48 protein-coding genes, 2 tRNA genes and 1 riboswitch (2 of these 51 only partly in view) are annotated in these 57355 nt (G+C 62.7%); of the genes, 38 read left to right on the top strand and 12 right to left on the bottom strand.

What is annotated here, in order from left to right; all coding sequences use genetic code 11:
- Positions 1–19, top strand: the 3' portion of a protein-coding gene (locus AC6I6U_RS00770; protein ID WP_497880192.1) for a LysR family transcriptional regulator. It extends 866 nt beyond the left edge of the window; the window shows 19 of its 885 coding nt (coding positions 867–885); the start codon falls outside the window, past its left edge; its stop codon occupies positions 17–19.
- A 22-nt stretch (positions 20–41) separates the two neighbouring features.
- Complete coding sequence (gene waaA / locus AC6I6U_RS00765) at positions 42–1325, top strand: lipid IV(A) 3-deoxy-D-manno-octulosonic acid transferase (protein ID WP_497880191.1); 1284 nt, start codon at positions 42–44, stop codon at positions 1323–1325.
- Positions 1326–1440: 115 nt separating this feature from the next.
- On the opposite strand, the gene AC6I6U_RS00760 is transcribed toward waaA, so the two are convergent.
- The gene (locus AC6I6U_RS00760; protein ID WP_497880190.1) at positions 1441–2880 is read right to left on the bottom strand and encodes a TolC family outer membrane protein; all 1440 of its coding nucleotides are present in this window, start codon (positions 2878–2880) and stop codon (positions 1441–1443) included.
- Positions 2881–3067: 187 nt separating this feature from the next.
- Positions 3068–3173: riboswitch (TPP riboswitch) on the top strand.
- A gap of 147 nt (positions 3174–3320) precedes the next feature.
- Between AC6I6U_RS00760 and thiC the strand changes: the two genes are divergently transcribed.
- Positions 3321–5210, top strand: a complete 1890-nt coding sequence (gene thiC / locus AC6I6U_RS00755; protein ID WP_497880189.1) for a phosphomethylpyrimidine synthase ThiC — start codon at positions 3321–3323, stop codon at positions 5208–5210.
- A gap of 192 nt (positions 5211–5402) precedes the next feature.
- Positions 5403–6701 carry a putative hydroxymethylpyrimidine transporter CytX gene (cytX, locus tag AC6I6U_RS00750; protein ID WP_497880188.1) on the top strand — a complete coding sequence of 433 codons (1299 nt, stop codon included), beginning with the start codon at positions 5403–5405 and terminating at the stop codon, positions 6699–6701.
- Here cytX and AC6I6U_RS00745 read toward each other — a convergent pair.
- Positions 6670–7410, bottom strand: a complete 741-nt coding sequence (locus tag AC6I6U_RS00745; protein WP_497880187.1) for an RsiV family protein — start codon at positions 7408–7410, stop codon at positions 6670–6672. The genes cytX and AC6I6U_RS00745 overlap by 32 nt on opposite strands.
- Before the next feature lie 209 nt (positions 7411–7619).
- On the opposite strand from AC6I6U_RS00745, the gene AC6I6U_RS00740 reads away from it, so the two are divergent.
- From AC6I6U_RS00740 to AC6I6U_RS00700, 9 genes are all read left to right on the top strand, one after another.
- Positions 7620–8237 carry an NUDIX domain-containing protein gene (locus tag AC6I6U_RS00740; protein WP_497880186.1) on the top strand — a complete coding sequence of 206 codons (618 nt, stop codon included), beginning with the start codon at positions 7620–7622 and terminating at the stop codon, positions 8235–8237.
- Positions 8228–8680 (top strand): DUF1249 domain-containing protein, encoded by a 453-nt coding sequence (locus tag AC6I6U_RS00735; protein WP_497880185.1) that lies wholly within the window; start codon positions 8228–8230, stop codon positions 8678–8680. The genes AC6I6U_RS00740 and AC6I6U_RS00735 overlap by 10 nt, the downstream gene beginning before the upstream one ends.
- Positions 8681–8815: 135 nt before the next feature.
- The gene (cpdA, locus tag AC6I6U_RS00730) at positions 8816–9634 is read left to right on the top strand and encodes a 3',5'-cyclic-AMP phosphodiesterase (RefSeq protein WP_497880184.1); all 819 of its coding nucleotides are present in this window, start codon (positions 8816–8818) and stop codon (positions 9632–9634) included.
- A 104-nt stretch (positions 9635–9738) separates the two neighbouring features.
- Positions 9739–10347 carry a YqiA/YcfP family alpha/beta fold hydrolase gene (locus AC6I6U_RS00725; RefSeq protein ID WP_497880183.1) on the top strand — a complete coding sequence of 203 codons (609 nt, stop codon included), beginning with the start codon at positions 9739–9741 and terminating at the stop codon, positions 10345–10347.
- Between the two features lie 39 nt (positions 10348–10386).
- Positions 10387–12291, top strand: a complete 1905-nt coding sequence (gene parE / locus AC6I6U_RS00720; protein ID WP_497880182.1) for a DNA topoisomerase IV subunit B — start codon at positions 10387–10389, stop codon at positions 12289–12291.
- Positions 12291–13274: an esterase-like activity of phytase family protein gene (locus tag AC6I6U_RS00715; RefSeq protein ID WP_497880181.1), complete on the top strand. Its 984-nt coding sequence runs from the start codon at positions 12291–12293 to the stop codon at positions 13272–13274. Before parE ends, AC6I6U_RS00715 begins: the two co-directional genes overlap by 1 nt.
- On the top strand, positions 13271–13789 hold the full coding sequence (locus tag AC6I6U_RS00710; protein WP_497880180.1) for a retropepsin-like aspartic protease family protein: 519 nt from the start codon (positions 13271–13273) through the stop codon (positions 13787–13789). Before AC6I6U_RS00715 ends, AC6I6U_RS00710 begins: the two co-directional genes overlap by 4 nt.
- Positions 13790–13799: 10 nt before the next feature.
- Positions 13800–16058 (top strand): DNA topoisomerase IV subunit A, encoded by a 2259-nt coding sequence (gene parC, locus AC6I6U_RS00705; protein WP_497880179.1) that lies wholly within the window; start codon positions 13800–13802, stop codon positions 16056–16058.
- A gap of 177 nt (positions 16059–16235) precedes the next feature.
- The gene (locus AC6I6U_RS00700) at positions 16236–16946 is read left to right on the top strand and encodes a PqiC family protein (protein WP_497880178.1); all 711 of its coding nucleotides are present in this window, start codon (positions 16236–16238) and stop codon (positions 16944–16946) included.
- Between the two features lie 72 nt (positions 16947–17018).
- Here the strand turns inward: AC6I6U_RS00700 and AC6I6U_RS00695 are convergent, their stop codons facing one another.
- Positions 17019–18557, bottom strand: a complete 1539-nt coding sequence (locus AC6I6U_RS00695) for an AhpA/YtjB family protein (protein ID WP_497880177.1) — start codon at positions 18555–18557, stop codon at positions 17019–17021.
- Positions 18558–18689: 132 nt separating this feature from the next.
- Between AC6I6U_RS00695 and serB the strand changes: the two genes are divergently transcribed.
- A complete protein-coding gene (serB, locus tag AC6I6U_RS00690) occupies positions 18690–19901 on the top strand; it encodes a phosphoserine phosphatase SerB (RefSeq protein ID WP_497880176.1) in 1212 nt (403 codons plus the stop codon).
- Positions 19902–19961: 60 nt separating this feature from the next.
- Here the strand turns inward: serB and AC6I6U_RS00685 are convergent, their stop codons facing one another.
- The 4 genes from AC6I6U_RS00685 to AC6I6U_RS00670 all read right to left on the bottom strand — a co-directional run bounded on the left by AC6I6U_RS00685 (position 19962) and on the right by AC6I6U_RS00670 (position 25248).
- The gene (locus AC6I6U_RS00685; protein WP_497880175.1) at positions 19962–21767 is read right to left on the bottom strand and encodes a cyclic-di-GMP receptor FimW-related protein; all 1806 of its coding nucleotides are present in this window, start codon (positions 21765–21767) and stop codon (positions 19962–19964) included.
- A gap of 198 nt (positions 21768–21965) precedes the next feature.
- On the bottom strand, positions 21966–22829 hold the full coding sequence (asd, locus tag AC6I6U_RS00680; RefSeq protein ID WP_497880174.1) for an archaetidylserine decarboxylase: 864 nt from the start codon (positions 22827–22829) through the stop codon (positions 21966–21968).
- Between the two features lie 18 nt (positions 22830–22847).
- Positions 22848–23663, bottom strand: coding sequence for a rhodanese-like domain-containing protein (locus tag AC6I6U_RS00675; protein WP_497880173.1), 816 nt, complete (start codon positions 23661–23663; stop codon positions 22848–22850).
- Positions 23664–23706: 43 nt separating this feature from the next.
- Positions 23707–25248 (bottom strand): HDOD domain-containing protein, encoded by a 1542-nt coding sequence (locus AC6I6U_RS00670; RefSeq protein WP_497880172.1) that lies wholly within the window; start codon positions 25246–25248, stop codon positions 23707–23709.
- A 197-nt stretch (positions 25249–25445) separates the two neighbouring features.
- Between AC6I6U_RS00670 and motA the strand changes: the two genes are divergently transcribed.
- Both motA and motB read left to right on the top strand, forming a co-directional pair.
- Positions 25446–26297: a flagellar motor stator protein MotA gene (motA, locus tag AC6I6U_RS00665; protein WP_497880171.1), complete on the top strand. Its 852-nt coding sequence runs from the start codon at positions 25446–25448 to the stop codon at positions 26295–26297.
- 3 nt (positions 26298–26300) lie between these two features.
- Positions 26301–27350, top strand: coding sequence for a flagellar motor protein MotB (gene motB, locus AC6I6U_RS00660; protein WP_497880170.1), 1050 nt, complete (start codon positions 26301–26303; stop codon positions 27348–27350).
- 48 nt (positions 27351–27398) lie between these two features.
- On the opposite strand, the gene rsgA is transcribed toward motB, so the two are convergent.
- Complete coding sequence (rsgA, locus tag AC6I6U_RS00655; RefSeq protein WP_497880169.1) at positions 27399–28430, bottom strand: small ribosomal subunit biogenesis GTPase RsgA; 1032 nt, start codon at positions 28428–28430, stop codon at positions 27399–27401.
- A gap of 109 nt (positions 28431–28539) precedes the next feature.
- On the opposite strand from rsgA, the gene orn reads away from it, so the two are divergent.
- Entirely contained in the window at positions 28540–29082 is a 543-nt protein-coding gene (gene orn / locus AC6I6U_RS00650; RefSeq protein ID WP_497880168.1) for an oligoribonuclease, read from the top strand.
- A 78-nt stretch (positions 29083–29160) separates the two neighbouring features.
- Positions 29161–29775 (top strand): trimeric intracellular cation channel family protein, encoded by a 615-nt coding sequence (locus AC6I6U_RS00645; protein ID WP_497883159.1) that lies wholly within the window; start codon positions 29161–29163, stop codon positions 29773–29775.
- Here AC6I6U_RS00645 and queG read toward each other — a convergent pair.
- Positions 29757–30857, bottom strand: coding sequence for a tRNA epoxyqueuosine(34) reductase QueG (gene queG, locus AC6I6U_RS00640; RefSeq protein WP_497880167.1), 1101 nt, complete (start codon positions 30855–30857; stop codon positions 29757–29759). The genes AC6I6U_RS00645 and queG overlap by 19 nt on opposite strands.
- Before the next feature lie 63 nt (positions 30858–30920).
- Between queG and AC6I6U_RS00635 the strand changes: the two genes are divergently transcribed.
- From AC6I6U_RS00635 to AC6I6U_RS00580, 12 genes are all read left to right on the top strand, one after another.
- Positions 30921–31781, top strand: coding sequence for an NAD(P)H-hydrate dehydratase (locus AC6I6U_RS00635; protein WP_497880166.1), 861 nt, complete (start codon positions 30921–30923; stop codon positions 31779–31781).
- Complete coding sequence (tsaE, locus tag AC6I6U_RS00630; protein WP_497880165.1) at positions 31769–32239, top strand: tRNA (adenosine(37)-N6)-threonylcarbamoyltransferase complex ATPase subunit type 1 TsaE; 471 nt, start codon at positions 31769–31771, stop codon at positions 32237–32239. The genes AC6I6U_RS00635 and tsaE overlap by 13 nt, the downstream gene beginning before the upstream one ends.
- Positions 32240–32242: 3 nt before the next feature.
- A complete protein-coding gene (locus AC6I6U_RS00625; protein ID WP_497880164.1) occupies positions 32243–33682 on the top strand; it encodes an N-acetylmuramoyl-L-alanine amidase in 1440 nt (479 codons plus the stop codon).
- A gap of 11 nt (positions 33683–33693) precedes the next feature.
- Positions 33694–35598, top strand: a complete 1905-nt coding sequence (gene mutL, locus AC6I6U_RS00620) for a DNA mismatch repair endonuclease MutL (protein ID WP_497883158.1) — start codon at positions 33694–33696, stop codon at positions 35596–35598.
- Positions 35598–36578: a tRNA (adenosine(37)-N6)-dimethylallyltransferase MiaA gene (gene miaA / locus AC6I6U_RS00615; protein ID WP_497880163.1), complete on the top strand. Its 981-nt coding sequence runs from the start codon at positions 35598–35600 to the stop codon at positions 36576–36578. The genes mutL and miaA overlap by 1 nt, the downstream gene beginning before the upstream one ends.
- 91 nt (positions 36579–36669) lie before the next feature.
- Positions 36670–36930: an RNA chaperone Hfq gene (gene hfq, locus AC6I6U_RS00610; protein ID WP_010221594.1), complete on the top strand. Its 261-nt coding sequence runs from the start codon at positions 36670–36672 to the stop codon at positions 36928–36930.
- A 12-nt stretch (positions 36931–36942) separates the two neighbouring features.
- Complete coding sequence (hflX, locus tag AC6I6U_RS00605) at positions 36943–38244, top strand: ribosome rescue GTPase HflX (protein ID WP_497880162.1); 1302 nt, start codon at positions 36943–36945, stop codon at positions 38242–38244.
- Positions 38245–38340: 96 nt separating this feature from the next.
- Positions 38341–39510, top strand: coding sequence for an FtsH protease activity modulator HflK (gene hflK / locus AC6I6U_RS00600; RefSeq protein ID WP_497880161.1), 1170 nt, complete (start codon positions 38341–38343; stop codon positions 39508–39510).
- On the top strand, positions 39510–40379 hold the full coding sequence (gene hflC, locus AC6I6U_RS00595) for a protease modulator HflC (RefSeq protein ID WP_186683378.1): 870 nt from the start codon (positions 39510–39512) through the stop codon (positions 40377–40379). Before hflK ends, hflC begins: the two co-directional genes overlap by 1 nt.
- 301 nt (positions 40380–40680) lie before the next feature.
- Complete coding sequence (locus tag AC6I6U_RS00590) at positions 40681–41868, top strand: ATP phosphoribosyltransferase regulatory subunit (RefSeq protein WP_497880160.1); 1188 nt, start codon at positions 40681–40683, stop codon at positions 41866–41868.
- A gap of 54 nt (positions 41869–41922) precedes the next feature.
- Positions 41923–43215: an adenylosuccinate synthase gene (locus tag AC6I6U_RS00585; RefSeq protein WP_497880159.1), complete on the top strand. Its 1293-nt coding sequence runs from the start codon at positions 41923–41925 to the stop codon at positions 43213–43215.
- A 141-nt stretch (positions 43216–43356) separates the two neighbouring features.
- Positions 43357–45291, top strand: a complete 1935-nt coding sequence (locus AC6I6U_RS00580; protein WP_497880158.1) for a methyl-accepting chemotaxis protein — start codon at positions 43357–43359, stop codon at positions 45289–45291.
- Between the two features lie 233 nt (positions 45292–45524).
- On the opposite strand, the gene AC6I6U_RS00575 is transcribed toward AC6I6U_RS00580, so the two are convergent.
- Positions 45525–45611, bottom strand: a tRNA-Leu gene (locus tag AC6I6U_RS00575).
- 319 nt (positions 45612–45930) lie between these two features.
- A tRNA-Leu gene (locus AC6I6U_RS00570) sits at positions 45931–46017 on the bottom strand.
- A 225-nt stretch (positions 46018–46242) separates the two neighbouring features.
- Between AC6I6U_RS00570 and rnr the strand changes: the two genes are divergently transcribed.
- From rnr to AC6I6U_RS00530, 8 genes are all read left to right on the top strand, one after another.
- The gene (gene rnr / locus AC6I6U_RS00565; RefSeq protein ID WP_497880157.1) at positions 46243–48831 is read left to right on the top strand and encodes a ribonuclease R; all 2589 of its coding nucleotides are present in this window, start codon (positions 46243–46245) and stop codon (positions 48829–48831) included.
- Positions 48828–49589: a 23S rRNA (guanosine(2251)-2'-O)-methyltransferase RlmB gene (rlmB, locus tag AC6I6U_RS00560; protein ID WP_497880156.1), complete on the top strand. Its 762-nt coding sequence runs from the start codon at positions 48828–48830 to the stop codon at positions 49587–49589. Before rnr ends, rlmB begins: the two co-directional genes overlap by 4 nt.
- A gap of 259 nt (positions 49590–49848) precedes the next feature.
- Complete coding sequence (gene rpsF, locus AC6I6U_RS00555; RefSeq protein ID WP_010450485.1) at positions 49849–50271, top strand: 30S ribosomal protein S6; 423 nt, start codon at positions 49849–49851, stop codon at positions 50269–50271.
- 28 nt (positions 50272–50299) lie between these two features.
- Positions 50300–50530 (top strand): 30S ribosomal protein S18, encoded by a 231-nt coding sequence (gene rpsR, locus AC6I6U_RS00550; protein ID WP_002551829.1) that lies wholly within the window; start codon positions 50300–50302, stop codon positions 50528–50530.
- 36 nt (positions 50531–50566) lie between these two features.
- Positions 50567–51463, top strand: a complete 897-nt coding sequence (locus AC6I6U_RS00545) for a YybS family protein (protein ID WP_497880155.1) — start codon at positions 50567–50569, stop codon at positions 51461–51463.
- Positions 51464–51484: 21 nt separating this feature from the next.
- Positions 51485–51931: a 50S ribosomal protein L9 gene (rplI, locus tag AC6I6U_RS00540; protein ID WP_497880154.1), complete on the top strand. Its 447-nt coding sequence runs from the start codon at positions 51485–51487 to the stop codon at positions 51929–51931.
- A gap of 115 nt (positions 51932–52046) precedes the next feature.
- Entirely contained in the window at positions 52047–53444 is a 1398-nt protein-coding gene (gene dnaB, locus AC6I6U_RS00535; protein ID WP_497880153.1) for a replicative DNA helicase, read from the top strand.
- Positions 53445–53590: 146 nt separating this feature from the next.
- Positions 53591–55891 (top strand): YgiQ family radical SAM protein, encoded by a 2301-nt coding sequence (locus tag AC6I6U_RS00530; RefSeq protein WP_497880152.1) that lies wholly within the window; start codon positions 53591–53593, stop codon positions 55889–55891.
- 32 nt (positions 55892–55923) lie between these two features.
- On the opposite strand, the gene AC6I6U_RS00525 is transcribed toward AC6I6U_RS00530, so the two are convergent.
- Positions 55924–57355, bottom strand: the 3' portion of a protein-coding gene (locus AC6I6U_RS00525; RefSeq protein ID WP_497880151.1) for a hypothetical protein. 4025 nt of this gene lie beyond the right edge of the window; only the last 1432 of its 5457 coding nucleotides appear in the window; the start codon falls outside the window, past its right edge — the gene reads right to left on this strand; its stop codon occupies positions 55924–55926.

Genomic DNA, 57355 nt, shown 5'->3' with positions numbered 1-57355 from the left:
CTTGCAGGCGATCGGCTGAAAACACAGTAAACTCCGCCGCCATGAATAGAACTCTCTACACCTTGCTGTTTCATCTGGGGCTGCCATTGGTGGCGGTGCGTCTGTGGCTGCGGGCGCGCAAGGCGCCGGCCTATGCCCGGCGGATCGCCGAACGTTTTGCCCGCGGCCTGCCGCCAATGCGCCCGGACGGAATCTGGGTGCACGCCGTCTCGGTGGGCGAGAGCATTGCCGCCGCACCGATGATCCGGGCGCTGCTGGCGCAGTATCCCGGGTTACCGATTACCGTGACCTGCATGACGCCCACCGGCTCGGAGCGGATCCAGGCGCTGTTCGCCAATGAACCGCGGATCCAGCATTGCTACCTGCCCTACGATCTGCCTTGGGCAGCGGCGCGTTTCCTCGACACCGTACGCCCTCGGCTCGCGGTGATCATGGAAACCGAACTGTGGCCCAACCACATCCATCAGTGTGCCCGGCGAGGAATCCCGGTGGCGCTGGCCAATGCGCGGCTGTCGGCGCGCTCGGCCAAGGGGTATGCGCGTTTCGCCCGGCTGACCCGGCCGATGCTGGAGGAAATGAGCCTGATCGCGGTACAGACCGAGGCCGAGGCCGAACGCTTCCGGCAACTGGGCGCACGGCCCGAGACCGTAGAGGTCACTGGTTCGATCAAGTTCGACCTGAGCATCGACCCGCAATTGCTGGCGCGCGCCGCCGAACTGCGTGAGCAGTGGCAGGCCCGGCAGCGCCCGGTGTGGATTGCCGCGAGTACCCATGAAGGCGAGGACGAGGTGGTCCTGGCAGCGCACCGGCAATTGCTCGGCAATTACCCGGATGCCTTGCTGATCCTGGTGCCGCGGCATCCCGAACGGTTCAACAGCGTCTTCGAACTCTGCCGCCAGCAAGGTTTCACCACGGTCCGGCGCTCGACCGCTGAGCCGGTGGGGGCGCAGGATTCGGTGTTGCTCGGCGACACCATGGGCGAGTTGCTGTTTCTCTATGCGTTGGCCGACAGCGCCTTCGTCGGCGGCAGCCTGGTACCCAATGGCGGGCACAACGTGCTGGAGCCGGCGGCCCTGTGCAAGCCGGTCCTGAGTGGGCCGCACCTGTTCAACTTCCTCGAAATCGCCGCGCTGATGCGCGACGCCGGTGCCTTGCAGGAAGTCGATGATGCCGAAGGCCTGGCGGTGGCGGTGCGGCGCCTGTTCGAATTGCCGCAGGATGCGCGCCGGATGGGCGAGGCGGGCCTGAAGGTGATGCAGGCCAACCAAGGTGCCTTGAAACGGCTGTTGGATGGGCTTGGGCGTTTACTGTCTGAGACACGCTGACGGCTCTCTGCTGTGGGAGCCGGCGCCCCGGTTTATCCGCGGAGTTTTCTAGCGGCCTTGAGGGCCCTTTCGCGGATGAATCCTGCTCCCACGGTCTGTGTTCCCCCAGCCGCTGTCAGCGCTCCGATGGCGCCTTGAGGTTGGCCGCCGCGGCTTTCGCCAGATCCGGTGGCAGGAAGTCCTTGTCCGGGTTGTAGTCGGCCTTCAGGTAGCGCGCCAGGGCGCTCAGGTCTTCCGGGCTCAAGGTTCCCGCCGCCTGTTTCAGGCGCAGGTTGTCGAGGATGTAGTCGTAGCGGGTGTTGTTGTAGTCGCGGACCGAGGTGTACAGCTGGCGCTGGGCGTCGAGTACGTCGACGATATTGCGTGTTCCCACCTGATAACCGATCTCGGTCGCCTCCAGTGCACTCTGGTTGGAGATGATCGACTGCTTGCGGGCCTGAACCTGTTCCACGTCGGTGTTGACCGCGCGATGCAGGTTGCGGGTGTTCTCCACCACCTGCCGGCGCAGGGCCTCACGCTGCTGTTCGGTCTGGCTCAGCCGCGAATAGGATTCGCGCACCTGTGAGCTGGTCAGGCCGCCGCTGTAGAGCGGGATGTTCAGTTGCAGGCCGACGGTGGTCTGTTTCACCGGGCCGCCATAGTTCTGCCCCAGGGTATTGGGGTTGGTCAGGCCGAAGCCGTCGTTGTCGCCGGCCTGGTACTGGGCGACAGCGTCGAGGGTCGGCGCGTGGCCGGCCTTGCGCTGCTTGAGGGTTTCCTCGGCGGCGCTGACCGCGTAGTTGCTCGCCAGCAGGTTCAGGTTCTGCCTGGCGGCGGTATCGACCCAGGCCTTGGCATCATTCGGCGTCGGAGCCAGCACCGGCAGGGTGTGGACGATGCCCTGGATCGAGTTGTACTGGCGGTTGGTCAGGGTGATCAGCGCTTCGAACGCGTCCTCGACCTGGCGTTGCGCGACGATGCGGTTGGCCCGCGAGGTGTCGTAGCTGGCCTGGGATTGCAGGACGTCGGTCTTGTCCGACAGGCCGACGTCGAAGCGTTCGTTGGATTGGTCCAGCTGGCGCTTGAAGGCTGCTTCCTCGGCCTTGGTCGAGGCCAGGGTGTCCTGGGCACGCAGCACGGCGAAGTAGCTTTCGGCGCTCTGCAGGATCAGGTTCTGTTCGGTGGCCGAGAGTTGCAGCGCAGCCTGTTCGTTGACGTCCTTGGCGGCCTGGAGCTGGAACCAGCGGTCGGCGCGGAAGATCGGCTGGCTCAGGGTCGCCTGGTAGACATTGGCACTGCGGCTGGTGGTCGCCGAAGGGCGATCAATCGAGGTGTGGACGTTGTTGCTGCTGGCGCTGGCCGAGAGGTTCGGCAGCAGGCCGGCGCGGGCCTGGGGCACGACTTCCTTGCGTGCGTCGTAGTCGGCGCGGGCGGCGGCCAGGTCGGCGTTGTTGTCCAGGGCTTCCTGGTAGACGCTGACCAGGTCGGTCCTGGTCGACAAGGGCGCTTCAGCTGCCCAGACCAGTCCGTTGGTCGCACAAGACACGGCCAGGGCCAGTGATAGTTTGCGCAGCATGAGGCGATCCTTGGAATGAATATTACGGTTGTAATTCGGGGCCGAGGCTAATGCGCGCGATGTGCAGCGTCAAGCCGTAGGCGAGTGTAGTTGCCGCCGGGTTTCGCAACAATCCTGCATATCGGCCATTTATCCAGACGAAGGCGAGGGTGGTGGCGTTCTGTCGCAGTCTTGGTCTACACTCGGCGCGTTCTTGTCGGGGTGCCTTGCTATGAGGCTGAGATCGGATAATTCCGGATCCCGTTGAACCTGATCAGGTTAGCGCCTGCGTAGGGAACAAGATTGCTCGTCTCCCGGCGAGTCCTCTTGTGCTGCGTCCGGGGTGTTGTTCGACAATCGAACAACGTTCGTCCGGGCAAGGCACAGCGCCGCTCATGGTGCGTCCGTGCAATTCAGGTTCGTCCCGACAATCCACCTGGATGCAGTCTGGAGAGCCCGTGATGAGTACAAGATTAAAAGACGCCGCGAACCTCAGCGATTCGGCCAAGGTCGACGAGCAGTCGGTGCAACCCTTTCCCCGCTCGCAAAAAATCTACGTCCAGGGCTCGCGTCCGGATATCCGCGTGCCGATGCGCGAAATCAGCCTCGACGTGACCCCGACCGACTTCGGCGGCGAGATCAACGCGCCGGTGCTGGTCTACGATACTTCCGGCCCCTACACCGATCCGAACGTGACCATCGACGTGCGCCAGGGCCTGGCCGATGTCCGCTCGCCGTGGATCGACAGCCGCGGCGACACCGAGCGCCTGGCCGGCCTGAGTTCGAACTTCGGCCAGCAGCGCCTGGCCGACCCGGAGCTGACCAAGCTGCGTTTCGCCCACGTCAACAATCCGCGCCGGGCCAAGGCCGGGGCCAACGTCACCCAGATGCACTATGCCCGGCAGGGCATCATCACCGCCGAGATGGAATACGTTGCCATCCGCGAAAACCTCAAGCTGCAGGAAGCCCGCGCGGCCGGGCTGCTCAAGCAGCAACACGGTGGCCACAGTTTCGGCGCGAGCATTCCGAAGGAGATCACTCCCGAATTCGTCCGCGAGGAAATTGCCCGCGGCCGGGCGATCATTCCGGCGAACATCAACCACGTGGAGCTGGAGCCGATGATCATCGGCCGCAACTTCCTGGTGAAGATCAACGGCAACATCGGTAACAGCGCCCTGGGTTCATCTATCGAGGAAGAAGTGGCCAAGCTGACCTGGGGCATCCGCTGGGGTTCTGACACGGTCATGGACCTGTCCACCGGCAAGCACATCCACGAAACCCGCGAGTGGATCATCCGCAACTCGCCGGTACCGATCGGCACCGTGCCGATCTACCAGGCGCTGGAGAAGGTCAACGGGGTGGCCGAGGACCTGACCTGGGAGCTGTTTCGCGACACCCTGATCGAACAGGCCGAGCAGGGCGTCGACTACTTCACCATTCACGCCGGCGTGCTGCTGCGCTATGTGCCGCTGACGGCCAAGCGGGTTACCGGGATCGTTTCCCGTGGCGGCTCGATCATGGCCAAGTGGTGCCTGGCGCATCATAAGGAAAACTTCCTCTACACCCACTTCGACGAAATCTGCGAAATCATGAAGGCCTACGACGTCAGCTTCTCGCTGGGCGACGGCCTGCGTCCGGGGTCGATTGCCGACGCCAACGACGAAGCGCAGTTCGGCGAGTTGGAAACCCTGGGCGAATTGACCAAGATTGCCTGGAAGCACGACGTGCAGTGCATGATCGAAGGCCCGGGCCACGTGCCGATGCAGTTGATCAAGGAGAACATGGACAAGCAGCTGGAGTGCTGCGACGAGGCGCCGTTCTACACCCTCGGCCCGCTGACCACCGACATCGCGCCAGGCTACGACCACATCACCTCCGGCATTGGCGCGGCGATGATCGGCTGGTTCGGGTGCGCCATGCTCTGCTACGTCACGCCCAAGGAGCACCTGGGCCTGCCGAACAAGGATGACGTGAAGACCGGGATCATCACCTACAAGATCGCAGCCCATGCGGCAGACCTCGCCAAGGGCCATCCAGGCGCGCAGATCCGCGACAACGCCTTGAGCAAGGCGCGCTTCGAGTTCCGTTGGGAAGACCAGTTCAACCTGGGCCTGGACCCGGACACCGCGCGGGCGTTCCACGACGAAACCCTGCCGAAGGATTCGGCCAAGGTCGCGCATTTCTGCTCCATGTGCGGGCCGAAGTTCTGCTCGATGAAGATCACCCAGGAAGTCCGTGAATACGCGGCCAACCAGCGGATCGAGGCGGTTGACGTGGATGCTGCCCAAGGCATGGCGGAGCAGGCCGAGCGCTTCAGGCGCGAGGGTAGCCAGTTGTACCAGAAGGTCTGACCTGAGCCGGACCCCTGTGGCGAGCGGGCTTGTCGGATCGCCGCACCGCCGCGCTGGGGCGTGAAGCGCCCCTGAAACCAGGCAGCCCGGTGTATCAGATACGCCGGGTTGTCCGTTTTTACGACTGCGTCGCAGTCGAACGCGGGCCAGCCCGCTCGCCACAGGTCCGTTTACATTTGCGCTTCTCTTGAGATGACACCCTTGAAAACTCCCGGCACCTATTCCCCCGATGTCGCCGTCCCGCTCGACAAGCGCGTGTTCGGCGCGCGCGACCTGTTTTCCCTATGGTTCTCCCTCGGCATCGGCCTGATGGTGCTGCAGACCGGTGCCCTGCTGGCGCCGGGGCTGGGGCTGTCCGGCTCATTGCTGGCGATCCTGCTCGGCACGGCAGTCGGCGTGCTGCTGCTGGCAGCGGTCGGGGTGATCGGCAGCGATACCGGCCTGGCTTCCATGGCGGCGCTGAAACTGAGCCTCGGCCGGTACGGCGCGGGGCTCCCGGCGATCCTCAACCTGCTGCAACTGGTGGGCTGGGGTGCGTTCGAAATCATCGTCATGCGCGATGCCGCCAGCCTGCTCGCCACCCGAGCCTTCGGCGAGGGCAGTGCGCTGGTCAGCCCGTTGCTCTGGACCCTGCTGTTCGGTGCGCTGGCGACCTTGCTGGCGATCAGCGGGCCGCTGACGTTCGTGCGCCAGATCCTGCGCAAGTGGGGTATCTGGCTGTTGTTGGCGGCCTGCCTGTGGCTGACCTGGAATCTCTTCGCCCGGGCCGACCTCGCGGTACTGTGGGGCCAGACCGGCGATGGCTCGATGGCGTTTGCCGTGGGTTTCGATATTGCGATTGCCATGCCGTTGTCGTGGCTGCCGCTGATCGCCGACTACTCGCGATTCGGCAAGCGTGCCCAGAGCGTCTTCGGCGGCACCGCGTTGGGCTTCTTTATCGGCAACCTCTGGCTGATGAGCCTTGGCGTGGCCTACACCCTGGCCTTCGCGCCAAGCGGCGAGGTCAATGCCCTCCTGCTGGCCCTGGCGGGGGCCGGGTTGGGGATTCCGTTGCTGCTGATCCTGCTCGACGAGTCGGAGAACGCCTTTGCCGATATCCACTCGGCGGCGGTTTCCAGTGGGATTCTGTTGCCATTGAAAGTCGAATGGCTGGCGCTTGCCATTGGCGTGCTCTGCACCCTGATCGCCTGCTTTGCGCCACTGGCGCAGTACCAGAACTTCCTGCTGCTGATCGGTTCGGTGTTCGCGCCGCTGTTCGGTGTGGTGCTGGCCGACCATTTCATTCTGCGCCGCCGAGGTGTCCGGGTGTCGCCGTCAGCCTTGCGCTGGCCGGCCCTGCTGGCCTGGCTGGGCGGCATCGGCACCTACCACCTGTTGGCCAACCTCTATCCCGAACTCGGAGCAACCCTGCCGTCGCTGTTGCTGGCAGGGCTGTTGCAGTGCCTGCTGGGCAAACTCTTCACTTATGGGCAGGGAACCGCTCGGGCTTGAGAATGCCGTTGAGGCGCGAGTAGTCGATCTTCAGCTCGATCACGCCCAGGGCGTAGGGGGCGATGGTCGTCACGTTGTACTTGAGCATTACACCGTCGCTGGTCAGGGCGACGTTTGGGGTTTTCTGGAAGGGCCAGGTGCGGATGAAGTCCTGGTCCGCCCGGTTGTTGATCTGCCAGCTGTTGTGGGCGACCTTGACCAGTTTCCAGAACGCCTCTTCCTGGCCCGGTAGCAGCATGTCCTGCAGGGCCAGGGCCTTGTGGTCCGCGCGGGACCAGTTGATGTAGCTGCGCTCCGGCGTGCCCTGGGGAGTGCCGTTGTCCAGGTAGCTGATCAGCTCGATGATCACCAAGCCGTCATGCTGTTCGAGTACCTTCGACTGCAGGTAGCTGGCCTGACGGCTGGCGGCGGTGGCGAGGAACTGGTCCTGGTAGTTCTTTAGCGATGTCGGCTGCGGCGCCCCGGGTGCGGCGGGCGGCATTTGCAACAGGCGCCGCTCGATCAGGCTGTCCAGTTGCGGTTCGCTCGGGAAGTGCAGGATGTCGATGTTCACCAGCGGGCAGTCCGGGTCGTTGCAGCCTGGCTTGACCTGTTCCCAGGCATCGCGCTTGAACTCCAGCGGTTTCTGCGTGGCGGGTTGGAGCAGGCTCTGGCAGGCGCCCAGGGTCAGGGCGATGCAGGTCAGCGAGGCGATTTTTAAAAACGACATGTACGTCCTTCGTCAGCGAAAGGTAGGCCAGGGAGATCGTGCTTTGACTGTCAGCGGCGTGGTCGGTTCGCCACTACGCTAATTAGAGTAGGTTTCAGGGGCAGCCGTCTATCCCGGCGATGGGAAAGTGGCTGCACCGGCGGGCATTGGCGCGTTAGGATGGCGCGAAGTCGAGGAGGAGCCTCGCCGTTACAGCAAAGAGGATCAGCATGACCGACATCAGCAAGTCCACTCCGACGAACGTCGAGATCATCCGGCGGGAGAACTGCTTCAAGGGGTTCTACCGGCTCGATCGCCTGCACCTGCGCCACGAGCTTTTCGCCGGCGGCATGGGCAAGGAGATCAATCGCGAGGTGTTCGTGCGCCATGATGCGGTGTGTGTCCTGCCTTACGATGCGCGGCGTGATGAGGTAGTACTGCTGGAGCAGTTCCGGGTCGGTGCGATGGGCAAGACCGAGAACCCCTGGATGGTCGAGCTGGTTGCCGGTCTGATCGACAAGGACGAGCAGCCGGAAGAGGTTGCTCATCGCGAGGCGCAGGAGGAAGCTGATCTCGAACTGCAGGCGCTCTGGCCGATCACCCGGTACTTTCCGTCGCCTGGCGGTAGCAACGAATTCGTTCACCTCTATCTGGGGCGTTGCCAGACCGAGGGGGCCGGCGGCCTGTACGGACTGGTAGAGGAGAGCGAGGACATCCGGGCAACGGTCTGGTCTTTCGATGATGCGCTGCAGGCCGTGCGCGATGGGCGGATCATCAATGCGGCTTCGATCATCGCCCTGCAATGGCTGGCCTTGAATCGCACCGAAGTGAGGGGCTTATGGTCTTGAGTCTGTTGCGCGAGCGTTATCGGGTCGACCTGGCCGGGCTGCAGGCCGCCTGCGAGGCGAACTATGCCCGGCTGATGCGATTGCTGCCCGAAATGCGCGACCAGCAGCGTGCCCGCCGGATTGCCGTGACCCAGGGCGACCAGATGCTGGGCGTACTCGCCCTGGAGGTGTTGCAGGATTGTCCCTACACCACCACCCTGCTGGTCCGCCAGGAACATAGCCTGCCGTGGTTGCCGGTGCCGGAGTTGCAGGTGCAGGTCTACCACGATGCGCGCATGGCCGAGGTGATCAGCGCCGAACATGCACGACGTTTCCGCAGTATCTACCCGTACCCGAATGCGGCCATGCACCAGCCGGACGAAAAAGCCCAGCTCAACGTGTTCCTCGGCGAGTGGCTGAGCCACTGCCTGGCTTGCGGCCATGAATTCGAGGCCGTGCGTTAGGTTGTATCTGGCTAAATGTGAACTGTGCCCGTTTCAGCCATTTCCTCTTTGCAAGTTCCCTGACCATAATTGCGCGCAACGCGGTTTGAACGAATCGGTTAAAACCTGTCCAGCCAGCAATCCCGGGAGAGCGCCTTGTCGAGCGTAGCCACTCAATCGACCACCACGGATTCGGTGCTGTTGATCCAGCTGTCCGATAGCCATCTGTTCGCCGAGGCGGACGGTACGCTGTTGGGGATGAATACCCGCGACAGTCTGCAACGGGTGATCGACTGTGTCCTGGCCGAGCAGCCGCATATCGACCTGGTACTGGCCAGTGGCGATCTTTCCCAGGACGGTACGCTGGAGTCCTACCAGCGCTTTCGCCAGATGAGCGCACATATTCCGGCGCCGGCCCGATGGTTTCCCGGCAACCACGATGAGCTGCGCGAAATGGCCCTGGCGGCTGGCGACAGCGACTTGCTGCAGCCGGTGGTGGATATCGGCAACTGGCGCGTGACGCTGCTCGACTCTGCCGTACCGGGCTCGGTGCCGGGGTTTCTGGAGGAAGGGCAGTTGCAGTTGCTGGCCAGCTCCCTGAGCGAAGCCCCGGATCGCCATCACCTGGTCTGCTTCCATCACCATCCGGTGTCCATCCAGTGTGCCTGGATGGAGCCGATCGGCTTGCGCAATCCACAGGCGCTGTTCGCTGTGCTGGAACGTTTTCCCCAAGTGCGGGCGTTGCTCTGGGGCCATATTCACCAGGAGTTCGACCAGCAGCATCAGGGGCTGCGCCTGCTGGCATCGCCCTCGACCTGCATCCAGTTCGCGCCGGGCAGTGAAGATTTCAAGCTCGACGACAAGGCCCCCGGCTATCGCTGGCTGCGCCTGCACCCGGATGGACGGCTGGAGACCGGCATATCGCGGGTTGAGGGCTTCGAGTCGACCGTCGACTATGGCGGCACCGGTTACTGAACTTCCCCAAAAACCGTAGGAAATCTCTCAGGACGAGTCATGGCCCCGGACTCAGGCTAAACTGCGCGTCTTTGCCCGCGTGCTGGCGCCTGGAGAGCGATGACATGTCCGGTTCTATCCTGTATATCCACGGCTTCAACAGCTCGCCCGAGTCGAAGAAGGCCACCCAACTGATGGCGGTGATGGCGAGCCTGGGGCTGGCCGGGCAACTGCGGGTCCCGACCTTGCATCATCACCCGCGCCAGGCAATGGCCCAGCTCGAGGCCGCCATCGCCGAACTCGGACGTCCGCTGCTGGTCGGCAGCTCGCTCGGCGGCTACTATGCCACTCACTTGGCCGAACGCCATGGCCTGAAGGCCCTGCTGGTCAACCCGGCGGTCAGCCCGCACCGGATGTTCGACGGCTTTCTCGGCCCGCAGCAGAACCTCTACAGCGGCGAAACCTGGGAACTGACCCTGGACCACGTGACGGCCCTGGCCGCGCTGGAAGTACCGCCGCCCCAGGACCCGCAGCGGTATCAGGTATGGTTGCAAACAGCCGATGAAACCCTTGATTATCGCGCCGCGCAACAGTATTACCGGGCGTGTGCCTTGCGTATCCAGGCAGGCGGCGACCATGGCTTCCAGGGCTTTGCCCGACAATTGCCGGCGTTGCTCAGCTTTGCCGGCATCGGTGCCGATAAGTACCAAACGATCGATTTCTCTGCACTTTGAGAATGACCCCTATTCATAGACGACTGATGACGAGACCCCATGGCCACTCCCAGCGCTAGCTCCTATAACGCAGACGCCATCGAAGTCCTCTCGGGCCTCGACCCGGTGCGTAAACGTCCGGGCATGTACACCGACACCAGTCGGCCGAACCATCTCGCCCAGGAAGTCATCGACAACAGTGTCGACGAAGCCCTGGCCGGCCACGCCAAGTCGGTGCAGGTCATCCTGCATGCCGACCACTCCCTGGAAGTCTGCGACGACGGCCGTGGCATGCCGGTGGACATCCACCCGGAAGAGGGTGTGTCCGGTGTCGAACTGATCCTGACCAAGCTGCACGCCGGCGGCAAGTTCTCCAACAAGAACTACCAGTTCTCCGGCGGCCTGCATGGCGTGGGTATCTCCGTGGTCAACGCCTTGTCGACCCAGGTGCGGGTCAAGGTCAAGCGTGACGGCAACGAGTACCAGATGACCTTTGCCGACGGCTTCAAGGCCACCGAGCTGGAAGTGGTTGGCAGCGTCGGCAAGCGCAACACCGGGACCAGCGTGTATTTCTCGCCGGACCCGAAGTATTTCGATTCGCCGAAGTTCTCCATCAGCCGCCTCAAGCATGTGCTCAAGGCCAAGGCGGTGCTGTGTCCGGGGCTGTTGGTCAGCTTCGAGGACAAGGGCACCGGCGAGAAGGTCGAGTGGCATTACGAGGACGGCCTGCGTTCCTACCTGGTGGATTCGGTCAGCGAATTCGAGCGTCTGCCCAACGAGCCGTTCTGCGGCAGCCTGGCCGGTAACAAGGAGGCGGTCGACTGGGCCTTGCTGTGGCTGCCGGAAGGCGGCGACAGCATCCAGGAAAGCTACGTCAACCTGATCCCGACCGCCCAGGGCGGTACCCATGTCAACGGCCTGCGCCAGGGCCTGCTCGATGCCATGCGCGAGTTCTGCGAGTTCCGCAGCCTGCTGCCACGCGGCGTGAAGCTGGCACCGGAAGACGTCTGGGAGCGGATTGCCTTCGTCCTGTCGATGAAGATGCAGGAGCCGCAGTTCTCCGGGCAGACCAAGGAACGCCTGTCGTCCCGTGAAGCCGCCGCGTTCGTTTCTGGCGTGGTCAAGGATGCCTTCAGCTTGTGGCTCAACGCCAATCCCGAGCTGGGCATGCAACTGGCCGAACTGGCGATCAACAACGCTGGCCGCCGCCTGAAGGCAAGCAAGAAGGTCGAGCGCAAACGCGTTACCCAGGGCCCGGCCCTGCCGGGCAAGCTGGCCGACTGCGCCGGACAGGATCCGATGCGTGCCGAGCTGTTTCTGGTCGAGGGTGACTCTGCCGGTGGTTCGGCCAAGCAGGCGCGAGACAAGGAGTTCCAGGCGATCCTGCCGCTGCGCGGGAAGATCCTCAACACCTGGGAAGTCGATGGCGGTGAAGTGCTCGCCAGCCAGGAAGTGCACAATATCGCGGTGGCCGTCGGCGTCGATCCCGGCGCGGCGGACCTTAGCCAACTGCGCTACGGCAAGATCTGCATCCTCGCCGACGCCGACTCTGACGGCCTGCACATCGCGACCTTGCTGTGTGCCTTGTTCGTCCAGCATTTCCGGCCGCTGGTGGATGCCGGTCACGTCTATGTGGCGATGCCGCCGCTGTATCGGATCGACCTCGGCAAGGAGATTTTCTACGCGCTGGATGACGCCGAGCGTGATGGCATCCTTGACCGCCTGGTGGCCGAGAAGAAACGCGGCAAACCGCAGGTCACCCGATTCAAGGGCCTGGGTGAAATGAACCCGCCGCAATTGCGTGAAACCACCATGGACCCCAACACCCGGCGACTGGTGCAGCTGACCCTGGATGATTTCGAAGCCACGGCGGAAATCATGGACATGCTGCTGGCGAAGAAACGCGCCGGTGACCGCAAGACCTGGCTGGAGTCCAAGGGCAACCTGGCCGAGGTGCTGGTCTGATGCGCAGAGCCCTCGCGGCGCTGTTGCTGTTGGTTGCGTGGCCGGCGCTCGCCGACTCGGTACCGGAGCTCAAGCTGTTGTCCGAGCATCCGGTCGAGGGCATGCACGGTGGCAACCTGTCCGGGTTGGCGCTGTGTGGCCAGGAGCTGTGGACGATTTCGGATCGCGACGACGACCTGCTCTATCGACTGGATACCTCGAGTCGCGTCTGGAAGGCCGAAGGCGTGCACCTCGAAGTTCCGCCGGCGCCCGACAGCGGTCTGTCCTGGGGCCTGCGGCTGAAGGCCTGGGCGGCTTCGTTCATTCGCGGCGGGGTATTGGATTTCGAGGGCGTCAGCTGCGATGACGCGGGCAACCGCTATATCGTCAGCGAAGCCCATGCTGCCGTGCTGAAAGTGCCGCCAAACGGTGCGCCGCAGTGGCTGGCAATTTCCCCAAGGCTGGTCAGTGAGGCTCGGGAAAATGGCATGTTGCTGCACTTCAACGCCGTGTTCGAAGGCCTGGCAGTCAGCCCTGGAGGTGATCGCCTGTGGCTGGCGGCCGAGCGCGAGCGACGTGGCTTGCTGCTGCTCAAGCGGCAACCGGCACAGTGGGATTGCGAGGGCAACTGCGTGCTGCTCAGTGAAGACGGCAACGAGATGCAGCCGCCGCAGTTCCCGAACGCCAAGGCAGTGACTCGCGACTTCGCCGACCTGTCGCTGTTCGACGGCAAGCTGTTTACCCTGGAACGCAACGCCTATCGGGTTTGCCGCCGCGATGCAGGCAGTGGTGCGGTCGAGCGTTGCTGGTCGTTTGCCGCCGAGGCCCTGACCGAGCCGCGCCGTTATCCGCAGAACTACGGCCTGGCCGAAGCCCTGGTGGTCGACGCCGATGGCGCCTGGATCGGTCTGGACAACAACGACGGCGCCCGCGCCGACGGTGAGGCTCGGCCGATCGTCTGGCGCTTTGCCGCGCCGGATGGCGGCTGGAGCGCCCGACCATGAGCCAGCAGCCCGGGCAGCGCGCCGGTCGCGTGCTGATGATCATGGCCTGGTGTGCCGGACTGTTTCTCGCCACGCGATTTTTCGGCCAGTGGGAGGATCGCCAGGAAAACCCCAATAGCGTCGTCACCTCGCAACAGGGCGAGGGTTATATAGAGGTCCGCCTGGCCGGGAACGGCCACGGGCATTTTGTCGCCAATGGCCTGATCAATGGGGCGCCGGTGCAGTTCATGCTCGACACTGGCGCTACCGATGTGGCGATTCCAGCCCCGCTGGCCGATCGCCTGGGGCTGGCGAGAGGTTCGCCGGTCACCCTGGACACCGCCAACGGGCGAGCCGAGGGCTATCGAACCCGGCTCGACAGCGTGCAACTGGGCGATATCCTCCTGCGGGATGTGCGGGCCCTGGTGGCGCCGGGCCTGGATGGCGAGCAGGTATTGTTGGGCATGAGCGCTTTGAAACAACTTGAATTCACCCAGCGTGGCGGCACCTTGCTGCTGCGCCAGACTACGAACTGATGAGGCCCGCATGAGCGAATCCCTTGATCTCAGCCTGGATGGCGTAGAACGCCGGTCATTGGCTGACTTCACCGAACAGGCCTACCTCAACTACTCCATGTACGTGATCATGGACCGTGCACTGCCGCACATCGGCGATGGCCTCAAGCCAGTGCAACGGCGGATCGTCTATGCCATGAGTGAGCTGGGGCTGGATGCCGACGCCAAGCACAAGAAGTCCGCGCGGACCGTCGGTGACGTGCTCGGCAAGTTCCACCCCCACGGTGACTCGGCCTGCTACGAAGCCATGGTGCTGATGGCGCAGCCGTTCAGCTACCGCTACACCTTGGTCGACGGCCAGGGTAACTGGGGCGCGCCGGATGATCCGAAATCCTTCGCGGCCATGCGCTACACCGAATCGCGGTTGTCGCGTTATTCCGAAGTGCTGCTCAGCGAGTTGGGCCAGGGCACCGCGGACTGGGTGCCGAACTTCGACGGTACCCTGCAAGAGCCTGCGGTGTTGCCGGCACGCTTGCCGAACATCCTGCTCAATGGCACCACCGGTATCGCCGTGGGCATGGCTACCGACGTACCGCCGCATAACCTGCGGGAAGTCGCCAACGCCTGCGTGCACCTGCTGGACGATCCCAAGGCTACGGTCGAGGAATTGTGCAAGTTCGTGCCTGGCCCGGACTATCCGACCGAGGCGGAAATCATCACGCCCCAGGCCGACCTGCTGAAGATCTACGAGACCGGACGTGGTTCGGTACGCATGCGCGCGGTCTACCGCGTCGAGGACGGCGATATCGTCGTGCATGCATTGCCCCACCAGGTTTCCGGAGCCAAGGTGCTGGAGCAGATTGCTGCCCAGATGCAGGCCAAGAAGCTGCCGATGGTCGCCGACCTGCGCGATGAGTCCGACCACGAGCATCCCTGCCGGATCGTGATCATCCCGCGTTCGAACCGGGTCGACCCCGAAGAGCTGATGCAGCACCTGTTCGCTACCACCGACCTGGAGTCCAGCTACCGGGTCAACGTCAATATCATTGGCCTGGACGGCAAGCCGCAACTGAAGAACCTGCGTTCTTTGCTGCTGGAATGGCTGGAGTTCCGGGTCAACACTGTCCGGCGCCGCCTGAAATTCCGCCTGGACAAGGTCGAAAAGCGCCTCCATCTGTTGGACGGCTTGCTGATCGCCTACCTCAACCTGGATGAAGTGATCCATATCATCCGTACCGAGGAGCATCCGCGTGCCAAGCTGATCGAACGTTTCGCCCTCAGCGAGATCCAGGCCGACTACATTCTCGACACCCGCCTGCGCCAGTTGGCGCGGCTGGAAGAGATGAAGCTGCGCGGCGAGCAGGACGAGCTGCTCAAGGAACAGGCCAAGCTGCAAGCGCTGCTGGCCAGCGAAGCCAAGCTGAAGAAACTGGTGCGCAGCGAGCTGCTCGCCGATGCGAAAACCTATGGCGACGACCGTCGTTCACCGATCGTTGCCCGGGCTGAAGCCAAGGCGCTGTCGGAAAACGAGCTGATGCCCACTGAGCCGGTAACGGTCGTTCTGTCGGAAAAAGGTTGGGTTCGCTGTGCAAAAGGTCATGATATTGACGCCACCGGCTTGTCCTATAAAGCGGGCGATGGCTTCAAGACTGCGGCAGCCGGGCGTTCCAACCAGTTTGCGGTGTTCATCGACTCCACCGGGCGCAGCTATTCGGTGGCGGCCCACACGCTGCCGTCGGCGCGTGGCCAGGGTGAACCGCTGACCGGTCGTCTGACGCCGCCGCCGGGTGCCAGCTTCGAATGCGTGCTGTTGCCCGAGGACGAAGCGCTGTATGTGATCGCCTCCGATGCGGGCTACGGGTTCGTGGTCAAGGGTGAGGATCTGCAGGCCAAGAACAAGGCGGGCAAGACGTTGTTGAGCCTGCCCAACGGTTCCAGGGTGATGGCGCCACGGCCGGTGACCGATCGTGAGCAGAACTGGCTGGCGGCAGTCACTACCGAAGGTCGCCTGCTGATCTTCAAGATCAGCGACCTGCCACAGCTGGGCAAGGGCAAGGGTAACAAGATCATTGGCGTTCCCGGCGAGCGGGTTGCCAGTCGCGAAGAATACGTCAGCGATCTTGCCGTGCTGCCGGAAGGTGCGACGTTGGTTTTGCAGGCCGGCAAGCGTACCTTGTCACTCAAGGCCGATGATCTGGAACACTACAAGGGCGAGCGCGGTCGCCGGGGCAACAAACTGCCACGCGGCTTCCAGCGAGTCGACGCGTTGCTGGTAGAAATTGGCAACTAGTGCGGTTTAGCGCGCTTGTCCTGGTTTTTTCGTGCAGGATCGGCGCGGCACTACTGGAGTCATGGCGCATATTCACGGATGATATGCGCCTCTTGGGCGGCTGTATGGCAGAACGCCCAAAACGAATTTTCTGGATCAGACTGTGGCCTGCCCAATGGTGGCCACTTGGATGGGATGATGACTGTTCTGCGCCTTCCTTTAATGTTGCTGCTCTCCGGCGTGCTCGGTTTGGCCGGCTGCAGCGTTCACCAACCGGTTTCCTTGTATCAATTGGATAGTGGCACGCCGGGCCAGCCTCAACAAAGTACCGGTATGTTCGTGGTGCTGGGTCCTGTTTCCCTGGCTGACTACCTGCAGCGCGAAACCCTGCTGCAGCGCCAGCCAGATGGCAGCCTGACAGCAGCGACCGATGGTCGTTGGGCGGGCAGCCTGTCTTCGGATATCAACCAGCTGCTGGTGCGGCAACTGGCATGGCGACTGGACAGCCAGCGCGTCGTGCTGTCGCCGGCGACGGCGGGCGCTACACCGGATGTGCAGGTGCTGCTGTCGATTACCCGGTTGGATTCCGGTACCAAGCAGCCAGCGATCCTCGATGCCCAATGGCGCCTGCTGGATCGTCGCGGCCAAGTCCGGGACAACCGTATCGTTCACCTGGAACAGCAGCATGCCGGTACTTCGGCGGCACAGGTCCAGGCCCAGGGCGAACTGCTGCAGCGCCTGGCTGAGCAGTTGAGCGTGGCGCTCAAGCCGCTCGCCAACCAGCCACCGGTTGCCGAGGTTCGCACCAAGCCGGCGGCACCAGCGCCGACCAAGCAGGCCGAGCCGGAAAAACCGAAGATCCCGATGGCCACGCCGATTCGTACGGATATGGAAGTGTTCCGCTTCTGAGGTGGTCGCCAGACAACAAAAAGCCCGCATTCGTTGCGGGCTTTTTGTTGTCTGGCCTATGGCGAGAACCGATTACTTGCTGCTTTCGTGCATCCGCGCCAGTTGGCGTTCGAGCATCGATGGATAGGGCTCCATCAGTCGTTCCACGCAGCAGGCGCCTTCGGGGCTGGCGATTGGCCGGATACGAGCCCGCTGGCGAATCAGCGGGTCGTCGCTGATCTGCCGCTCAACCAGCAGCAGGTTGCGGCTGTGTTGCGACAGCGCCAGGGCGTCCTGGGCGGTTTCGGTCAGCAGCAGGTCGATCTGGCTGATGCCGAACAGCTCGTCGCCGAGGGTCAGGCCCAGTTGTAGTTGCAAGGTGATACCACTGTCGGCGACTTCGATCTGCAACTGATGGCCCAGCGCCCTGAGCAGCTCGCCGCAGCAGATGGCATTGGTCAGGTAGTCGTCGCCGCTGTCTTCAGTGTGGAACAGCATCAGTGTGCTGCCGTCATTCAGGGTGTGCAGCTCGCTCTGGTAGAGTGAGGCGGCCTGGTCGAGGCAGTCGCGATAGCGCTCCAGCAACTCGGTCAGGCGGGCCCGTGGCAGGCGGCGCAATTGGTCCTGGGCACCAAGCTGTACGGCAAGTACGGCACTGTGCTGGGGTTGTGCGGGGGTGACCTGCTTCGCCACGGCGCCTGTCGAGCCTTGTGGGCTCTCGCGCAGATCGGCAAAGGGGTCTTCGTCGTCCAGTTCCAATTCAGCGTCTACCGGGCGGGGAGCCTGGCGGGCTGGCGGCTTGGCTGGCGCGGCCACTGTGCCGGTGTCGAAACTTGGATCACGCAGATTGCGAACCTGGAAACCTTGTCCGACGGGCTCATCTTCCTCGTAGTCGCTATCGTCGTAGTCGATTTCCGGCTCTGGCTCGGGCTCCAGTTTCGCCGGGGCAAAGCGCGAGTGCAACTGGCGGGCAAGATCGCCGATCTCGTCCTGGCGTCGGGTGGCCGGGGTATGTTCGTCCATGTCCCGCAGCCAGACCCGCAGTTGCAGCAGCGGTGTCGAGATATGCCGGCCCAGCCGCAGGCTCAGGGCCAGCGCCAGTGCCAGCAGGATGGCGCTGAGGATACCCATGCTCTGCAGGCTGATGGTCATCGGCTGCTGGAACTGGGCCATGTCCAGGCTGATTCGCAGGTTGCCGGCGGTCACATCCTGGAAGGTGATCTTGGTCTGGTAGACACCTTCGGTCTCGCCCAGCAGGCCGCTTTTCGGGCGCTGGCCGGCTTCGGCGAGGATGCGGTTGTCGACGCTATAGATTGCCGCGTGGGCCACCAGCGGATTTTTCGTCAGGTTGTTGAGCAGCACGTTGAGGCTGAGGATGTCGTTGGACACCAGCAGCTCGGTCGCCGACGTGGCGGTCTGGGTGGTCAGGCTCTGGCCAAGGGCGTCGGCCTGCTGGTGCATGGCTTCCTTGAACTGCAGACCCATCACGCAGGCGTAGATGACCAACGCCAGCGCGACGAGAATCACGTTGTGGCTGGCAATGCGTAATGCAATCGGTACCCGGCGGTGACGCAGTGCCCGGAAGATCAGCAGGAAGAAATTATCGTTTTTGACTGGCGTGGGCCGGTTCACTGAGCGCGGCTCTTTTGTCCGTGAAGTTGACGCGCAGTATAGCGACAGGCCCTAGACCGGCAAAGCGCTGGCGGTGCCGATGGTCACTGAAAGTGGGTAGAATGCGACTTTTTTAACGAACGGGGGTGCGCTTTGCGCGAAATCGTCCTGATTAACATCACCGGTGGAGACCGTCCGGGTCTCACCGCAGCCATTACCGGCGTGCTGGCGCAAGGTGGTGTGAACATTCTCGACATCGGTCAGGCGGTTATCCACGACACCCTGTCGTTCGGCATCCTGGTCGAGGTTCCCGGTGGCGAGCAGTCGCCGGTACTCCAGGAGGTGCTGTCCACGGCCAGTGGCCTGGGCCAGCAGGTGCGGTTTACTGCCGTGTCGGAAGCCGACTACCGGCATTGGGTCGACAGCGAGGGCAAGGACCGTCATATCGTCACCGTGTTGAGTCGCAAGATCACCGCCGAGCAGTTGCAGCAGGTCAGTGCGGTCACCGCGCGCCACGGGCTGAACATCGAGCGTATCGACCGCCTGTCGGCGCGCCTGCCGCTGGACGTACCGACCGGCCTGACCAAGGCCTGCGTCGAGTTTTCGGTACTGGGAGAGGCGGCCGACCCGCAGGCACTGCGTGCCGAGTTCCTCGGCCTGGCCCAGGAACTGAACATCGATGTCGCTTTCCAGGAAGACTCGCTGTTCCGCCGCAATCGGCGCCTGGCGGTGTTCGACATGGATTCCACGCTGATCGAGGCCGAAGTCATCGACGAACTGGCCAAGGCCGCGGGTGTCGGCGAGCAGGTCTCGGCGATCACCGAGCGTTCGATGGCGGGGGAGTTGGATTTCCGGGCCAGCTTCAAGGAGCGCCTGGCGCTGCTCAAGGGCCTGGATGTCAGCGTTCTCGATTCGATTGGCGCCTCGCTGCGCCTGACCGAGGGGGCCGAGATACTCTTCGCCGAACTCAAACGCCTGGGCTACAAGACCGCAATCCTGTCGGGTGGCTTCACCTACTTTGCACGGCAGGTGCAGGCGAAGCTGGGGATCGACTACGTGTTCGCCAACGAGCTGGAAGTGGTTGATGGCAAGTGCACCGGTGTGGCGGTCGAGCCTATCGTCGATGCCCAGCGCAAGGCCGACCTGCTGCGCGAATTGGCGGCCAAGGAAGGCTTGAGCCTGGAGCAGACCATTGCCGTGGGTGACGGTGCCAATGACTTGCCGATGCTGGGCGTTGCCGGTCTGGGCGTGGCATTCCGCGCCAAGCCGCTGGTGCGCAAGTCGGCCAGGCAAGTGATTTCAACGCTCGGGCTGGATGGTGTGCTGTACCTGCTGGGCCTGCCGGATCGCCACGGGCGCAACTGACCCGCTGTCTGTCGGTGCCGGGCCTGTTCGCGGACAGGCCCGCTCCTGCAGAATCCTCTCCTAGAGCGTCTTCCACAGTGAGCCGAAGTCTTCCTCGGGAGCGGCTGCACCGCCTGCCGACGCATCGTTCCTCACCGCTGTCGGCTGCTCGAACAGTCGGTACTCGAACTGATTGAAGCTGCCGGTACTGGCCTTTCGGGTATTCAGTCCGGCCCGACGCTCCTCGCCGTTGGTGTTGATCATCACCTTGTGGCCTTCCTGGAACGGCAGTCGCGGGGCCAGCAGGGTGGCGGGGATGCCTATGGCGCTGATTTCCGGCAACAGCAGGGCACGCAGGTACTGACTGTTTTCCTCGCTGTTGCGCACCAGTTGCAGGCCGCAAGGCTGGGCATGCGGGGCGATCAGTTCGATGCCCATCTGTGTTCCACCACTGCGTACCTGGCGAATCCAGCGGACCACGGCGACACTCCAGCCTTGGGAGGCCGGGTCCTGGATGCCGACCAGTTCTCCCGCCTGCAACTGGCTGGGGACTTCCCGTGGCCAGGCCAGGCAATATCCGCCAGGGCTGTGGTTGATGATCTGCAGGGGGAAAGTCGGAAAGTCGTCGGCGCTGTTGGCCGCCGCCTGGCTGACGTCGGCCTCCGTCGGATGGTACTGGATCTCTTCGTAGGGCAGCAGCGTATCGGCGCTGCCATGGCGCTCGGCATCGAAAGCGAGGGTCCAGCTGTCTTTCTCCGTGCTGTTGGCCAACTGGGCGGTGAAGTGCGCCGTGCGGCTGGCAGCGGGGCGATTGAGAATTTCGCTGAAGGGGCGTTGGCCGCCCAGGTAGAAGTGCAGCGCACTCATGCCGATGCACAGCGTCAACGAGCCTTGTCCCGGCGTGCGCTGGAAGCTGCGCTCGGCGGCTTCGCCCCAGGCTGCGCACAGGTGTTGCAGGGTATCCAGGCTCAGGCCTCCGGGGACCAGCAGGCGTGACTGGCTGCGCTGCTCGGCAGGCAGTTCGAGATATTCCTTCAGTGCCTCGACCAGAGGCAGAGTGTTGATGCCCATCAGGCTCGGCAGCTGCTCGACGGCAAACAGCGACGTATAGCGTGGTGGTGCGTCCGCGCCGGGCGCCACGGCAAACAGGCTCGATGACTGGCTGGCATCCTGCAGCTTGACCCGGGCACTCCAGGGCTCGAGGACTTCGGCCAGCCGGGCAATATTGTTCTGGCGCATCTGGTTGCAGCGCGAGCAGCCCAGCAGCAGGGCAACGACATAGGTCTGCTCGATGGTCAGTGCCTGGGTCTGGCTGGCCAGTTCGTCACGCACCGGATGATTCTGTACCTGGTGGGCAATCGCGAGCTGGTACAGCTGGTGCACTTCGAGCCACAGGCCCTCCGGCACCGGGCAATACAGCTGGCTGGCACGAATCAGTGGGCCGTTGAGGCAGTGCAGGGCGCGTTGTATGGCCATGGTCATCAGCCCGGCGCGTTCCTTGCTGAAGCGGGAGGCGACGCGCATCGCAATCTGTTTGTAGCCGATTGCCAGGTGATTCTGCAGGGCCTGGCAGAGATTGGCGACCTTGCGTGGACGCTCGTCGAGTACGACGGACTGATTGAGGAAGTGCCGCTCCAGATGCTTGCAGACGTAATACACCTCGGGGCGTATCAATTCGAGCAACTGCAGGCGGTTTTCGCTGGGCGTGAGCAACTGGTTGAGTTCGCCAAGCCCCTGGTACAGCAGGCGCGCAGTTTCTCCGAGGTTGGCTTTCGGTAGTTCGGCGATCCAGCGTCTCAGGTCACGCGGTGTTCCATCGCAGAAGGACAGGCTCGACTGCGTGGGCGTCGGCGCGCGCAATAATAGATGGGGGCTTGGACTGCTCATCTAACGGGCCAACTCCAGCAAGGAAAACGTGCATCATCCATCGGTGAGGTGACAAAAAATTGGTGGCAATATAATGCCACGACTCTAGCAGCAATACGGTACAGCTGCATCCTTGTCCCGCGGATCGGCTTGCGACCGATTGTCCGTGGTCTGGCCTCGCGGGCTCGAACGGATTCGACCCGCGAGGCCATCAGCGTATCAGGCGTTCCGTGGCAGGCCCAGACCCTGGCCCATGGCCACGGTCGAACCGGCGGCCAGGCTTTCGGCCCATTTCACCTGGTCGGGGCCAAACAGCACGATGGCTGTCGAGCCGAGTTTGAAGCGTCCGAGTTCGGCGCCTTTTTCCAGATGGATCGGCGCGCGGGCCGCTTCATCGTAGCGGAAGGTTTTCAGTTCGCGCTTGGGTGGCGTCACCAGGCCGGCCCAGACGGTTTCGACCGAGGCGACGATCATCGCTCCGACCAGCACCACGGCCATCGGCCCGCGCTCGGTATCGAACAGGCAGACGACGCGCTCGTTGCGGGCGAACAGTTCCGGGACGTTCTCGGCGGTGGTCTGGTTGACCGAGAAAAGGCGGCCTGGCACGTAGACCATCTCGCGCAGGGTGCCGGCCAGCGGCATGTGCACGCGGTGGTAGTCCTTGGGCGACAGGTAGATGGTGGCGAACTCGCCGCCCATGAACGGCGCGGCGAGTGCCGCGTCACCGCCCAGCAGTTCAAGGGCGCTGAAGCTGTGGCCCTTGGCCTGGAAGATCCGGCCGTGCTCAATCGGGCCGAGTTGGCTGACAGCGCCGTCGGCCGGGCAGAGGATCGCTCCCGGCGTCGGGTCGAGTGGCCGGGCTCCATCTTTCAGGGCGCGGGTGAAGAAGGCGTTGAAGTGCTCGTAGGCGGTCAGGTCCTCGACCAGGGCCTGGGACATGTCCACCTGGTAGCGCTTGGCGAACCAGGCGGTGAAGGCGTTCTTGAACCATCGCACACGGCACTCGGCAATGCAGCCGGCCAGGCGTGACAGCAGGTGGTGGGGCAGCAGGTACTGGCTGAGGATAAACAAACTCTTTTTCATCAAGGGTCCTTGTGAATCTCAAATCTCTACAGGGGTGTCGGGGTGGTTGCCCCATTCGCCCCAGGAGCCGGCGTAGCCCTTGACGCGCGGATAACCGAGCGCCTTGGCTACCAGATAGGTGAAGCCGGAGCGGTGGTGGGTCTGGCAATGGGTGATCACTTCCTTGTCTGGAGTGATGCCCAGTTCGTCGAGGATCGCTGGCATATCCTTGCGAATGCGCAGGCTGCGTGCCTTGTCCATGCCGGCGGTCCATTCGAAGTTGACGGCGCCGGGGATGTGTCCGCCCTTGGCTGCCAGGACCTTCTCGCCGGAGTACTCCAGAGGACCGCGAGCGTCCCAGATCGCCAGGTCGGGCGCGCCCAGGCGCGACTGCAGGTAGTCGCGAGTGGCGGTCGGCGCTTCGTGCAGGGTCAGCGCGACTGGGCCACCGGCTGGCGCCGGGATGTCCTCGGACACCGCCAGGCCTTCGTCCAGCCACGCCAACAGGCCGCCGTCGAGGTAGTGATAGCGGCCATGGCCAATGACGTCCAGCAGCCAGATGAAGCGTCCGGCCCAGCCGCCGCCCTCGTCGTCGTAGACCACGTAGACCGCATCCGGGTTGTGGCCCAGTTCGCCGAACAGCGCTTCGAGCGCCTCCTTCGAAGGCATCAGCCCCGGCGCTGGCGGCTGGCCAAACTGGGTGCGCTTGGGGTCGACGAAGCGGGCGCCGGGTATATGTCCTGCGCCATAGCGGGCGCTGCTGGTCAGGTCCACCAGGATCAGCCCGGGGGTGTCGAGGCGCGGCAGCAGGTCGCTGGGCTCGATCACCAATGGCAAGCCAGAGAAGTCAGGCATGTGGAGTCTCCTGGACGCAAAGGGGAGGATTGTAGCGCAAGCTTCAGGTGCTGCGGTTGGTAAAGGCGTGCAGGGCCTTTTCGATGCATTGCACGGTTTTGCCGAAGGCCTGCACGGTGATCTCCGAGAACGGTGAGCCCTCCTGGTCGGCCAGCACCACCATCACCACCCGGCCGTTGTTGCTCAGCGAGCGCAGCAGCAGGTGCTCGGCGGGCAGGAATTGCGCCCGCAGGCTGTTGGGCAACAAGGCCTGGAACTGCGGGGCGTTTTCCGGTGACAGGCGTACCTGCGCTGGCTGGCTCATCAGGCGTTGCAGCAAAGTGCTCTGGGCCACCTGCAGGGTAAGGTTGTGTGCCTCTGGCGGCAGGCCGGCAGTCTGGTGCACCCGCAGGGCAGTGCGGCTGCGGTCGGTCATCAGGATCATCACCCGGCGCAGGCCACAGGCCGCCAGCGCGTCGCGGGCCACGGTGGTCAGGTGCATGGCGTTGGTGAACGGACTGGGTTCGGCCAACAATTGCGCGCAGTGCTTGCGCCACAGGCCCATTGCCTCGGCAGTGGGGGCGGCGGCCGGTTGCAGGTCGGCGTGCACGCGGCGGACATGCCAGGGCCAGATCAGTGCTTCGGCCGGGTGCCACAGGTCTTGCATCGCGTGCTGGTTGGCGCTCTGGGCTGCCTGTTGGTGGACCTGCTGCTGCACCTCGCTCATCGACTGCTGCAGATACAGGCTCGACAGGTACTGCCAGCGCAGGCAATGCGGGCTGTCCCAGGCTTGTTGCGCCGCCAGGGCCAGGCCGTTGGCAAGCAATACGGTATTGGCCGGCTGGTTCAGCCAGCGCCGCAGTTCCGGGTCGGCATCCAGTTGCTGTTGCTGGTGCAGGGGGTTGTCGCTGTCGCGGGCGATATGCAGGGCCTGGACGAGGGTCTTGCGTTCGTTCAAGAGCAATTGATAACCCTGGGTCACCCATACCGGCAGGCGCCAGAGCTCGGCCATGGCCTGGCACAGCTCCAGCAGGCGGACGCCGAACAGCTCCCGTTCGACCTTGGCAGCCGGCTCGTGCTTGTGCACTACGCGCAGTTCCCAGGCCTGGAGCAGCTTGGGGTGGGTCAGGGCCAATGGCCAGAGCGGTGCGAGGAACAGCAGGCTGCCCCAGTGGATGTCCTGCCAGAGCCTGGCCAGACGTGCGGCGAACAGGCCGCTGGCCTGTTGGCTGGCATGCTGGCTGATCAGTTGCAGTTGTCGCAGGGCAATCGGGATATCTTCCGGCAGCCTTGCCGGCAGGCGCTCGAGCAGTTCCTCGGTGCGCTTGAGGCCGAGGCGATTGATCGCGATCTCGAGATTTTCGGCCGCCTCGGCCATGCTGCCGTGGGTGTGATGGTTGGCCTCGCAGATCACGCTCAATGCCAGGGCCGGGCTATCCTGCATGAGTTCGGCAATATCGCGCAGCGAGCTGCGGCTGTCGCGGATGGCTCGGCAGACGCGGTCGTGACTGTCCTGCGGGACGGGCAGGCGCACAGCCTGCAGCAGCTTGGTCCAGCCTTGCAGGGTTTTTGGTCTTGCACTGGACACAGCCGTTTCATTCGTCATGATTAAGCGTGATCATCACCGTTGGTGCGCCCGGTTGGGCCTCTGGCGGCACTGCTGCGCAGGCCATGCGCTGCCGGTTTTCTGGCTTTTCGCCTGAACTGGCTATAGTCTGGCGCAGTTTTGCCGATAAGTAGAAGAAGAGATTTACTAACTTCCGAATATGACCTTGAACCCGACTCAACAAGTACTCTCATTCTATGGCTAAAATCATCGGCATCATTGTCGTATTCGCGAGCGTCCTCGGCGGGTACGTGCTCTCCCACGGCAAGATTGCCGCCCTTATCCAGCCTTTCGAGGTGATGATCATCGGTGGTGCGGCCCTGGGCGCTTTCCTGCAATCGAACCCCGGCTACATGACCATGCACGTGTTCAAGAAATCCTTGGGCATGTTCGGTTCGCGCTTCAGCCACGCCTTCTATATGGAAGTGCTCGGCCTGATCTACGAAATTCTCAACAAGAGCCGCCGCGAAGGCATGATGGCGATCGAGGGTGATATCGAGGATGCCGCGGCCAGCCCGATCTTCGCCAAGTACCCTGCGGTACTCAAGGACGAGCGCATGACCGCATTCGTCTGCGACTACCTGCGCATCATGTCCTCGGGCAACATGGCTCCCCACGAGCTGGAAGGCCTGTTCGACATGGAACTGTTGAGCATGAAGGAAGAGCTCGAGCATCCGTCCCATGCGGTCACCGGCATTGCCGACGGTATGCCCGGCTTCGGTATCGTCGCGGCGGTACTGGGTATCGTGGTGACCATGGCATCCCTGGGCGATGGCGACCAGAAGGCCATCGGCATGCACGTAGGTGCGGCACTGGTAGGTACCTTCTTCGGTATTCTCGCGGCCTACGGCTTTTTCGGCCCGCTGGCACAATCCCTGGCCCATGATGCCAAGGAAGAGCTGAACGTCTACGAGGCGATCAAGGCCTCCCTGGTGGCCTCGGCTTCCGGCATGCCGCCATCGCTGGCGGTGGAGTTCGGGCGCAAGGTTCTCTATCCGAAGCATCGGCCGAGCTTCGCCGAGCTGGAACAAGCGGTTCGCGGTCGCTGAGTCATGGAAAATAATCAGCCGATCATCATCAAGCGCGTCAAGCGCTTTGGCGGCGGGCACCATGGCGGTGCCTGGAAAATCGCCTTCGCCGACTTCGCGACGGCGATGATGGCGTTCTTCCTGGTGTTGTGGCTGTTATCCACTGCAACCCCGGAACAGAAGATCGCCATCGCCGGCTACTTCAAGGACCCGATCGGTTTCTCCGAGAGCGGCACGCCCTACATCATCGATCTCGGCGGCTCGCCGACGCTGGCGCCGGACAAGACGCTCAACCCGGAAGTGAAGTCGCAGCCGCAGCCTGACAAGGTCACTGTCGACACCGACCAGGTCGAGGGCATGGCCGAACAGGTCGAGAAGGAGCGCCTGGAGTTGTTGCTGCAGGAATTGCAGAACAAGGTCGACGAAAGCCCGCAACTGCAGAAGTTCAAGGACCAGATCCTGTTCGAGATCACTCCGGACGGCTTGCGCATCCAGATCATGGACGCGGAAAACCGGCCAATGTTCGACTCTGGCAGCGCGCGCCTGAAACCCTACTTCGAGGACATCCTGCTGGCGATGGCCGACACCATCAAGGCGGTGCCGAACAAGGTCAGTATCAGCGGCCATACCGATGCCAAGCCGTATTCGGGCACCGGCGATTTCGGCAACTGGGAACTGTCGGCCAACCGTGCCAACGCCGCACGTCGGGCGCTGGTGGCAGGCAGTTATCCGGATTCGCAGGTGGCGCGGGTGGTGGGTTATGCCTCGTCGGCGCTGTTCGACAAGGCCGATCCATTCAACCCGGTCAACCGTCGCATCGATATCGTGGTGCTGACCAAGAAGGCCCAGAAGGCCATCGAGGGCGAGCAGGGCGCGGATGAGGCCAAACCGGATGCCAACGCACCGGCGACCCCGGGTGCGCCTGGTGCTTCGAGCGCCGCGCCAGCCGATCCGAATGCGCTGCCGGCGGACAAGCAGCCGCTGCCGGCCCACGAGGTTCGGCAACGCTTGAACATCTTCGAGGACGGCGTGTTGAAGATGGACGAGACGGGCAAGCCCAGAACCGGTTCCTGAACCGAGCGAAAAGGCCGCGATTATCGCGGCCTTTTCGTTTCTGTCATTTCAGTAACTGTCTTGCGGCAGGCTGGCGATGATCGAGCGGTAGCTGTTCATCCGCTGCTGCTGGATGCGCCCCTCTTCCAGGGCCTTGAGCAGTGCACAGCCGGGTTCGCGGTCATGCTTGCAGTCGCGGAAGCGGCAGGTGCCGAGCAGGTCGGTGAATTCGATGAAGCCGGCCTCGACATCGGCGCGGCTGACATGACCCAGGCCGAATTCGCGAATGCCCGGGGAGTCGATCAGTTCACCACCGCCCGGGAAGTGGAACAGGCGCGCCGTGGTGGTGGTGTGGGTCCCCTGGCCGGAGAGCTCGGAGAGCGGGCCGACGCGGGTTCCCACTTCCGGCAGCAGGCTGTTGACCAGCGAGGATTTGCCGACGCCGGACTGGCCGACGAAGACGCTGATGCGTCCGTCCAGTTGCTGCTGCAACTGCTCCATGCCGTTGCCGTGATGGGCCGATACTTCCAGCAGCGGATAGCCCAGTTGTCGGTAGACCGCCAGCAGTGCGTTCAGGGCCGGGGCGTTGTGCTCGTCGATCAGGTCGAACTTGTTCAGCAGCAGCAGCGGCCGGATGCCAGCGTGTTCGGCGGCCACCAGGTAGCGGTCGATCAGGTTGGCATGGGGTTCGGGCAACGGGGCGAAGACGATCACGATCATGTCGACGTTGGCGGCCACCGGCTTGAGTTGGCCGCGGCTATCGGGGCGCTTGAGTTCGGTGGTCCGTGGCAGTTGCGCGACGATCACGCCAATGCCCTGGTTGCCGGCACGCCAGACCACCTGGTCGCCGGTCACCAGTGCCGGCAGGTTGGCCCGCAGGTGGCAGCGGAATACCTGGCCCTTGAGTTCTCCCTCCAGGGCCTCGACCTCGACCTGCACACCGAAGTGCGCGATCACCAGGCCCGTCTGTTCAGGCCCCAGGTCGCCACCCTCCAGTGCTTCCACGGCCTGTGATTCGCGTTTGGCGGCGCGTGCTGCGCGTTCGCCCTGGATCTTTTCGATGCGCCAGTTCTGGCGGCGGTTGAGCTGGCGTTTGGCCATGGGTGTTCCGTGTCGTCGAATCGTCGGGAGGGTCAAGCGGTCGCGAGTTTAGCACGCCCGGCAAGCGCAGCCTGCGCTAAACTGTGCCGCTACGCCGAGGAGTCAAGCTATGCAAAATCCACAGAACCTTATCTGGATCGACCTGGAGATGACCGGGCTCGACCCGGATACCGATGTGATCATCGAAATGGCCACCATCGTCACCGACAGCGACCTCAATACCCTGGCCGAAGGTCCGGTGATCGCTATCCACCAGAGCGACGAAATCCTGGCCGGCATGGATGAGTGGAACACTCGCCAACATGGCGGTTCGGGCCTGACCCAGCGTGTACGCGACAGCCGCATCAGCATGGCCGAGGCCGAGGCCCAGACCATCGCCTTCCTGGAACAATGGGTGCCCAAGGGCAAGTCGCCGATCTGTGGCAACAGCATCTGCCAGGATCGTCGTTTCCTCGCTCGTCACATGAAATCCCTGGAGCGTTATTTCCATTATCGCAACCTGGATGTCTCCACCCTGAAGGAGTTGGCGGCACGCTGGGCGCCGGAAGTCCGCGACAGCTTCCAGAAGGGCAGTACGCACCTGGCACTGGACGATATCCGCGAATCCATCGCCGAGCTGCAACACTACCGCAAGCACTTCATCAAGTTCTGATCGGCTGTGGCACGGCTGCGCTCTTTTGGTGCGCAGCCCAAATGAGTAGACTGCGCGCCTTCTCCTGCCCGGACCGCCATCATGCTGCTGATGCTCTACCTCGTCGCCATTACCGCTGAAGCCATGACGGGTGCGCTGTCGGCGGGGCGGCGTGGCATGGACTGGTTTGGCGTGGTGCTGATCGCCTGTGTTACTGCCCTCGGCGGTGGTTCGGTGCGCGATGTATTGCTGGGGCATTACCCGCTGACCTGGGTCAAGCACCCGGAATACCTGGTGTTGACCTCGGTTGCTGCGCTGGTGACGGTGTTCATCGCACCGTTGATGCGTCACTTGCGCTCGCTGTTCCTGGTTCTCGATGCCCTGGGCCTGGTGGCCTTCACCCTGATTGGTTGCATGACCGCCCTGGAGATGGGACAGGGCCTGATGGTGGCATCGGTCAGCGGGGTGATCACCGGGGTGTTCGGTGGGGTGCTGCGGGATATCTTCTGCAACGACATCCCCCTGGTGTTCCGGCGTGAGCTTTATGCCAGCGTCTCCTTCGCCGCCGCCTGGTGTTTCCTGGGCTGCACCTATTGGCAACTGCCCAATGAGCAGGCGATTCTGATCACGCTGTTCGGTGGTTTCCTGCTACGTCTGTTGGCGATTCGCTTTCACTGGGAAATGCCCAAGTTCATCTACAACGATGCGCAGTGAGGCGTCTGGCCGGGTGAGGCCCGTTCAGCATGCTGGCGCAGGGCCCATTGTACGTGCTCCTGAACCAGCTCCGACGGATAGTCCCGCCGGCTGTTGAGGGCTTCGAGCACCGCGATGGTCGACGGCGCATTGCCCAGGCCGACCGCCAGGTTGCGCAGCCAGCGCTCATAGCCGGCACGGCGTAGCGGCGAACCCTCGGTATTTTTCAGGAACGTTTCCTCGTCCCAGCGGAACAGTTCCGCCAAGCCGGCGTTATCGAGGCTGTGGCGGGGCTGGAAGTCGCCCTCGACGGTGGGGCGGGCAAAGCGGTTCCACGGGCAGACCACCTGGCAATCGTCGCAGCCGAACACCCGATTGCCGATCAGCGGGCGCAGCTCCTCGGGGATAGCCGTCTTCAGTTCGATGGTCAGGTAGGAGATGCAGCGCCGCGCGTCCAGCACGTAGGGGCCGACGAATGCCGCCGTGGGGCAGATGTCCATGCACGCCGAACAGCGCCCGCAGTGCTCGGTGGCGTGGGGCTCATCCACGGGCAGCGGCAGGTCGACGAACAGCTCGCCGAGAAAGAAGTAGCTGCCGGCCTTGCGGTTGAGCACCAAAGTGTTCTTGCCGATCCAGCCCAGGCCGGCCTGCTCGGCAATGGCCTTCTCCAGCACCGGGGCACTGTCGACGAAGGCGCGGTAGCCGAAGGGGCCGATGACCTGCTGGATACGTTCGGCCAACTGCTGCAGGCGTTTGCGGATCAGCTTGTGGTAATCGCGCCCCAGGGCGTAGCGCGATACGTAGGCTTTTTCCGGCTCTGCCAGGCGCTGGACCATTTGCGTATCGCCCGGCAGGTAGTCCATGCGCAACGACACGACCCGCAGCGTGCCGGGCACCAGTTCGTCCGGGTGCGAACGCTTGCTGCCGTGGGCGCCCATGTAGTCCATGTCACCGTGGTAGCCGGCATCGAGCCAGCGCTGCAGGTGCTGCTCGTGTTCGCCCAGCTCCAGGCCCGCGATACCCGCCTGCTGGAAGCCCAGTTCACGAGCCCATTGCTTGATGGATAGGGCAAGGGCGGGAAGGTCGACGCTATTTACAGACATGAGACAGGAGAAACCTAGGCTTTGGTGCGTATAATTCTGCCAGACATCAGAGCCGAACGACGCATGCCGCAGACCAAACCACCTTTTCCCGATATTCAGTTGCTGACACCCGCGACCTTGCCGAGACTTCCAGCACGTCAACCGGAGGCCCACAAGGGCCAATTCGGCCATGTGTTGCTGATCGGCGGTGACCGGCGTTTTGGCGGCGCGATCCTGCTCAGCGCCGAGACGGCCCTGCGCAGCGGCGCCGGGCTGGTTTCCCTGGCAACACGCCCGGAACATGTCGCCGCTTCGTTGGCCCGCCTGCCTGAGGTGATGGTGCTGGGCGTCGAGTCGGCCAACCAACTGATGGAAACGCTCCAGCAGGCCAGCGTGCTGGTGGTCGGTCCGGGGCTCGGGCAATTCGCCTGGAGTCGCAGCCTGCTGTCGGTTGCGTCGAGTCGCGTGGTCGCGCAGGTCTGGGATGCCGATGCACTGAACCTGCTGGCCAATGGTGAGGCATGCCTGCCGGCCGACAGTGTCATCACTCCGCATCCGGGGGAGGCGGCGCGGTTGCTCGGGTTGTCGACGTCCCAGGTACAGGCCGACCGGGTTGGCGCGGTGCGCGCACTGGCGGCGAAATACCAGGCATCCTGTGTGCTCAAGGGCGCCGGCAGCCTGATAGCGGCGCCGGATGGGCGGGTGGCGCTCTGCGAACGCGGTCATCCGGCGATGGCCGCGGCTGGGCTGGGCGATGTACTCGCCGGTCTGGTCGGCGCATTGCGCGCCCAGGGCATGGCGGGTTTCGAGGCGGCCTGCCTGGCCGTCTGGCTGCATGCCCGTGCCGGTGAGCTGCAAGGTGAAAAAGGCCGTGGGCTGGCGGCCAGTGATCTGATTCCAGCCATTCGCCAGTTGTTGGAGGAACAATCGCCGTGTCTGAACTAACCCTTCAACTGCCTGATGAAGACAGGATGGTGGCATTTGGCCGCAAGATCGCCGAGGTCACTGCCGGGGTCGGTGTTATTTTCCTCGAAGGCGACCTGGGGGCCGGCAAGACCACCCTGTCGCGAGGCATCATTCGCGGTCTGGGGCACAGCGGAGCGGTCAAGAGCCCGACGTTTACTCTCGTCGAACCGTACGAATTGACTGATGTTCGCGCATATCATTTTGACCTGTACCGTTTGGTCGACCCCGAAGAGCTCGAATACCTGGGGATTCGCGACTATTTCGAAGGCGATGCCCTGTGTTTGATCGAGTGGCCCGACAAGGGGGCAGGCTTTTTGCCAAAGCCGGACCTGACCATTACCATTAGCCCGCAGGGTAGCGGGCGTTCGCTGCGTTTGTTGTCCCAGGGGCCACGAGGCGATGCCTGGTGTGCCGCATTGGCGTTGGAGTTCAAATAGAAGATGGGGTTTGGTATGCGCATTCGCGCGGTGCTTGCAGTCGCAGGGTTGTTGCTTGCGACACTGGCCATGGACGCCGTGGCGGCGACCCAGGTCAAGAGTGTTCGACTGTGGCGAGCCCCGGATAACACGCGACTGGTGTTCGACCTGTCTGGCGCGGTCCAGCACAGCGTATTCACGTTGACGGCGCCGGATCGCCTGGTGATCGATATCAATGGCGCGACCCTGGCCGGCCCGCTGAACGTGCCGACAGCCAACACGCCGATTACCAGTGTGCGCGCGGCCCAGCGTACGCCGACCGATCTGCGGGTCGTGGTCGACCTGAAGAAAGCGGTGACCCCCAAGAGTTTTACCCTGGCGCCGAATGCGCAGTACGGCAATCGCCTGGTGGTCGACCTCTTCGACAACCCGGCCGATGCTGCGCCGACGCCGACGCCAGCGTCGAACCCGACACCGAGCGTGGCGACCTTGCCAGCCGTGCCGGTGACGCCAGCCGAACCGGCGATCAAGCTGCCGCCGGCACCGGCGGGCAAGCGTGACATCATCGTCGTGATCGATGCCGGTCACGGCGGGGAAGACCCGGGTGCATCCGGCTCCCGTGGCCAGCACGAGAAAGACGTGGTGCTGTCGATCGCCCGTGAGCTGCAACGCCAGGTCAATGGCCAGAAAGGCTATCGTGCCGAGCTGACCCGGACTGGCGACTACTTCATTCCGTTGCGTGGGCGTACCGAGATCGCCCGCAAGAAAGGCGCGGATCTATTCGTTTCGATCCATGCCGATGCGGCGCCGTCGGCGGCCGCGTTCGGTGCTTCGGTGTTCGCGTTGTCCGACCGCGGTGCAACCTCCGAGACCGCGCGCTGGCTGGCCGACAGTGAAAACCGCTCTGACCTGATTGGTGGTGCCGGCAACGTTAGCCTTGACGACAAGGACAAGATGCTCGCCGGTGTATTGCTCGACTTGTCGATGACCGCTTCCATGACCTCCAGTCTGAACGTCGGGCAGAAGGTCTTGAGCAACATCGGTCGGGTGACCCCGCTGCACAAGCAGCGCGTCGAGCAGGCGGGCTTCATGGTGCTCAAGTCGCCGGACATTCCGTCGATCCTGGTGGAAACCGGGTTCATCTCCAACTCCAACGAAGCCTCCAAGCTGGCCTCGACCAGCCATCAGCAGGCGTTGGCCCGGTCGATCAGTAGCGGTATCCGCCAGTTCTTCCAGCAGAACCCGCCGCCGGGCACCTACATCGCCTGGCTGCGCGATTCCGGCAAGATCGCCCAGGGGCCGCGCGACCACCGCGTTTCGCCGGGAGAGACATTGGCGATGATTGCCGTGCGTTATCAGGTGTCGGTGGCGACCCTGCGCAGCGTCAACAAATTGAGCAGCGATGAGCTCAAGGTCGGCCAGACCCTGACCATCCCCGGCACCGAACTGGCGGCCAAGCAATGAGTGAGTCAGCCCTGAAGGAACGTGCCCGGATCGAACTGCTCAGCCCACGCCTGGCGAACCAGATCGCCGCGGGCGAGGTGGTCGAGCGCCCGGCTTCGGTGATCAAGGAACTGCTGGAAAACAGCCTCGACTCCGGCGCCAAGCGTATCGATGTGGATGTCGAGCAGGCCGGCGTCAAGCTGCTGCGTGTGCGTGACGATGGCAGCGGCATTTCCTCCGAAGAGTTGCCCCTGGCCCTGGCGCGTCACGCCACCAGCAAGATTCGCAACCTGGAAGACCTCGAACAGGTGATGAGCCTGGGCTTTCGTGGCGAGGCCCTGGCGTCCATCAGTTCCGTGGCGCGCCTGACCCTGACCTCGCGGACCCGCGACGCCGACCAGGCCTGGCAGGTGGAAACCGAAGGGCGTGAGATGGAGGCCCGGGTCCAGCCGGCAGCCCATCCGGTCGGTACATCGGTGGAAGTGCGCGACCTGTTTTTCAACACCCCGGCCCGGCGCAAGTTCCTCAAGGCCGAGAAGACCGAGTTCGACCACCTGCAGGAAGTGATCAAGCGCCTGGCGCTGGCCCGCTTCGATGTTGCCTTCCACCTGCGGCACAATGGCAAGGGTATTCTCGCCCTGCACGAGGCCCATGACGATGCGGCCCGTGCCCGGCGCGTAGCGGCGGTGTGTGGTTCGGGTTTCCTCGAGCAGGCGCTGCCGATCGAGGTCGAACGCAACGGCCTGCACCTGTGGGGCTGGGTTGGCTTGCCGACCTTTTCCCGTAGCCAGGCCGACCTGCAGTATTTCTATGTCAACGGTCGGGCGGTACGCGACAAGCTGGTGGCCCACGCGGTGCGCCAGGCCTATCGTGACGTGCTGTTCAACGGTCGGCATCCGACCTTCGTGCTGTTCCTCGAAGTCGATCCGTCGGCGGTAGATGTCAATGTGCACCCGACCAAGCACGAAGTGCGTTTCCGTGATGGGCGCATGGTTCACGATTTCCTCTACGGCACCCTGCACCGTGCCCTGGGGGATGTGCGTCCCGAGGACCAGCTGGCCGCGCCAGCGGCGGTAGCCGGTATCGTCCGCCCCACGGGGCTCGAGGCCGGTGAGTTCGGCCCGCAGGGGGAGATGCGGCTCGCTGCCAACCTGCTGGAGCAGCCCCAGTCCCAGCCGTTTTCGCCTTCCGTGCCGGCAGCCGGCTCAGGCTCCGGGGCAGGGTACCAATACCAGTATCGCCCGCAATCGACACCGATGCCGCCGGTGGCGGAGACACAAAGCGTCTACCGCGAATTTTTCGCCCCCCTGCCGGAAACCGGTGCACCTGCGCTGCCCGAGGGCCAGGGCGACGTACCGCCGCTGGGCTATGCCCTGGCGCAGCTCAAGGGCATCTACATTCTCGCGGAGAACGCCCAGGGCCTGGTACTGGTGGATATGCACGCCGCCCATGAGCGGATCATGTACGAGCGGCTCAAGGTCGCCATGGCCAGCGAAGGCCTCAGTGGCCAGCCGCTGCTGGTGCCCGAGTCGTTGGCCCTCAGTCAGCGTGAGGCTGACTGTGCCGAGGAGCATGCGGGCTGGTTCCAGCGCCTGGGCTTCGAACTGCAGCGCCTGGGCCCGGAAAGCATTGCTATCCGGCAGATTCCGGCGCTGCTCAAGCAGGCCGAGGCCAATCGGTTGGTGCAGGACGTGTTGGCGGACCTGATGGAGTACGGCACCAGCGATCGCATCCAGGCGCACCTGAACGAGCTGCTCGGGACCATGGCCTGTCACGGCGCCGTGCGCGCCAATCGGCGCCTGGCCGTGCCGGAAATGAACGGGCTGCTGCGGGATATGGAAAGTACCGAGCGCAGCGGCCAATGCAACCATGGGCGTCCGACCTGGACGCAACTGGGTCTTGATGACCTGGACAAACTTTTCCTGCGCGGACGTTGATGACAGCCTCGAAATCCCTTCCGCCAGCGATCTTCCTGATGGGCCCGACGGCGGCCGGCAAGACCGACCTGGCCATTGAGTTGACCAAGGTGCTGCCCTGCGAGCTGATCAGTGTCGACTCTGCCCTGGTTTACCGGGACATGGACATTGGTACCGCCAAGCCTTCAAAGGCGTTGTTGGCGGAATTCCCGCACCGGCTGATCGACATTCTCGACCCGGCCCAGAGCTACTCCGCCGCCGAATTTCGCCAGGATGCCCTGGCGGCCATGGCCGAGATCACCGCACGGGGCAAAATCCCCCTGCTGGTCGGTGGTACAATGCTCTATTACAAGGCTTTGCTCGAAGGTCTTGCGGATATGCCGGCGGCTGATCCGCAGGTTCGCGCCGAAATCGAGGAAGAGGCTGCACGCCTTGGCTGGCAGGCCCTGCACGAGCAGTTGGCGAGCATCGATCCGGAGTCGGCGGCGCGTATTCACCCCAACGACCCGCAGCGATTGAGCCGGGCGCTGGAGGTGTATCGGGTCAGCGGCCTGAGCATGACGGCCCATCGGCAGCGACAATCTGCGCAAAGTACTGACGCAGCCGCTTCGGGACGCCCGCAATTACCCTATACTGTCGCCAATCTGGCCATCGCTCCAGCGAATCGCCAGGTGTTGCATGACCGGATTGAACAAAGATTCACACAGATGTTGGAACAGGGATTCGTTGACGAGGTCGTAGCCTTGCGTAATAGAAGTGACCTGCATGTCGGGTTGCCGTCTATACGTGCTGTAGGCTACAGACAAGTCTGGGATCACCTGGATGGCAAGCTGACGTCAGTCGAAATGCGCGAGCGCGGAATCATCGCTACTCGCCAGTTGGCAAAGCGCCAGTTTACCTGGCTGCGCAGTTGGGCGAATCTGCACTGGCTGGACAGCCTGGATTGCGACAATCTGCCACGCGCCTTGAAATACCTCGGGACCATCTCCATATTGAGCTGAGTCCCTGTAAATGCCGTCTATCCTTGGGGGGAGGCGGCAAAGTCACTTGTTTGCTCATTTTTTATTATTGATCCTTAAAGGAGTGCGGCACATGTCAAAAGGGCATTCGCTACAAGACCCTTACTTGAACACCTTGCGTAAAGAGAAAGTCGGGGTTTCCATCTATCTCGTCAACGGGATCAAACTGCAGGGCACGATCGAATCGTTCGACCAGTTCGTGATTCTGCTGAAGAACACCGTGAGCCAGATGGTCTACAAGCACGCTATCTCGACAGTGGTGCCGGTTCGTCCAATTCGCCTGCCTAGCGCAACCGAATCCGAGCAGGGCGACGCTGAGCCAGGTAACGCCTGATAGGAGTCTCCTTTGTTCTTTGAGCGCCACGGTGGTGGTGAACGAACCATTCTCGTTCACTTGGAAGGTCAGGACCCTGAGGCGCGCGAAGATCCGCAGGAGTTTCAGGAGTTGGCATCATCGGCTGGCGCCGAGACCGTCGCGCTGTTCAGCGTGCCGCGTCATCGGCCAACCGCCAAATATCTGATTGGCACTGGCAAGGTCGAGGAGCTTCGCGACCTGGTCAAGGCCGAGCAGATCGATATCGTGATTTTCAATCACATCCTCACGCCCAGTCAGGAGCGTAACCTCGAACGTGCTTTCGAGTGTCGCGTGCTTGACCGTACGGGCCTGATTCTCGACATTTTCGCCCAGCGCGCACGTACCCATGAAGGCAAGCTCCAGGTCGAACTGGCCCAGCTTGAGCACATGAGCACGCGGCTGGTACGCGGCTGGACCCACCTTGAGCGGCAGAAGGGCGGTATCGGCCTGCGTGGTCCCGGTGAAACCCAGCTGGAAACCGACCGGCGCCTGTTGCGGGTCCGCCTGCGGCAGATCAAGGGTCGCCTGGAAAAGGTTCGCAGCCAGCGCGAGCAGTCCCGTCGCGGGCGCAAGCGCGCCGACATCCCGACCGTATCGCTGGTGGGCTACACCAACGCCGGCAAATCCACACTGTTCAACACGGTTACCCAGTCCGAGGTGTATGCCGCGGATCAACTGTTCGCAACGCTCGACCCGACCCTGCGTCGTCTCGACCTGGATGACCTCGGCCCGATCGTGCTGGCCGATACCGTGGGTTTCATTCGCCATCTGCCGCACAACCTGGTCGAGGCATTCCGGGCTACGCTCGAAGAGTCGAGCAACTCCGACCTGCTGCTGCATGTGATCGATGCTGCCGAGCCGGATCGGATGCTGCAGATCGAGCAGGTGATGGTGGTGCTGGGCGAGATCGGTGCCCAGGACTTGCCGATCCTCGAGGTCTATAACAAACTCGATCTGCTCGAAGGTGTCGAGCCGCAGATCCAGCGTGGCGAGGATGGCAAGCCGCAGCGGGTCTGGCTTTCGGCCCGTGAAGGGGTAGGGCTGGAGTTGCTGGAGCAGGCGATTGCCGAGTTGCTGGGCAACGATTTGTTCATCGGCACCTTGCGCTTGCCACAGCGTTTTGCTCGACTGCGTGCACAGTTCTTCGAGTTGGGGGCGGTTCAGAAGGAAGAACACGACGAAGAAGGTGCCTGTCTCTTGTCGATTCGGCTGCCGATGACCGAGTTCAATCGGTTGGTCTCGCGCGAAGGCATGAAGCCGCCTGAGTTCATCGAACAACACACTTTGCAATAAAAGCCTGACAAAGCGGTTGTGCCGCTGTCGCAGGCATTCTGTAGCATTGGTCGGCGCGCCGTGGGTGCGTCTTTGCTTTATCAGATGGAGAGCGCTATGGCTTGGAATGAGCCGGGTGGCAATTCGAACAATCAGGATCCCTGGGGTGGCAAGCGTCGTAACAATGGCGACCGCAAGGGCCCTCCAGATCTCGACGAAGCCTTCCGCAAGCTGCAGGAAAGCCTGAATGGGTTGTTCGGTGGCGGAAAGAAACGCAGTGACGACGGTGGTGGATCGGGCGGCAGTGGCGGCGGGTTCGGCCTGCTGGGCATCGGTCTCGTCGTGCTGGCGGCTGTCTGGCTGTACAGCGCCGTGTATGTCGTGGACGAGCAGGAGCAGGCCGTGGTGCTGCGCTTCGGCAAGTACTACGAGACGGTCGGCCCGGGCCTGAACATCTATTTCCCGCCAATCGACAAGAAGTACATGGAAAACGTCACGCGTGAGCGTGCCTACACCAAGCAGGGGCAGATGCTGACCGAAGACGAGAACATCGTCGAGGTGCCGCTGACCGTGCAGTACAAGATCACCAACCTGCAGGACTTCGTGCTGAACGTCGATCAGCCGGAAATCAGCCTGCAGCAGGCTACCGACAGCGCCTTGCGCCATGTGGTGGGTTCCACCGCGATGGATCAGGTGCTGACCGAGGGCCGTGAACAAATGGCCAGCGAAATCAAGGAGCGCCTGCAGCGTTTCCTCGATACCTATCGCACTGGTATCACCGTGACCCAGGTCAACGTGCAGAGCGCCGCCGCGCCGCGTGAAGTCCAGGAAGCCTTCGATGACGTGATCCGTGCCCGTGAAGACGAGCAGCGTTCGCGCAACCAGGCCGAAGGCTACGCCAACGGCGTCGTGCCGGAAGCCCGTGGCCAGGCCCAGCGCATCATCGAGGATGCCAACGGCTACCGTGACGAAGTCATCTCCCGCGCCAAGGGTGAGGCCGATCGTTTCAGCAAGCTGGTCGTCGAGTATCGCAAGGCACCGGAAGTCACTCGCCAGCGCCTGTACCTGGACACCATGCAGGAAGTCTTCAGCAACACCAGCAAGGTGCTCGTGACCGGCAACAAGAACGGCCAGAACAACCTGCTTTACCTGCCGTTGGACAAGATGATCCAGAACAGCCCGGCCAGTGGCTCGCCGGTAACCGGCTCGGCCGCTGCCAGCAGCAATACGGATGTCACGCCGCATATCACTGACCTGCCGCAAACGCGCACAAGGGAGAGCCGCTGATGAGCAATAAATCGCTGATCGCCCTGATTGTTGGCGTCATTGTCGTGCTGGCTGGCTGGAACTGCTTCTACATCGTGCTGCAGACCGAACGTGCCGTCCTGCTGCAATTCGGTCGCGTGGTCCAGACCGATGTTCAGCCCGGTCTTCACGTGAAGGTTCCGTACGTCAACCAGGTGCGCAAGTTCGATGCCCGCCTGATGACCCTGGATGCCCCGACCCAGCGTTTCCTGACGCTGGAGAAGAAGGCCGTGATGGTCGATGCCTACGCCAAGTGGCGGGTCAAGGATGCCGAGCGCTTCTATACCGCGACTTCCGGTCTCAAGCAGATCGCCGACGAACGCCTGTCCCGTCGCCTGGAGTCCGGGCTGCGCGACCAGTTCGGCAAGCGCACCCTGCATGAAGTGGTCTCCGGCGAGCGTGATGCGCTGATGGCGGATATCACCGGGTCGTTGAACAAGATGGCCGAGAAAGAACTGGGTATCGAAGTGATCGATGTCCGGGTCAAGGCTATCGACCTGCCGAAGGAAGTGAACCGCAGCGTTTTCGAACGCATGAGTACCGAGCGTGAGCGTGAGGCTCGTGAGCATCGCGCCAAGGGTAACGAGCTGGCTGAAGGTATTCGTGCCGACGCCGATCGTCAGCGTCGGGTGCTGCTGGCTGAAGCCTATCGTCAGTCCGAGGAAACTCGCGGTGACGGTGATGCCCAGGCTGCAGCGATCTATTCCAAGGCCTACGGCCAGGATCAGGAGTTCTATGCGTTCTATCGCAGCCTGCGTGCCTATCGTGAGAGCTTTGCGAACAAGAGCGACGTGATGGTGTTGGATCCGAGCAGCGACTTTTTCCATTACCTGGAAAAAGCCAAGCCCTGATCCACCGCGCATCTACACACCCGTCGGGCGGCTAAAACGCCTGGCGGGGTGATCCTTTCGGAAAACGGGTGTATGATGCGGCAGCCGGGAAATTCCCGGCTTTTTTGCGTCTGCATGTTTGATTAGCGGCAGATGGGCAGGAAACGGGTTGATCGACCCGACAGGTTTTTCGAGGAAAGTGGTAGGCGAAGCCGGTTTTCGGCTGTTTCGTCGCGCCTTGCTTGCGCGTGCGTTAACCATTTTCTGCTCCACTCAAGGCTCGCCTGTGGGCTTGCCGCCCGGATCATAGGGGAAAGGCGTAATGGCAACGGTAGACCGCTGGCTCCTGCCAGATGGCATCGAAGAAGTACTGCCGCCTGAAGCGGCGCGCATCGAAGTAGCGCGGCGTCAGGTGTTGGATCTGTTCCAGAGCTGGGGCTATGAGTTCGTTGTCACCCCGCACATCGAATACCTCGAGTCCTTGCTGACCGGTGCCGGGCAGGATCTCGACCTGCGTACCTTCAAGGTCATCGACCCGCAGTCGGGGCGGCAGATGGGCTTTCGTGCCGACATCACGCCGCAGGTAGCGCGTATCGACGCTCACACCCTGCGGCGCGAAGGCCCTAGCCGTTTGTGCTACGCCGGTAGTGTGCTGCACGCGCAGCCGCGGGCGCTGTCGACTTCGCGCAGTCCGATCCAGCTCGGTGCCGAGCTGTATGGCGACGCCAGTCCGAGCAGCGATGTCGAGGTCATCAGCCTGATGCTGGCGATGCTGCAACTGGCCGATGTGCCGGATGTGCACATGGATCTCGGGCATGTCGGTATCTACCGTGGCCTGGCTCGTGCGGCCGGTTTGTCCGGTGAGGTCGAGCAGCAGTTGTTCGATGCCCTGCAGCGCAAGGCTATCGACGAAGTGATCGAGCTCACCGAAGGGTTGCAGGCGGACTTGGCGGCCATGTTGCGTTCGCTGGTCGACCTGTGTGGCGGTCGCGAAGTGCTCGCGGCGGCGCGTGTGCGCCTGGCGGGTGCGCCGGCCCCTGTCATGGCGGCGCTGGACGACCTGCTGGCGATCGCCGAGCGGCTGTCCGTGCGTTTCCCGGAGCTGCCGCTGTACTTTGACCTGGGCGAGCTGCGTGGCTACCACTACCACACCGGTGTGGTGTTCGCGGTATTCGTTCCGGGTGTTGGGCAGGCCATCGCCCAGGGCGGTCGCTACGACGACATCGGCGCGGACTTCGGTCGTGCCCGTCCGGCGACTGGCTTTTCCACCGATTTGAAGACCCTGGTGACCCTGGGGCGTGCTGAGGTCGAGCTACCGTCTGGCGGTATCTGGATGCCTGACAGTGCGGATGCGGCGCTCTGGCAGATGGTCTGCCAATTGCGCGGTGAGGGTCAGCGTGTTGTCCAGGCGCTGCCTGGGCAACCCTTGGCCGCCGCCCGCGATGCGGACTGCGACCGGCAATTGATGCAGCAGAACGGGCTTTGGCAAGTATTGCCGCTGGTTTCCTGAGTTTTCCCGCCGGCGGCTGCCGGCGCCAAGTTTGCGCGAATGAGGACAAGTGTTATGGGTAAGAATGTCGTAGTCCTGGGCACCCAGTGGGGTGATGAGGGCAAAGGCAAGATCGTTGATCTGCTGACCGAACATGCTGCCGCCGTAGTGCGCTACCAGGGTGGCCACAACGCGGGTCACACCCTGGTGATCGACGGCGAGAAAACCGTCTTGCACCTGATTCCGTCGGGCGTGCTGCGCGAAGGCGTACAGTGCCTGATCGGCAACGGCGTGGTGGTTGCACCGGACGCCCTGCTGCGTGAAATCACCAAGCTGGAAGAGAAGGGCGTACCCGTGCGCGAGCGCCTGCGTATCAGCCCGTCCTGCCCGCTGATCCTGTCGTACCACGTAGCCCTGGACCAGGCGCGCGAAAAAGCCCGCGGCGAGCAGAAGATCGGTACTACCGGTCGTGGTATCGGCCCGGCCTACGAAGACAAGGTTGCTCGTCGCGGCCTGCGTATCGGTGACCTGTTCCATCGCGAGCGTTTCGCCGCGAAGCTGGGCGAGTTGCTCGACTACCACAACTTCGTGCTGGTCAATTACTACAAAGAGCCGGCCATCGACTTCCAGAAGACCCTGGACGAGTGCATGGAGTACGCCGAGCAGCTCAAGCCGATGATGCTCGACGTCACCGCCGAACTGCACAACCTGCGTCGTGACGGCAAGGACATCATGTTCGAAGGTGCCCAAGGCTCGCTGCTGGACATCGACCACGGCACCTACCCGTTCGTCACCAGCTCCAACACTACTGCCGGCGGTATCGCCACCGGTTCGGGCGTGGGTCCGATGTACCTGGACTATATCCTGGGTATCACCAAGGCCTACACCACTCGCGTCGGTGCCGGTCCGTTCCCGACCGAGCTGTTCGATGACGTCGGCGCATTCCTGGCCAAGCGTGGCCATGAATTCGGTGCCACCACCGGTCGTCCTCGTCGTTGCGGCTGGTTCGATGCCGTCATCCTGCGTCGCGCCATCGACGTCAACAGCATTTCAGGCCTGTGCCTGACCAAGCTGGACGTTCTGGACGGCCTGGAAACCATCAACATCTGCGTCGGCTACCGGAACGAAAACGGTGCAGTCATCGACGCGCCGACCGATGCCGACAGCTACATCGGCCTGGAGCCGGTGTACGAGCAGATGCCAGGCTGGAGCGAGTCGACCCTGGGCGCCAAGACCCTGGAAGAGCTGCCAGCGGCTGCCCGTGCCTACATCAAGCGCATCGAAGAGTTGGTCGGCGCGCCGATCGACATTATTTCGACAGGTCCGGATCGCAACGAAACCATCGTCCTGCGTCACCCGTTCGCCTGATAAGTCGTTGATGTAGATCAAGAAGGGCCCCTTATGGGGCCCTTTGTCGTTTCTGTCTGTTGTACGGCACGACCCTTGCTGGGATTATCTTCTAAAAAAGCGTGCCATCAATTTAATGGCGCCAAAGTGGAGGAGTCTTCGGTGTCGGCCATTCTCTCGCTGTTACAGAGTCGTTTGTTGCGGCCTGTGTTCGTTACCTTGGGTATCGCCCTTTTGGTGCAGGTGCTGGTGGCGGTCGCCCTGACCCGAAGCACGGTCACCGCTCTGGAGGCCGATCTGGGCAGTCGCCTGGGGGGCGACAGCCAGAAGCTCTCCGGCGAACTTGAGCAGGCCGGCAAGGAAGTGACCTCAAGCCTGGACAATCTTTCCTCCAGCACGCGTCAGCGGCTTACGGCCGGGCTGTCCTCGCGCCTGAAGGATGAGCAGGCGCAATTGCGGGCTACGTTGGAGAAGGATCTGAAGGATTCGGCCAACGATATGGCGCAATTGCTCGCCTCGGTTGCCCCGCGCGCCATGTGGGACAACGATGTACCAACCCTCTCCGAATTCGCCCGGCGTGCCCAGCGTAATCCGAACGTGCTGTTCGTGGTGTATGACGACGCCGCCGGCGAGCATCTGACCCGTTACCTGAATCGGGAAAATCCGATCAACAAGGCGCTTCTGGAGAAGGGGCAGGGCGAGCGGGCGCTGGACAAGCTGCTGAACGCGGCAAAGAACGATCCCTCGGTCTATTACCTTGAAGCATCGATCAATCCCAATGGCGTGGAAATCGGCAAGGTGTTGATGGGCGTGTCAACGGCCTCGGTCGACACCGACCTGAAGGCCCTGGACCAGCGCTTCTCGGCCTTGATCGCCAGCAGTGATCAACTGGTGGGGGATAGTCTCAAGGGCGCAGCGGCCGACAGCTCGGCGGCGATGCGCGCGCGCCTGCAGTCGGCCCAGTCGACCGCTACGCAGATGCAGGCCAATACGGCGAGTACGGTGCAGGACGCAGCGCAGACCTTGCGTTGGCGGATCGGCTTGGGGCTGGCGCTGGTCGGCCTGGGTGTATTGCTGCTGTTGGCGGTAGTGCTTGGGCGCAGGGTGGTCAGCAAGCTGCATCTGTTGATCGCGGCGCTGAATGACCTGGCAGCGGGTGAGGGCGACCTGACCAAGCGTGTGCCGCTCGACAGTAATGATGAAATCGGCCACATGGCTTCGGCGGTCAATCGCTTTGTCGACAAGCTCCAGCCGATCGTCCGTGAGGCGGGGGATGTGGCCCAGCGTACGGGCGTCGAAATTGGCGCGATGAGTCTGCGTAATGCCGGTGCCGACAAGGCGGCCGAGTTGCAGCGCGATGAGGTGGAGCAGAGCTTGCGAGCCCTGGAGCGAATGGCTGACGAGGCGCAATCGGAAAGCCAGGCGATGCAGGCGGCACTCCAACAGGTGGTGGATATCCGTCAGGCTACTGATGAAAACACCAAGACTTCGGCCCAGGTCGGCGGTTTGATCGAGGCCTTGGCGGGACAGGTCGACACCGGCTCGAAGGTGATCGAGCGCCTGGCCCAGCAAAGCGAGCAGATCGAGGTGGTACTCACGGTGATCCACGGCATCGCCGAGCAGACCAATCTCCTGGCGCTGAACGCGGCCATCGAGGCGGCGCGTGCGGGTGAGACCGGGCGTGGTTTTGCAGTGGTGGCTGACGAAGTGCGTGCGCTTGCCAGCAAGACCCAGAGTTCCACGGGGGATATCCAGGCACACATCGGTGCCTTGCAGCAGGGAGCTCGCGAGGCGGTGGCTGCGATCGGCCAGGCCGGGCGCCAGGCGAATGAAGGGCTGGTGGTGTTGCGCAACAGCGCCAAGCTTCAGCAGACGGTGCAGAGCGCGGTCGAGCAGGTGCATGCGGCCATCGGCCTGGCGACCCAGGCGGCGGCGCACCAGGCTGAGGGTGCACATGCCGTGCGCGGGCGGGTCGAGGTAATTCATGCCCAGGCCGAGCGTGCGGCGCAGGCAGTGGTGGAGACCACGGCCAGTGGCAAGGTACTCGATGGATTGGCGGCGCAGCTCAAGGCGAGCCTGGGACAGTTCCGCGCCTGATCGATAGCCGTTGGAGGGGAGTGGCGAGCGGGCTTGCCCGTGCTCGACTGCAAAGCAGTCGCAGGGCTCGGGCAAGTATTTTACCTGCTGCTTCGGGGGGAGTTGTCTTGGGAGGGGGTGCACCCCAGCGCGGGCAAGCCCGCTCTCCACAGGGCGGTGTGTCAGTGGGCTAAAACGCAAAAACCCGCTTTCGCGGGTTTTTGGAGAACTTCAGAATTTCTGAAGTTTGAAATTGGTGCCCAGGAGAAGACTCGAACTTCCACGACCTTTCGGTCACCAGCACCTGAAGCTGGCGTGTCTACCAATTTCACCACCTGGGCAGCATCTTCAGCGTTGTCGCTGTTGATGTCGCGCACTATACGGGCACTGTTTTGATCTGTAAACCCCTGTTTTGCTTTTAATAAATCATTTTTTTTGTCGGTTAAGGGTGGATAGGCTGTCTTTCCATTTTGTGGGGGGCGGCTTGCTGACAATAGCGGTGAATCAGGCAATGCAATATTGCCTGTCGGACAGCTATCGCCAAGTAAGTCCGCTTCCGCAGAGGCGTGTTTCGAGGTGGGATATTTCTGTTAGGCCAGAAACGCAAAAACCCGCTTTCGCGGGTTTTTGGAGAACTCCAGAATTTCTGAAGTTTTGAATTGGTGCCCAGGAGAAGACTCGAACTTCCACGACCTTTCGGTCACCAGCACCTGAAGCTGGCGTGTCTACCAATTTCACCACCTGGGCAGTATCTTCAACGTCTGCGTTGTCGATGGCGCGCACTATACGGAGCTGTCCTGAGGCTGTAAAGCCCCGTTCGCAAAAAAAACCAAAAAATCCTGCAAACGCTCTGCAATCGCGTCTGTCGCCGCTAAAGGAGAGGTTTTCCAGCATCTTCAGCGCCTGAAATTTCCCGTTTCAATACGCGTATGCCAAACTATCCGGGCATATAGACAAGGTGAAAATTATCTAATGGCCGATTGGCAGTCCCTCGATCCCGAGGCCGCTCGTGAAGCGGAAAAATATGAAAACCCTATTCCCAGCCGTGAATTGATCCTGGCGCATCTGTCCGAGCGCGGGTCGCCGGCCAGCCGCGAACAGCTGGTGGAAGAATTCGGCCTGAGCACCGAAGACCAGGTGGAGGCCCTGCGCCGTCGCCTGCGCGCCATGGAGCGCGACGCTCAACTGATTTATACCCGCCGTGGCACCTACGCCCCGGTGGACAAGCTGGACCTGATCCTCGGTCGTATCGCCGGCCACCGTGACGGCTTCGGCTTCCTGATTCCGGATGATGGCAGCGAAGACCTGTTCATGAGCCCGGCGCAGATGCGCCTGGTGTTCGACGGCGACCGTGCCCTGGCACGGGTTTCCGGTGTCGACCGGCGCGGTCGGCGCGAAGGCGTGATCGTCGAGGTGGTGTCCCGTGCCCACGAGACTATCGTTGGCCGCTACTTCGAAGAGGGCGGCATCGGCTTCGTGGTCGCCGACAACCCGAAGATCCAGCAGGAAGTGCTGGTCACTCCAGGCCGTAACGCCAACGCCCAGATCGGGCAGTTCGTCGAGGTGAAGATCACCCACTGGCCGACGCCACGCTTCCAGCCCCAGGGCGACGTGGTCGAAGTGGTCGGCAACTACATGGCCCCCGGCATGGAAATCGACGTTGCCCTGCGCACCTACGATATTCCCCATGTCTGGCCCGAGGCCGTGGTCAAGGAGGCGCGCAAGCTCAAGCCGGAAGTCGAGGAGAAGGACAAGGAAAAGCGCATTGACCTGCGCGACCTGCCGTTCGTCACCATCGATGGCGAGGATGCCCGTGACTTCGACGACGCGGTCTATTGCGAAGCGATTCCCGGCAAGCTGCGGCTGTTCTCCGGCGGCTGGAAGCTGTACGTGGCGATCGCCGACGTTTCCAGCTATGTGAAGGTGGGTTCGGCGTTGGATGCCGAGGCCCAGGTCCGTGGCAACTCGGTGTACTTCCCCGAGCGCGTAGTGCCGATGCTGCCGGAAGAGCTGTCCAACGGCCTGTGCTCGCTGAACCCGCACGTCGATCGCCTGGCGATGGTCTGTGAAATGACCATCTCGAAAAAGGGCGAGATGACCGACTACGTGTTCTACGAGGCGGTGATCCATTCCCATGCGCGTCTGACCTACAACAAGGTCAGCACGATCCTGGAGCAGTCGAAGACCGCCGAGGCCAAGCGGCTGCGTGCGCAGTATTCGGAAGTGATCCCGGACCTCAAGCAGTTGTACGCCCTGTACAAAGTCCTGCTGGGCGCCCGTCATACCCGTGGCGCGATCGATTTCGAAACCCAGGAAACCCGGATCATCTTCGGTTCCGAACGCAAGATCGCCGAAATCCGCCCGACGACCCGCAACGATGCGCACAAGCTGATCGAGGAGTGCATGCTGGCGGCCAACGTCGCCACTGCCGAGTTCCTGCAGAAACACGAGATCCCTGCGCTGTACCGGGTGCACGATGGTCCGCCGCCGGAGCGCCTGGAAAAACTGCGGGCGTTCCTGGGTGAGCTGGGCCTGTCGCTGCACAAGGGCAAGGATGGTCCGACGCCGAAGGATTACCAGGCCTTGCTGGCCAGTATCCAGAGTCGCCCGGATTTCCACCTGATCCAGACCGTGATGCTGCGCTCCCTGAGCCAGGCGGTGTACAGCGCCGAGAACGATGGCCACTTCGGCCTGAACTACGAGGCCTATACCCACTTCACCTCGCCGATCCGTCGCTATCCGGACCTGCTGACGCATCGGGCGATCCGTAGCGTGATCCACTCCAAGCAGAACACCCCGCACGTCCGTCGTGCCGGTGCGATGAGCATTCCCAAGGCGCGTATCTATCCGTACGACGAGGCCGCGCTGGAGCAGTTGGGCGAGCAGTGCTCGATGAGCGAACGCCGTGCCGACGAAGCCACTCGCGACGTGGTGAACTGGCTCAAGTGCGAGTTCATGAAGGATCGCGTGGGCGAGTCGTTCCCGGGCGTGGTCACCGCGGTGACCGGTTTTGGTCTGTTCGTCGAGCTGACCGATATCTACGTCGAGGGCCTGGTGCACGTCACCGCCTTGCCGGGCGACTACTACCACTTCGATCCCGTGCATCACCGCTTGTCGGGTGAGCGCACCGGTCGCAACTTCCGCCTGGGTGACACGGTGGAAGTGAAGGTCATGCGCGTCGACCTTGACGAGCGCAAGATCGACTTCGAAATGACCGACAAGACCTTCTCGGCTCCCGTCGGACGCGGCAGCAAGAAGCGCGGCGCCGAAACAGCCCCGGCACCTGTGGCCGAGAAGGCTGCCGAGCCGGTTCGTCCTGCCCGGCGCAGCGCCGAGAAGAAATCTGGCGATGCCTATCGCTCCAGCGACGCCGCGGCGAAGAATGCCGAGGTGCGCAAGAGTCGGGAAATGAAACAGGCGCTGTTGGCCGAAGCGAAAACCGGCGGCAAGCCCAAGGCGGATGGCAAGTCCAGTCGCGGCAGCGCCTCGGAAAAGCCGAGCAAGCATCGCAAGGGCCCGTCGAAGAACGGTCCGGCACGTAAACCCAAGGGCAAGTCATGAGTCAGCTGGAAAAAATCTACGGCGTGCATGCCGTGGAGGCGCTGTTGCGTCATCACCCCAAGCGCGTCAAGCAGATCTGGCTGGCCGAAGGTCGCAGTGACCCGCGGGTCCAGCCCCTGTTACAACTGGCGGGGGAGAATCGCGTAGCGGTCGGCCAGGCCGAGCGCCGCGAGATGGATGCCTGGGTCGAAGGCGTGCACCAGGGCGTGGTGGCGGAAGTCAGTCCCAGCCAGGTCTGGGGCGAGGCGATGCTCGACGAGTTGCTCGACCGTACCGAAGGCGCGCCACTGATCCTGGTGCTCGATGGCGTGACCGATCCGCACAACCTCGGCGCTTGCCTGCGCACCGCCGATGCGGCGGGTGCGCTGGCGGTGGTGGTGCCCAAGGACAAGTCGGCGACCCTGACACCGGCCGTGCGCAAGGTGGCCTGCGGTGCGGCGGAAGTGATTCCGCTGGTGGCCGTGACCAACCTCGCGCGGACGCTGGAAAAACTCCAGCAGCGTGGCCTGTGGGTCGTCGGTACGGCCGGCGAGGCCGAGCAGGAGCTGTACCAGCAGGACCTGACCGGTCCGACCATCCTGATCATGGGCGCCGAAGGCAAGGGCATGCGTCGCCTGACCCGCGAGCATTGTGACTATCTGGTGAAGCTGCCGATGGCCGGTAGCGTCAGCAGTCTCAACGTTTCCGTGGCCACCGGCGTCTGCCTGTTCGAAGCGATGCGCCAGCGCAGCGTCAAGGCTGCCGCCAAGAAGGCCTGACCTGTGGGAGCTGGCTTGCTGGCGATGGGGGCGACACGGCATCGGTCGATCATTCATCATCAGCAAGCCGGCTCCTGCAGCTGAATCTGTTCAAATATTCACCAATTATCTTGCGCCCCCCGCGCCCCTTCTCTACAATTGCGCCCCTTGCCGTGATGGCTGGCGCATCCGTGCCTACTCCAAGGCAAGACACACAAGTGTCATTCACTCCTTGTCTGACCGCTTTTGAGTGGCAGGCTACAACCCGTAAGGAGCATTCATGCGTCATTACGAAATTATCTTCTTGGTCCACCCGGATCAAAGCGAGCAAGTCGGCGGCATGGTTGAGCGTTACACCAAGCTGATCGAAGAAGACGGCGGCAAAATCCACCGCCTGGAAGACTGGGGCCGTCGTCAACTGGCCTACGCAATCAACAATGTTCACAAGGCTCACTACGTGATGCTGAACGTTGAGTGCACCGGCAAGGCCCTGGCCGAGCTGGAAGACAACTTCCGCTACAACGATGCTGTGATCCGTAACCTGGTCATCCGTCGCGACGAAGCCGTTACCGGTCAGTCCGAGATGCTCAAGGCTGAAGAAAACCGCAGTGAGCGCCGTGAGCGTCGCGACCGTCCTGAGCACTCCGACGCCGAAGGCGTTGAGGGTGATGACAGCGACAACAGCGATAACGCTGACGAGTAATCCACGGACCTTTTGAGGAGCCAATTACATGGCACGTTTCTTCCGTCGTCGTAAATTCTGCCGCTTCACCGCTGAAGACGTGAAAGAGATCGATTACAAAGATCTCAACACCCTGAAAGCCTACGTATCCGAAACCGGCAAAATCGTTCCAAGCCGTATCACCGGTACCAAGGCTCGTTATCAGCGTCAGCTGGCTACCGCTATCAAGCGCGCCCGCTTCCTGGCCCTGCTGGCCTACACCGACAGCCACGGCCGCTGAGACCGGGTCGTCGACAAGTAGTAAAGGATTGAGCGCATGCGTGCCTTAGCTGACTTCATCATGCGGGGACGTGTGCAGGCCACGCTGGTCGTGGCCGGAGCTGCGGCATTGCCGCTGTTGTTCTGGTTGAGTGCCGCCGCGGGTTGCCTTGTGCTCCTGCGGCGCGGTTCGGACGCCTCGAGCGTCCTGGGTATCGGACTGTTGTCGGTGTTGTTGAGCTGGCACTTCCTAGGTGACCCGACAGCCCTTCTGGTGCTGCTCGGCAGTTGCAGCCTGGCGTTGATCTTGCGCGCCGGGCATACCTGGAACCGCGTGCTGCTGTGCAGCATGGCCGTGGGATTGTTGTGTGCGGTGAGCCTGGGAACTGTGTTCAGTTCCTTCATCGAGTCGCTGGCGCAGACGTTCGAACACGTCATGCCGCTGGCGATGGGTGAGGTCTACGAGAAGTTCTCGGCCGACCAGAAGGCGTTTCTCATCTCGCTGACCGTCCCGCTGATGATCATTTCGACAGCGATTTCGTTGCAGGTCTTCAGTGTGCTGTGCCTGATTCTTGGGCGCTATTGGCAAGCGTCGTTGTATAACCCCGGTGGTTTCGGTCGCGAATTTCGCGCTATCCGACTCCCGAAGAACGTGACGCTGTCACTGCTGGCCGTCATGTGTATCGCCCCGTTTTTCGGGTTGCATGCACTGATCCTGTTGCCGCTGTGCAGCGTACCGCTGGTCTTCGCCGGCCTGGCCCTGATTCACGGGCTGGTTGCGCAGAAACGACTGGCCTCTTTCTGGCTGGTGGGGATATACGTGACGTTCTTGCCTTTCATGCACCTGCTCGGTCCGTTGCTCGTGGTATTGGCCATTGTCGACAGCCTGATTGATTTTCGCGGACGCCTGGCGTCGAAGGACCCCGGTAACGGTTCCGCGAACGGTGAAGGTTAAAAGTTAAGAGGTTATTACCAAATGGAACTGATCCTGCTGGAAAAAATCGCCAACCTGGGCAACCTGGGCGACAAAGTAAAAGTGAAGGCCGGTTACGGTCGTAACTACCTGCTGCCTTTCGGCAAAGCCACCGCTGCGACCGCTGCCAACCTGGCCGCTTTCGAAGAGCGTCGTGCCGAGCTGGAAAAAGCCGCAGCCGAGAAAAAATCTTCGGCTGAATCGCGCGCCGCCCAACTGGCTGAGCTGGAAGTGACCATCACTGCCACCGCTGGTGACGAAGGCAAGCTGTTCGGTTCGATCGGCACCCACGACATCGCTGATGCCCTGACCGCCTCCGGCGTTGAAGTGGCAAAAAGCGAAGTGCGTCTGCCGAACGGCACCATCCGCAACGTTGGCGAATTCGACGTGGCCGTGCACCTGCACGCCGAAGTCGAAGCAACCGTACGCGTTGTTGTGGTGGCTGCCTAAGCAGCACTCAATCGTCTGGCGGCTTGCCCGTCGGACGGTTAACATCGGGCACGACTCTGTTCATTCAGGTCGTGCCCTTTGTTTTTTGGCTCCAACCATCTGATTCCAAGTGGCTATGAACGAAATCTCCGCTCCCGAGCAATACGATCTGCAAACCGCCGCCCTGAAGGTGCCACCGCATTCCATCGAGGCCGAACAGGCTGTGCTCGGTGGCCTGATGCTGGACAACAATGCCTGGGAACGCGTGCTGGACCTGGTCTCGGACGGTGATTTCTATCGGCATGACCACCGCCTGATCTTCCGCGCGATCGCCCGTCTGGCCGACCAGAACCTGCCGATCGACGTCGTGACCCTGTCTGAGCAACTGGACAAGGAAGGCCAGACGTCCCAGGTCGGTGGCCTGGGCTATCTCGGCGAGCTGGCGAAGAACACTCCGTCGGTCGCCAACATCAAGGCCTATGCCTCGATCGTCCGTGAGCGGGCGACCCTGCGGCAATTGATCGGCATCACCAACGATATCGCCGATGCCGCCTTCAACCCCGAAGGCCGTACCGCCGTGGAAATCCTCGACGAGGCCGAGCGGCAGATCTTCCAGATCGCCGAGGCACGTCCCAAGACAGGCGGCCCGGTGGGCGTCAACGAGTTGCTGACCAAGGCCATCGACCGTATCGACACCCTGTTCAACACCTCCGATGCGATCACCGGCCTGTCTACCGGCTATACCGACCTCGACGAGAAGACCAGCGGTCTGCAGCCGGCCGACCTGATCATCGTCGCCGGCCGTCCGTCGATGGGCAAGACCACCTTCGCCATGAACCTGGTGGAAAACGCCGTGCTGCGCAGCGACAAGGCGGTGCTGGTGTACTCCCTCGAGATGCCAGGCGAATCGCTGATCATGCGTATGCTCTCGTCCCTCGGCCGCATCGACCAGACCAAGGTCCGTTCCGGTCAACTGGAAGACGATGACTGGCCACGGCTGACCTCGGCGGTCAACCTGCTCAACGACCGCAAGCTGTTCATCGACGATACCGCGGGGATAAGCCCGTCGGAAATGCGTGCGCGGACGCGCCGCCTGGTGCGCGAACACGGCGACGTCGGCCTGATCATGATCGATTACCTGCAACTGATGCAGATTCCGGGTTCCAGCGGCGACAACCGGACCAACGAGATTTCCGAGATTTCCCGTTCCCTCAAGGCCCTGGCCAAGGAGTTCAACTGCCCGGTGGTGGCGCTGTCCCAGCTCAACCGCTCCCTGGAACAACGGCCGAACAAGCGCCCGGTGAACTCCGACTTGCGTGAATCCGGAGCGATCGAGCAGGACGCCGACGTGATCATGTTCGTGTACCGCGACGAGGTCTATCACCCGGAAACCGAGCACAAGGGCATTGCCGAAATCATCATCGGCAAGCAGCGGAACGGCCCGATTGGCTTTATCCGCCTGGCTTTCATCGGCAAGTACACCCGTTTCGAGAACCTCGCGCCGGGCAGCTACAACTTCGACGACGACGAGTAACGCCTCCAGGCCGCAGGGCGTGCGGCAGGGCCGGCGCGATCTTGATAAACCCGACGATTATCGTCGGGTTTGATCATTTTTTGTGCTATATTCCGCGCCCGCGATTTTTCATCTCGACACCTTTCACCTCGACATCGGTCACCGCCATGCAAGCAGCCAAGCCGTTATTTGACTATCCCAAGTACTGGGCCGAATGTTTCGGACCAGCGCCTTTCCTGCCCATGAGCCGGGAAGAGATGGATCAGCTTGGCTGGGATTCCTGCGACATCATCATCGTCACCGGCGATGCCTACGTCGACCATCCGTCCTTCGGCATGGCGATCATCGGCCGCCTTCTGGAAGCCCAGGGCTTTCGCGTGGGGATCATTGCCCAGCCGAACTGGCAGTCGAAAGACGATTTCATGAAGCTCGGCGAGCCGAACCTGTTCTTCGGTGTCGCGGCCGGCAACATGGACTCGATGATCAACCGCTACACTGCCGACAAGAAAATCCGCTCCGACGACGCCTATACGCCGGGCGGCCTGGCCGGCAAGCGGCCGGATCGCGCCAGCCTGGTCTACAGCCAGCGCTGCAAGGAAGCCTACAAGCACGTGCCGATCGTGCTTGGCGGCATCGAGGCCTCGCTGCGCCGGATCGCCCACTACGACTACTGGCAGGACCGCGTGCGCAACTCGATCCTGATCGATGCCAGCGCCGACATCCTGCTCTACGGCAACGCCGAACGGGCAATCGTCGAGGTTGCCCAGCGCCTGTCCTACGGCCACAAGATCGAAGACATCACCGATGTGCGCGGTACCGCGTTCATCCGTCGCGACACCCCGCAGGGCTGGTACGAAGTCGACTCCACGCGCATCGACCGGCCGGGCAAGATCGACAAGATCATCAACCCCTACGTCAACACCCAGGACACCGCCGCCTGCGCCATCGAACAGGAAAAAGGTCCGGTTGAAGACCCGCAGGAAGCCAAGGTCGTGCAGATCCTCGCCAGTCCGCGTATGACCCGCGACAAGACCGTGATCCGCCTGCCGTCGCTGGAGAAGGTGCGCAACGACCCGGTGCTCTATGCCCACGCCAACCGCGTGCTGCACCTGGAAACCAACCCGGGTAATGCCCGTGCGCTGGTGCAGAAGCATGGCGAGGTGGATGTGTGGTTCAACCCGCCACCGATCCCGATGACCACCGAGGAAATGGACTACGTATTCGGCATGCCTTACCAGCGCATCCCGCACCCGGCGTATGGCACGGAAAAGATCCCGGCCTACGAGATGATCCGTTTCTCGGTGAACATCATGCGCGGCTGCTTCGGTGGCTGCACCTTCTGCTCCATCACCGAGCACGAAGGCCGGATCATCCAGAACCGCTCCGAAGAGTCGATCATTCGCGAGATCGAGGAGATCCGCGACAAGGTACCGGGTTTCACCGGCGTCATCTCCGACCTCGGCGGGCCGACCGCGAACATGTACCGGATCGCCTGCAAGAGCCCCGAGATCGAGTCGGCGTGCCGCAAGCCGTCCTGCGTGTTCCCCGGTATCTGCCCGAACCTGAACACCGACCACTCGTCGCTGATCCAGCTCTATCGCAGTGCTCGTGCCTTGCCGGGGGTGAAGAAGATTCTCATCGCTTCCGGCCTGCGCTACGACCTGGCGGTCGAGTCGCCGGAGTACGTCAAGGAACTGGTGACCCACCACGTCGGCGGCTACCTGAAGATCGCCCCGGAGCACACCGAGGAAGGTCCGCTCAACCAGATGATGAAACCGGGTATTGGCACCTACGACCGTTTCAAGCGGATGTTCGAGAAGTTCTCGAAAGAGGCCGGCAAGGAGCAGTACCTGATCCCGTACTTCATCGCTGCCCACCCGGGCACCACCGACGAAGACATGATGAACCTGGCGCTGTGGCTCAAGGGCAACGGCTTCCGTGCCGACCAGGTGCAGGCGTTCTATCCGTCGCCGATGGCCAGTGCCACGGCGATGTATCACTCGGGCAAGAACCCGCTGCGCAAGGTCACCTACAAGAGCGACGCGGTGACCATCGTCAAGAGCGAGGAGCAGCGCCGGCTGCACAAGGCGTTCCTGCGTTATCACGACCCGAAGGGCTGGCCGATGCTGCGCGAAGCCCTCCTGCGCATGGGCCGTGGCGACCTGATCGGTCCGGGCAAGAACCAACTGATCCCGCTGCACCAGCCGCAGACCGACAGCTACCAGAGCGCCCGGCGCAAGAACTCGACGCCGGCCGGCAGCCACAAGGTGGGCAAGGACACCACGCGTATCCTCACCCAGCACACCGGCCTGCCACCGCGCGGCAGCGACGGCGGCAAGCCGTGGGACAAGCGTGAGGAAGCCAAGGCCGCAGCGGCTGCGCGCAACAAGCAGGCCGCCAAGGAGCGTTCCGACGCGGCGAAGGGCAAGGGCAAGAAACCGGCTCGCAAGCCGGTGGTGCCACGCTGAAGCCGGGCATGGCCGGGTGAACTGCCAGCGGTTCAGGCAACCCGGTCAAACAACTGCTGCGCCGTGCGCCCGTCGAAGGCTTCGCGCCAGATCGGCGTATGGGGCAGGCCCTGCTGTTGCTGGCGAATCTGGCTTTCAATGCCCAGCCGGCTTTGCGCCAGGGTTTTCAGGTGCCCGCCCTTGAGTTCGAAGTTCCGTGGCGCGGCATCCTTGCGGGCGTAGTGGAAATGCGCATGCCAGAGTTCGCCCTGGGTGGCCTTGTCGCGTATTGAATAGACGTCGAGGTAGTTTTTTCTGGCGCCTTTGCCGCGTTCGACCCGGTCCTGTATTTTCCTGACCTCTACCTGATCGTTGTCGATCAGGTAGAGCAGGCGCTGCACGCTGAGGACATTCGGGTCCTTGTATAACCTGAGCCTGATGTTCTCGCCTTCGCTGCGCAGCTCCTGGGCGGCTTGCCTGAGACGGGTAGCCAGCGTTTTCGCCTGTGGCGCCTCGGCGGCCGACAAGGCCGCGATGTCCGTGGCCTGCTGGTCCAGCCGCACGGCCCTGGCGTCCAGGTACTCGACGATGTTGCTCGGGTTCTGCCTGGCCTGTTCATCGCGATGGGCCTTGGCCAGATAGGTCTGCACCTGCCCCAGTAGCTGATTGCCCTCACTGAGCCGGGTGGCTGGCAATTTGACCGGCTGCTCGACGGGAGGCGCGGGGATCGCATTGCGGGTTCCCAGCCATTGGCCGTTGACCTGGCGATAGGACTGGAAGGGGATGCCCGGCTTGTCCTCCTCGATGATATCGATCAGCGTTTCCCCATCGTCGCTGATGCGCTCCTGGCCGAGCTTGAGGTGATCCTGGCCGCCCCGCCTGACTTTGATCAGGCGCTTTCTCGGCGGTGGGGCCTGGCTGGTTGATGGCTGAGCGGGCAGGAAGTCCAGGTCGATGGCGTCGAGGCTGGTGGACAGGGCTTCGTTGCTGTAGGCCTGCGAATAGCGTTGCTCCAACTCGCCAACGATGGCCTCCTCGAAACCACGAATGATGTCGATCATCACCTTTTGATGAGCGGCTTCCGTGGATGTGCCGGGGTAGTCGCTCATCGCTTCGAGGTTTTCCCGTATGCCCGAGGATTGTTCCAGCAGGTTATCGAGCACGGCGATCTGTTTGTCCTCGGGAACCAGCCTGATCTGGTCCAGCGTCACGAAGACTTCCCGGAAACGGGTCATTTCCCGTGTCGCCTCCAGGTGGTAAGTGGGAGGCGCGTCCATATTGAGCGGGTCGCCGATCGAATAGAGATTGCTCAGGGCGACCAGCTTGCCCATCTCGACGGCCTTGAGCGTGCTGGGTGTGCCTTGGGTCAACCGCTCGACCCGTTGCTCGGTCTGCCTGCCAGGGGCCAGTTCGAGGAGGCTGGCAATCACGGCTTGGCGTTGTTCCAGGATGGGTATTCGCTTTGCCAGGCTCGCCAGCATTTTT

The sequence above is a fragment of the Pseudomonas sp. UTLPPB19802 genome, from assembly GCF_059730225.1.
The sequence above is the reverse complement of the archived record's forward strand: the minus strand, read 5'-3'. Positions and strand labels throughout refer to the sequence as shown.

What these genes read in the sequence shown, in the direction of transcription:
- waaA (WP_497880191.1), top strand. Translation starts at nt 42, where the DNA reads ATGAATAGAACTCTCTACACCTTGCTGTTTCATCTGGGGCTGCCATTG.
- AC6I6U_RS00760 (WP_497880190.1), bottom strand. Translation starts at nt 2,880, where the DNA reads ATGCTGCGCAAACTATCACTGGCCCTGGCCGTGTCTTGTGCGACCAAC.
- thiC (WP_497880189.1), top strand. Translation starts at nt 3,321, where the DNA reads ATGAGTACAAGATTAAAAGACGCCGCGAACCTCAGCGATTCGGCCAAG.
- cytX (WP_497880188.1), top strand. Translation starts at nt 5,403, where the DNA reads ATGACACCCTTGAAAACTCCCGGCACCTATTCCCCCGATGTCGCCGTC.
- AC6I6U_RS00745 (WP_497880187.1), bottom strand. Translation starts at nt 7,410, where the DNA reads ATGTCGTTTTTAAAAATCGCCTCGCTGACCTGCATCGCCCTGACCCTG.
- AC6I6U_RS00740 (WP_497880186.1), top strand. Translation starts at nt 7,620, where the DNA reads ATGACCGACATCAGCAAGTCCACTCCGACGAACGTCGAGATCATCCGG.
- AC6I6U_RS00735 (WP_497880185.1), top strand. Translation starts at nt 8,228, where the DNA reads ATGGTCTTGAGTCTGTTGCGCGAGCGTTATCGGGTCGACCTGGCCGGG.
- AC6I6U_RS00725 (WP_497880183.1), top strand. Translation starts at nt 9,739, where the DNA reads ATGTCCGGTTCTATCCTGTATATCCACGGCTTCAACAGCTCGCCCGAG.
- parE (WP_497880182.1), top strand. Translation starts at nt 10,387, where the DNA reads ATGGCCACTCCCAGCGCTAGCTCCTATAACGCAGACGCCATCGAAGTC.
- AC6I6U_RS00715 (WP_497880181.1), top strand. Translation starts at nt 12,291, where the DNA reads ATGCGCAGAGCCCTCGCGGCGCTGTTGCTGTTGGTTGCGTGGCCGGCG.
- AC6I6U_RS00710 (WP_497880180.1), top strand. Translation starts at nt 13,271, where the DNA reads ATGAGCCAGCAGCCCGGGCAGCGCGCCGGTCGCGTGCTGATGATCATG.
- parC (WP_497880179.1), top strand. Translation starts at nt 13,800, where the DNA reads ATGAGCGAATCCCTTGATCTCAGCCTGGATGGCGTAGAACGCCGGTCA.
- AC6I6U_RS00700 (WP_497880178.1), top strand. Translation starts at nt 16,236, where the DNA reads ATGACTGTTCTGCGCCTTCCTTTAATGTTGCTGCTCTCCGGCGTGCTC.
- AC6I6U_RS00685 (WP_497880175.1), bottom strand. Translation starts at nt 21,767, where the DNA reads ATGAGCAGTCCAAGCCCCCATCTATTATTGCGCGCGCCGACGCCCACG.
- asd (WP_497880174.1), bottom strand. Translation starts at nt 22,829, where the DNA reads ATGAAAAAGAGTTTGTTTATCCTCAGCCAGTACCTGCTGCCCCACCAC.
- AC6I6U_RS00675 (WP_497880173.1), bottom strand. Translation starts at nt 23,663, where the DNA reads ATGCCTGACTTCTCTGGCTTGCCATTGGTGATCGAGCCCAGCGACCTG.
- AC6I6U_RS00670 (WP_497880172.1), bottom strand. Translation starts at nt 25,248, where the DNA reads ATGACGAATGAAACGGCTGTGTCCAGTGCAAGACCAAAAACCCTGCAA.
- motA (WP_497880171.1), top strand. Translation starts at nt 25,446, where the DNA reads ATGGCTAAAATCATCGGCATCATTGTCGTATTCGCGAGCGTCCTCGGC.
- motB (WP_497880170.1), top strand. Translation starts at nt 26,301, where the DNA reads ATGGAAAATAATCAGCCGATCATCATCAAGCGCGTCAAGCGCTTTGGC.
- rsgA (WP_497880169.1), bottom strand. Translation starts at nt 28,430, where the DNA reads ATGGCCAAACGCCAGCTCAACCGCCGCCAGAACTGGCGCATCGAAAAG.
- orn (WP_497880168.1), top strand. Translation starts at nt 28,540, where the DNA reads ATGCAAAATCCACAGAACCTTATCTGGATCGACCTGGAGATGACCGGG.
- queG (WP_497880167.1), bottom strand. Translation starts at nt 30,857, where the DNA reads ATGTCTGTAAATAGCGTCGACCTTCCCGCCCTTGCCCTATCCATCAAG.
- AC6I6U_RS00635 (WP_497880166.1), top strand. Translation starts at nt 30,921, where the DNA reads ATGCCGCAGACCAAACCACCTTTTCCCGATATTCAGTTGCTGACACCC.
- AC6I6U_RS00625 (WP_497880164.1), top strand. Translation starts at nt 32,243, where the DNA reads ATGGGGTTTGGTATGCGCATTCGCGCGGTGCTTGCAGTCGCAGGGTTG.
- miaA (WP_497880163.1), top strand. Translation starts at nt 35,598, where the DNA reads ATGACAGCCTCGAAATCCCTTCCGCCAGCGATCTTCCTGATGGGCCCG.
- hfq (WP_010221594.1), top strand. Translation starts at nt 36,670, where the DNA reads ATGTCAAAAGGGCATTCGCTACAAGACCCTTACTTGAACACCTTGCGT.
- hflK (WP_497880161.1), top strand. Translation starts at nt 38,341, where the DNA reads ATGGCTTGGAATGAGCCGGGTGGCAATTCGAACAATCAGGATCCCTGG.
- hflC (WP_186683378.1), top strand. Translation starts at nt 39,510, where the DNA reads ATGAGCAATAAATCGCTGATCGCCCTGATTGTTGGCGTCATTGTCGTG.
- AC6I6U_RS00590 (WP_497880160.1), top strand. Translation starts at nt 40,681, where the DNA reads ATGGCAACGGTAGACCGCTGGCTCCTGCCAGATGGCATCGAAGAAGTA.
- AC6I6U_RS00585 (WP_497880159.1), top strand. Translation starts at nt 41,923, where the DNA reads ATGGGTAAGAATGTCGTAGTCCTGGGCACCCAGTGGGGTGATGAGGGC.
- rnr (WP_497880157.1), top strand. Translation starts at nt 46,243, where the DNA reads ATGGCCGATTGGCAGTCCCTCGATCCCGAGGCCGCTCGTGAAGCGGAA.
- rlmB (WP_497880156.1), top strand. Translation starts at nt 48,828, where the DNA reads ATGAGTCAGCTGGAAAAAATCTACGGCGTGCATGCCGTGGAGGCGCTG.
- rpsF (WP_010450485.1), top strand. Translation starts at nt 49,849, where the DNA reads ATGCGTCATTACGAAATTATCTTCTTGGTCCACCCGGATCAAAGCGAG.
- rpsR (WP_002551829.1), top strand. Translation starts at nt 50,300, where the DNA reads ATGGCACGTTTCTTCCGTCGTCGTAAATTCTGCCGCTTCACCGCTGAA.
- AC6I6U_RS00545 (WP_497880155.1), top strand. Translation starts at nt 50,567, where the DNA reads ATGCGTGCCTTAGCTGACTTCATCATGCGGGGACGTGTGCAGGCCACG.
- rplI (WP_497880154.1), top strand. Translation starts at nt 51,485, where the DNA reads ATGGAACTGATCCTGCTGGAAAAAATCGCCAACCTGGGCAACCTGGGC.
- dnaB (WP_497880153.1), top strand. Translation starts at nt 52,047, where the DNA reads ATGAACGAAATCTCCGCTCCCGAGCAATACGATCTGCAAACCGCCGCC.
- AC6I6U_RS00530 (WP_497880152.1), top strand. Translation starts at nt 53,591, where the DNA reads ATGCAAGCAGCCAAGCCGTTATTTGACTATCCCAAGTACTGGGCCGAA.